This window comes from Nonomuraea sp. NPDC049141 (assembly GCF_040648415.1).
GTDB lineage: Bacteria > Actinomycetota > Actinomycetes > Streptosporangiales > Streptosporangiaceae > Nonomuraea.
Genome location: NZ_JBEZDR010000020.1, coordinates 1 through 57,671, shown reverse-complemented (window position 1 = coordinate 57,671; position 57,671 = coordinate 1). Strand labels below are relative to the sequence as shown.

General features: G+C 69.7%; 44 protein-coding genes and 1 pseudogene (1 of these 45 running past the window's edge). 23 read left to right on the top strand and 22 right to left on the bottom strand.

What is annotated here, in order from left to right; all coding sequences use genetic code 11:
* Together AB0B91_RS45170 and AB0B91_RS45165 are read right to left on the bottom strand one after the other, a co-directional pair.
* Nucleotides 1-638, bottom strand: the 5' portion of a protein-coding gene (locus AB0B91_RS45170) for a response regulator transcription factor (protein WP_358334407.1). The gene continues 13 nt to the left of window position 1, outside the view; 638 of the gene's 651 nt are visible here — the first part of the coding sequence; it begins with the start codon at nucleotides 636-638; its stop codon lies off the left edge, out of view.
* A gap of 31 nt (nucleotides 639-669) precedes the next feature.
* Nucleotides 670-1,803: a sensor histidine kinase gene (locus AB0B91_RS45165; RefSeq protein WP_358334404.1), complete on the bottom strand. Its 1,134-nt coding sequence runs from the start codon at nucleotides 1,801-1,803 to the stop codon at nucleotides 670-672.
* A 119-nt stretch (nucleotides 1,804-1,922) separates the two neighbouring features.
* Between AB0B91_RS45165 and AB0B91_RS45160 the strand changes: the two genes are divergently transcribed.
* Genes AB0B91_RS45160 through AB0B91_RS45150 form a run of 3 tightly spaced genes read left to right on the top strand, consistent with a single transcriptional unit; the run spans nucleotide 1,923 to nucleotide 4,052 of the window.
* Nucleotides 1,923-2,987 carry a DUF418 domain-containing protein gene (locus tag AB0B91_RS45160; RefSeq protein ID WP_358334401.1) on the top strand — a complete coding sequence of 355 codons (1,065 nt, stop codon included), beginning with the start codon at nucleotides 1,923-1,925 and terminating at the stop codon, nucleotides 2,985-2,987.
* 28 nt (nucleotides 2,988-3,015) lie between these two features.
* Complete coding sequence (locus tag AB0B91_RS45155) at nucleotides 3,016-3,333, top strand: helix-turn-helix transcriptional regulator (RefSeq protein WP_358334398.1); 318 nt, start codon at nucleotides 3,016-3,018, stop codon at nucleotides 3,331-3,333.
* Nucleotides 3,330-4,052, top strand: coding sequence for an HD domain-containing protein (locus AB0B91_RS45150; RefSeq protein ID WP_358334395.1), 723 nt, complete (start codon nucleotides 3,330-3,332; stop codon nucleotides 4,050-4,052). Before AB0B91_RS45155 ends, AB0B91_RS45150 begins: the two co-directional genes overlap by 4 nt.
* 2 nt (nucleotides 4,053-4,054) lie before the next feature.
* Here the strand turns inward: AB0B91_RS45150 and AB0B91_RS45145 are convergent, their stop codons facing one another.
* The gene (locus tag AB0B91_RS45145; RefSeq protein WP_358334392.1) at nucleotides 4,055-4,891 is read right to left on the bottom strand and encodes an NAD(P)H-binding protein; all 837 of its coding nucleotides are present in this window, start codon (nucleotides 4,889-4,891) and stop codon (nucleotides 4,055-4,057) included.
* A 215-nt stretch (nucleotides 4,892-5,106) separates the two neighbouring features.
* Here AB0B91_RS45145 and AB0B91_RS45140 point away from each other — a divergent pair, with 215 nt between their 5' ends.
* Genes AB0B91_RS45140 through gntD form a run of 3 tightly spaced genes read left to right on the top strand, consistent with a single transcriptional unit; the run spans nucleotide 5,107 to nucleotide 7,249 of the window.
* Entirely contained in the window at nucleotides 5,107-5,943 is an 837-nt protein-coding gene (locus AB0B91_RS45140) for a winged helix-turn-helix domain-containing protein (protein WP_358334389.1), read from the top strand.
* An 18-nt stretch (nucleotides 5,944-5,961) separates the two neighbouring features.
* Entirely contained in the window at nucleotides 5,962-6,177 is a 216-nt protein-coding gene (locus AB0B91_RS45135; RefSeq protein WP_358334989.1) for an MbtH family NRPS accessory protein, read from the top strand.
* A 34-nt stretch (nucleotides 6,178-6,211) separates the two neighbouring features.
* Nucleotides 6,212-7,249: a guanitoxin biosynthesis L-enduracididine beta-hydroxylase GntD gene (gene gntD / locus AB0B91_RS45130; RefSeq protein ID WP_358334387.1), complete on the top strand. Its 1,038-nt coding sequence runs from the start codon at nucleotides 6,212-6,214 to the stop codon at nucleotides 7,247-7,249.
* Nucleotides 7,250-7,441: 192 nt separating this feature from the next.
* Here gntD and AB0B91_RS45125 read toward each other — a convergent pair whose 3' ends face one another.
* Complete coding sequence (locus AB0B91_RS45125) at nucleotides 7,442-8,854, bottom strand: MFS transporter (protein WP_358334384.1); 1,413 nt, start codon at nucleotides 8,852-8,854, stop codon at nucleotides 7,442-7,444.
* 396 nt (nucleotides 8,855-9,250) lie between these two features.
* On the opposite strand from AB0B91_RS45125, the gene AB0B91_RS45120 reads away from it, so the two are divergent.
* Nucleotides 9,251-10,822 carry a glycosyltransferase family 39 protein gene (locus tag AB0B91_RS45120; RefSeq protein WP_358334381.1) on the top strand — a complete coding sequence of 524 codons (1,572 nt, stop codon included), beginning with the start codon at nucleotides 9,251-9,253 and terminating at the stop codon, nucleotides 10,820-10,822.
* 65 nt (nucleotides 10,823-10,887) lie between these two features.
* On the opposite strand, the gene AB0B91_RS45115 is transcribed toward AB0B91_RS45120, so the two are convergent.
* Complete coding sequence (locus AB0B91_RS45115) at nucleotides 10,888-12,048, bottom strand: tryptophan 2,3-dioxygenase family protein (RefSeq protein WP_358334378.1); 1,161 nt, start codon at nucleotides 12,046-12,048, stop codon at nucleotides 10,888-10,890.
* Nucleotides 12,049-12,076: 28 nt separating this feature from the next.
* Nucleotides 12,077-13,078, bottom strand: coding sequence for a methyltransferase (locus AB0B91_RS45110; RefSeq protein WP_358334375.1), 1,002 nt, complete (start codon nucleotides 13,076-13,078; stop codon nucleotides 12,077-12,079).
* A gap of 283 nt (nucleotides 13,079-13,361) precedes the next feature.
* On the opposite strand from AB0B91_RS45110, the gene AB0B91_RS45105 reads away from it, so the two are divergent.
* From AB0B91_RS45105 to AB0B91_RS45085, 5 genes are all read left to right on the top strand, one after another.
* Nucleotides 13,362-14,072 (top strand): ABC transporter ATP-binding protein, encoded by a 711-nt coding sequence (locus AB0B91_RS45105; protein ID WP_358334372.1) that lies wholly within the window; start codon nucleotides 13,362-13,364, stop codon nucleotides 14,070-14,072.
* A 1-nt stretch (nucleotide 14,073) separates the two neighbouring features.
* Nucleotides 14,074-16,635: an ABC transporter permease gene (locus tag AB0B91_RS45100; protein WP_358334369.1), complete on the top strand. Its 2,562-nt coding sequence runs from the start codon at nucleotides 14,074-14,076 to the stop codon at nucleotides 16,633-16,635.
* Nucleotides 16,636-16,801: 166 nt separating this feature from the next.
* Entirely contained in the window at nucleotides 16,802-22,396 is a 5,595-nt protein-coding gene (locus AB0B91_RS45095) for an amino acid adenylation domain-containing protein (protein ID WP_358334366.1), read from the top strand.
* 14 nt (nucleotides 22,397-22,410) lie between these two features.
* Nucleotides 22,411-31,587 carry an amino acid adenylation domain-containing protein gene (locus AB0B91_RS45090; RefSeq protein WP_358334363.1) on the top strand — a complete coding sequence of 3,059 codons (9,177 nt, stop codon included), beginning with the start codon at nucleotides 22,411-22,413 and terminating at the stop codon, nucleotides 31,585-31,587.
* Nucleotides 31,588-31,595: 8 nt separating this feature from the next.
* On the top strand, nucleotides 31,596-32,915 hold the full coding sequence (locus AB0B91_RS45085) for a serine hydrolase domain-containing protein (RefSeq protein ID WP_358334360.1): 1,320 nt from the start codon (nucleotides 31,596-31,598) through the stop codon (nucleotides 32,913-32,915).
* On the opposite strand, the gene AB0B91_RS45080 is transcribed toward AB0B91_RS45085, so the two are convergent.
* The gene (locus tag AB0B91_RS45080; protein ID WP_358334358.1) at nucleotides 32,884-33,684 is read right to left on the bottom strand and encodes an alpha/beta fold hydrolase; all 801 of its coding nucleotides are present in this window, start codon (nucleotides 33,682-33,684) and stop codon (nucleotides 32,884-32,886) included. The two genes, AB0B91_RS45085 and AB0B91_RS45080, sit on opposite strands and share 32 nt — an antisense overlap.
* Nucleotides 33,685-33,853: 169 nt before the next feature.
* On the opposite strand from AB0B91_RS45080, the gene mppP reads away from it, so the two are divergent.
* Genes mppP through mppR form a run of 3 tightly spaced genes read left to right on the top strand, consistent with a single transcriptional unit; the run spans nucleotide 33,854 to nucleotide 36,995 of the window.
* Entirely contained in the window at nucleotides 33,854-34,996 is a 1,143-nt protein-coding gene (gene mppP / locus AB0B91_RS45075; protein WP_358334355.1) for an enduracididine biosynthesis enzyme MppP, read from the top strand.
* Nucleotides 34,996-36,192 carry an aminotransferase class I/II-fold pyridoxal phosphate-dependent enzyme gene (locus AB0B91_RS45070; protein WP_358334352.1) on the top strand — a complete coding sequence of 399 codons (1,197 nt, stop codon included), beginning with the start codon at nucleotides 34,996-34,998 and terminating at the stop codon, nucleotides 36,190-36,192. The genes mppP and AB0B91_RS45070 overlap by 1 nt, the downstream gene beginning before the upstream one ends.
* Complete coding sequence (gene mppR / locus AB0B91_RS45065) at nucleotides 36,183-36,995, top strand: enduracididine biosynthesis enzyme MppR (protein ID WP_358334348.1); 813 nt, start codon at nucleotides 36,183-36,185, stop codon at nucleotides 36,993-36,995. The genes AB0B91_RS45070 and mppR overlap by 10 nt, the downstream gene beginning before the upstream one ends.
* 165 nt (nucleotides 36,996-37,160) lie before the next feature.
* Here the strand turns inward: mppR and AB0B91_RS45060 are convergent, their stop codons facing one another.
* From AB0B91_RS45060 to AB0B91_RS45045, 4 genes are all read right to left on the bottom strand, one after another.
* Nucleotides 37,161-40,022, bottom strand: a complete 2,862-nt coding sequence (locus AB0B91_RS45060; protein ID WP_358334345.1) for a BTAD domain-containing putative transcriptional regulator — start codon at nucleotides 40,020-40,022, stop codon at nucleotides 37,161-37,163.
* Between the two features lie 362 nt (nucleotides 40,023-40,384).
* Entirely contained in the window at nucleotides 40,385-41,623 is a 1,239-nt protein-coding gene (locus AB0B91_RS45055; RefSeq protein WP_358334343.1) for a hypothetical protein, read from the bottom strand.
* 50 nt (nucleotides 41,624-41,673) lie between these two features.
* A complete protein-coding gene (locus AB0B91_RS45050) occupies nucleotides 41,674-43,080 on the bottom strand; it encodes a HAMP domain-containing sensor histidine kinase (RefSeq protein ID WP_358334340.1) in 1,407 nt (468 codons plus the stop codon).
* The gene (locus AB0B91_RS45045) at nucleotides 43,077-43,760 is read right to left on the bottom strand and encodes a response regulator transcription factor (protein WP_358334337.1); all 684 of its coding nucleotides are present in this window, start codon (nucleotides 43,758-43,760) and stop codon (nucleotides 43,077-43,079) included. The genes AB0B91_RS45050 and AB0B91_RS45045 overlap by 4 nt, the downstream gene beginning before the upstream one ends.
* 64 nt (nucleotides 43,761-43,824) lie before the next feature.
* On the opposite strand from AB0B91_RS45045, the gene AB0B91_RS45040 reads away from it, so the two are divergent.
* Nucleotides 43,825-44,373 carry a GNAT family protein gene (locus AB0B91_RS45040; RefSeq protein ID WP_358334334.1) on the top strand — a complete coding sequence of 183 codons (549 nt, stop codon included), beginning with the start codon at nucleotides 43,825-43,827 and terminating at the stop codon, nucleotides 44,371-44,373.
* A gap of 16 nt (nucleotides 44,374-44,389) precedes the next feature.
* Here the strand turns inward: AB0B91_RS45040 and AB0B91_RS45035 are convergent, their stop codons facing one another.
* Complete coding sequence (locus AB0B91_RS45035) at nucleotides 44,390-45,001, bottom strand: GNAT family N-acetyltransferase (protein WP_358334331.1); 612 nt, start codon at nucleotides 44,999-45,001, stop codon at nucleotides 44,390-44,392.
* A gap of 221 nt (nucleotides 45,002-45,222) precedes the next feature.
* On the opposite strand from AB0B91_RS45035, the gene AB0B91_RS45030 reads away from it, so the two are divergent.
* On the top strand, nucleotides 45,223-45,459 hold the full coding sequence (locus tag AB0B91_RS45030) for a hypothetical protein (RefSeq protein ID WP_358334329.1): 237 nt from the start codon (nucleotides 45,223-45,225) through the stop codon (nucleotides 45,457-45,459).
* A 21-nt stretch (nucleotides 45,460-45,480) separates the two neighbouring features.
* Here the strand turns inward: AB0B91_RS45030 and AB0B91_RS45025 are convergent, their stop codons facing one another.
* Both AB0B91_RS45025 and AB0B91_RS45020 read right to left on the bottom strand, forming a co-directional pair.
* Nucleotides 45,481-48,606, bottom strand: coding sequence for a BTAD domain-containing putative transcriptional regulator (locus tag AB0B91_RS45025; RefSeq protein ID WP_358334326.1), 3,126 nt, complete (start codon nucleotides 48,604-48,606; stop codon nucleotides 45,481-45,483).
* A gap of 92 nt (nucleotides 48,607-48,698) precedes the next feature.
* Nucleotides 48,699-49,451: a class I SAM-dependent methyltransferase gene (locus tag AB0B91_RS45020; protein ID WP_358334323.1), complete on the bottom strand. Its 753-nt coding sequence runs from the start codon at nucleotides 49,449-49,451 to the stop codon at nucleotides 48,699-48,701.
* 182 nt (nucleotides 49,452-49,633) lie between these two features.
* Between AB0B91_RS45020 and AB0B91_RS45015 the strand changes: the two genes are divergently transcribed.
* On the top strand, nucleotides 49,634-50,371 hold the full coding sequence (locus AB0B91_RS45015; RefSeq protein ID WP_358334320.1) for an aminoglycoside phosphotransferase family protein: 738 nt from the start codon (nucleotides 49,634-49,636) through the stop codon (nucleotides 50,369-50,371).
* A gap of 25 nt (nucleotides 50,372-50,396) precedes the next feature.
* Here the strand turns inward: AB0B91_RS45015 and AB0B91_RS45010 are convergent, their stop codons facing one another.
* The 3 genes from AB0B91_RS45010 to AB0B91_RS45000 all read right to left on the bottom strand — a co-directional run bounded on the left by AB0B91_RS45010 (nucleotide 50,397) and on the right by AB0B91_RS45000 (nucleotide 51,864).
* Entirely contained in the window at nucleotides 50,397-51,173 is a 777-nt protein-coding gene (locus AB0B91_RS45010; protein ID WP_358334317.1) for a methyltransferase, read from the bottom strand.
* 12 nt (nucleotides 51,174-51,185) lie between these two features.
* Nucleotides 51,186-51,473 (bottom strand): YciI family protein, encoded by a 288-nt coding sequence (locus AB0B91_RS45005; protein ID WP_358334314.1) that lies wholly within the window; start codon nucleotides 51,471-51,473, stop codon nucleotides 51,186-51,188.
* A 67-nt stretch (nucleotides 51,474-51,540) separates the two neighbouring features.
* On the bottom strand, nucleotides 51,541-51,864 hold the full coding sequence (locus AB0B91_RS45000; RefSeq protein WP_358334311.1) for a hypothetical protein: 324 nt from the start codon (nucleotides 51,862-51,864) through the stop codon (nucleotides 51,541-51,543).
* Nucleotides 51,865-51,927: 63 nt separating this feature from the next.
* Here AB0B91_RS45000 and AB0B91_RS44995 point away from each other — a divergent pair.
* Nucleotides 51,928-52,099, top strand: a pseudogene (locus tag AB0B91_RS44995) (IS5/IS1182 family transposase); the annotation flags it as partial.
* A gap of 125 nt (nucleotides 52,100-52,224) precedes the next feature.
* Here the strand turns inward: AB0B91_RS44995 and AB0B91_RS44990 are convergent.
* The 3 genes from AB0B91_RS44990 to AB0B91_RS44980 form a co-directional block, all read right to left on the bottom strand.
* Nucleotides 52,225-52,611, bottom strand: coding sequence for a VOC family protein (locus AB0B91_RS44990; RefSeq protein WP_358334308.1), 387 nt, complete (start codon nucleotides 52,609-52,611; stop codon nucleotides 52,225-52,227).
* A 28-nt stretch (nucleotides 52,612-52,639) separates the two neighbouring features.
* Nucleotides 52,640-52,888 carry a hypothetical protein gene (locus AB0B91_RS44985; protein WP_358334305.1) on the bottom strand — a complete coding sequence of 83 codons (249 nt, stop codon included), beginning with the start codon at nucleotides 52,886-52,888 and terminating at the stop codon, nucleotides 52,640-52,642.
* Nucleotides 52,889-53,063: 175 nt separating this feature from the next.
* Nucleotides 53,064-54,041 carry a WYL domain-containing protein gene (locus AB0B91_RS44980; RefSeq protein ID WP_358334302.1) on the bottom strand — a complete coding sequence of 326 codons (978 nt, stop codon included), beginning with the start codon at nucleotides 54,039-54,041 and terminating at the stop codon, nucleotides 53,064-53,066.
* Nucleotides 54,042-54,155: 114 nt separating this feature from the next.
* Here AB0B91_RS44980 and AB0B91_RS44975 point away from each other — a divergent pair, with 114 nt between their 5' ends.
* The 3 genes from AB0B91_RS44975 to AB0B91_RS44965 all read left to right on the top strand — a co-directional run bounded on the left by AB0B91_RS44975 (nucleotide 54,156) and on the right by AB0B91_RS44965 (nucleotide 56,002).
* Nucleotides 54,156-54,551, top strand: coding sequence for a RidA family protein (locus AB0B91_RS44975; RefSeq protein WP_358334299.1), 396 nt, complete (start codon nucleotides 54,156-54,158; stop codon nucleotides 54,549-54,551).
* Between the two features lie 77 nt (nucleotides 54,552-54,628).
* Nucleotides 54,629-54,949 carry a DUF488 family protein gene (locus tag AB0B91_RS44970; RefSeq protein WP_358334296.1) on the top strand — a complete coding sequence of 107 codons (321 nt, stop codon included), beginning with the start codon at nucleotides 54,629-54,631 and terminating at the stop codon, nucleotides 54,947-54,949.
* A gap of 891 nt (nucleotides 54,950-55,840) precedes the next feature.
* Nucleotides 55,841-56,002 (top strand): pentapeptide repeat-containing protein, encoded by a 162-nt coding sequence (locus AB0B91_RS44965; protein WP_358334986.1) that lies wholly within the window; start codon nucleotides 55,841-55,843, stop codon nucleotides 56,000-56,002.
* A 15-nt stretch (nucleotides 56,003-56,017) separates the two neighbouring features.
* On the opposite strand, the gene AB0B91_RS44960 is transcribed toward AB0B91_RS44965, so the two are convergent.
* Nucleotides 56,018-56,530 (bottom strand): RNA polymerase sigma factor, encoded by a 513-nt coding sequence (locus tag AB0B91_RS44960; RefSeq protein WP_358334293.1) that lies wholly within the window; start codon nucleotides 56,528-56,530, stop codon nucleotides 56,018-56,020.
* 243 nt (nucleotides 56,531-56,773) lie between these two features.
* On the opposite strand from AB0B91_RS44960, the gene AB0B91_RS44955 reads away from it, so the two are divergent.
* Entirely contained in the window at nucleotides 56,774-57,247 is a 474-nt protein-coding gene (locus AB0B91_RS44955) for a carboxymuconolactone decarboxylase family protein (RefSeq protein ID WP_358334291.1), read from the top strand.
* A gap of 257 nt (nucleotides 57,248-57,504) precedes the next feature.
* Here AB0B91_RS44955 and AB0B91_RS44950 read toward each other — a convergent pair.
* The coding region (locus AB0B91_RS44950) for a zinc ribbon domain-containing protein (RefSeq protein WP_358334983.1) at nucleotides 57,505-57,671 on the bottom strand (167 nt) is incomplete at its 5' end.

Below are 57,671 nucleotides of genomic sequence, written 5' to 3'. Positions count from 1 at the left end.
CGGTTCTCCCAGGCCCAGGCGACGATCTCGACTCGGTTGCGCATGCCTAGCTTGGCCAGGATGCCGGATATGTGGCCCTTGACGGTGCTCACGGAGATGAACAGTTCGGCGGCGATCTCCTGGTTGGTGCGGCCCCGGGCGACGGCCCGGACGACCTCGGCCTCCCGTTCGGACAGCGGCTGGGCGGTTTTGCGGGCGGTCGGTGCGCCGGTGGCGGTGAGGTGGCGGAGGAGCCGCAGAGTGATCGACGGGGAGATCAAGGCGTCCCCGGCGTTCGCGGCGCGGACGGCCTCGACGAGCAGGGTGGGGCCGGCGTCTTTCAGCACGAAGCCGACCGCCCCGCCGCGCAGCGCGCCGTAGACGTACTCGTCGAGGTCGAAGGTGGTGACCACGATGACCCGCAGCGGGTCGGGGACGCCGGGGCCGGCCAGTGCGTGGGTGACCTCGATGCCGTTGAGGCGGGGCATCTGGATGTCCACCAGGCACACGTCCGGCCGCAGGCTGCGGGCCAGAGCGACCGCCTCGGCGCCGTCCGCGGCCTCGGCGACCACGGTGATGTCGGGCTGGTCCTCCAGGATGAGCCGCAGGCAGCCACGGATCATCGCCTGGTCGTCGGCCAGCAGGACCCTGATGGTCATGGACGTCTCCGCGCGGCGACCCGCAAGGTGGTCATCGGCGTTTCCGCGCGGGGACGGGCAGGGTGGCGAGTACGGACCACCCGGTCCCGGGGCGCGGGCCGGCGGACAGCAGGCCGCCGAGGGCCTCGACGCGTTCGCGCATCCCGACCAGGCCGTAGCCGCCGCGATGGGGGTAGCGGGCTGGGACCGGCGGGGCGTCGTCGGCGACCTCGACGGTGACCACGTCCCGCTCGCGGGCGACGCTGACCGTCACCGAGCGGGCGTGCGGTGCGTGGCGGGAGATGTTGGTCAGCGACTCCTGTACGACCCGGTAGACGGTGCTGGACACCTCGGGCGGCCACCCCGATTCGTCCTCGGGCAGGCTCAGGCTCACTTCGGGGCCGTGGCCGCCGAAGCGTTCGACCAGTTCGCTGAGTTGTTCGGGGCCGGGCGTGGCGGGGGCCGCGTCCTCGGCGTCGCGCAGCAGGCCGACAACGCGGCGGGTCGCGGCCAGCGCGTCGGAGCCGGCGGCCTCGATGCTCGCGAGGGAGTCTTCCGTCTTCTCCGGGTGCTTGCGGGTGACGAGCTGGGCGGCCTGGGCCTGGAGTACGACGGAGGTGATGTGGTGGGCGACGACGTCATGGAGTTCCCTGGCCAGCACCAGGCGCTCGTTGCGGCGTACCCGCTCGACGACGGTCCTCCGGCGGGCGGCGAGCAGTCGCGGGCCCAGCCCGAGCGCGACGGCGGCGAGCCATCCCGCGCCGTTCAGCACCACGACAGGCGAAACGCCGGCGGAAGGGGTGCGGGTGGCGAGCAGGCTGCCCGCGACCACCGCGAATCCACCGGCCGCGACCGCGCAGGCCGAGGGGGCCGGGAGCGCTCTGATCGCGGAGCCGACGAGCACGGACAGGGCCAGGGCCATGGCCAGGCCGGGCTCGCTGGGGAGATGGACGAAGCGGGTGATGAGCATGGCGGCCGCCGCGACGGCCAGGCCCGCCACGGCCGCCCATACCCGGTGGCGCCGGCGCACCAGAGCTGTCGCGCACACCACCGCTCCGGCGACGCAGTCGAACTGCCAGTAACCGTCGCCCCAACTGTCCGCGACCCGGTACGCCTGGAAGGCGAGCGCCGCCGCGAACACGGCGCCGAGCCCGGCGTCGGCCGCGATCCCGGCCCGCACATTCACATGGTTCAGGCTAGGAGATGTGCACCGCGCACCGAACCGGCCGAAAGTACCGTCGTGCATGGTGTAACCCTGCTTTCGCCCGATGCCCGGCATCGGGCCGGGCTCGCAGGATGAGCCTCATGCGACATCAAGATCCCTATTCGGTGCCGGAAGCCGCCCGCGTCACCTCCAGGCGACCGCGTATCGCCGCGCTCGACGTAATACGCGGGTTCGCGCTGTGCGGAATCCTGGTGGCCAACGTCCAGCCGATAGCCCACGTCGGCAGCGTCGCCGTGGAGCCGGCACCGATGCCTGGGGAGGAATGGATGGGGCTGCTCGTCGAGCAGCGCTTCTTCCCGATCTTCTCTCTGCTGTTCGGCGTCGGGTTCTCGCTGCTGCTGAACTCCGCCACCGACCGCGCCCCTCACCCGCGGCTGCTCCTGCTGCGCCGGCTCCTGGTGCTGCTCGCGATGGGCCTGGTGCACCACTTCCTGCTCTGGGAGGGTGACATCCTGGCCATCTACGCCGTCGTCGGCCTGGTGGTACTGCTGCCCTCGACCTGGCTGCCGCGGTGGGCCGTGGCCGGCCTCGCCGCCGCGCTCCTCGTGGCGCCGTTGATCGTCGGCAGCGGCTTTCTCGCACTGGTCCCCGGGCTGTTCCTGCTGGGCTCAGCGCTGACCCGGTACGGGGTGATCGCCCGGATCGAGCGGTCCACCCGCGGCCCTGCCGTGCTCGGCCTGGTCCTCGCGGTGGGGGCCGCGCCCGCCCTGTGGTGGCAGACCCACTCCACCGGCGGGTCGGGCTTCAGCGGCTCGCTCGCCTTGGCCGGGCTGCTGATCGCAGGGGTGTACGTGTGCGCCCTGCTGGTCCTGCTCAGGACACCGATCCGACCGGCGCTGCAGGCGGTCTTCGCACCGCTGGGGCAGATGGCACTCACCAACTACCTGACCGCCACGCTCTTCGTCCTGGCGATCAGCCGCGTCCTCGGCGGCCGGTCGGACGACTGGTCTCCGACAACGGTGGTGCTGATCGCCGGTGCCATCCTCGCCGTCCAATGGCTGTGGTCCACCCTCTGGCTGCGCAGGTACCAGCAGGGTCCCCTCGAATGGCTCTGGCGCTGGGCCACCTGGGCCCGCCGCCCACCTCTGCGCCGCGACATCGCTGTCACTTTCGAGAGACATGGCGGGCCATCTCTACCTAGCTAGATTAAGAGTCATGGCAGGCAGTCCACGAATGACGCCGCAGACCATCTCGGTCTTGCGGGAGCTGTTGAATGATCCCTTGGCCGAGCATTACGGACTGGGATTGTGTAAAGCCACCGGAATCGCCGGTGGCACTCTTTATCCCATTCTGGTCCGCCTCGAAGCGTACGGCTGGGTGGAGAGCCGCTGGGATGACCCGGCCGCCCACCAGGGTCGTCCACCGCGCCGGCACTACAGAATCACCGAAGACGGCCTCGAACGCGGCCGTGAGGCCATCGCTCGGACGGCCGGAAAGCGCAGGCGGGCCGCCGGAAGCAGGCGTCCCGGGATCGCCGGAGGCACGGCATGAGCATCCTGGAAGACGCCTTGCCCGATTACCTGACAGCGGATCAGGCGCGGATGGTCGAGCGTGCGTACACGGTGGCCGCCTATTGGCACCGCGACCAGACACGGAGGAGCGGGGAGCCGTACATCACCCATCCACTCGCGGTCGCCGCCATCCTGGCCGAGTACGGCGCTGACCACGAGTTACTCTGCGCGGCGCTCCTTCACGACGTCCTCGAAGACACCTCGTGTCCCGAGACGGAGCTGGCGGCGGAGTTCGGCGAGACGATCGTGCGTCTGGTGACGGACCTGCGGCCGCTCGATGACCCCGCGCTGCTGGCTGAAGGCTGGGCGGCCACCACCGACGAGCGGGTGCTGACCTTGAAATTGGCCGATCGCCTGCACAACCAGCGGACGATGCGATTCCTCCCGCCGGACAAGCAACTGCGGAAAGCGCGCGAGACCCTCGACGTCTTCGTGCCGATCGCCGGCCGGCTGGGCATGGACGAGATCGGCCGGGAACTCGAAGGTCTCGCGCGGGCGAGACTCGATGCCGGAACGCAGGCGTTTCTCCGGGTGATCACTGCGGGGGCGATCATCCTTCCGCATGGTGTCCGGGCTCGCTGGATCGCGGAGTGGCTCGGAGAGCTCCACGCGCTGCCCGATCGACGCGCCCGCCGGCGCTTCACCGCGGAGTTGCTCGTGGGCATGCCACGGTTGGCCGTAATGCTGCGCCGACCCTAGGGTCAGTGGAAGTCGGCAGCGTGCTCTCGTGCCCACTGCGAGAAGGGTACGGCGGGTCGTCCAAGGACCTGTTCTACCGTGCCTGTCGCCGGTGATCCTCCGTTCGCCGCCGCCTTGATGAACTCGAGGATCGCGTCGACGATGTACGGCTTCTCGAACTGCCCGAAACGGTCACGTGCCGCTGATTCCGACAACTCCTCGATCTGGAGGTCCTTGTCGATCGCCGCGCCGATCAACTCGACCTGACGCCGCTGGGACAGCAGCTCGGAACCCGTCAGCAAGGCGCCGGCTTCTTTGCCGGCCTCCCCCACAAGGGCCGCGACCGCGACCGCGGCGATGTCGCGTTCATGGATGGGGGCCATCACCGCTTCGGGATGGACCAGCCGGACGATGCCGTCGGTACGGATCGAGTGGGCCCAGTTCAGCGCGTTGTTCGCCAGAACCAGCGGGCGGATCGGCGTCCAGGGCAGACCCGAACCATCCAGTGCCCGCTCGACCGACCGATGCTCTTCGGCTATCGCGTTTCCCGCCGCGTACGGCAGCAAGACGCTTCCCGAGGACATCAGCACGATGCGTTCGAGATCAGCGTCCCGAGCGGCACCAACGAAAGCATCGGCGCCGCCGACGGGCGCGTACAGGAAGACCTTCCGCACCCCGTCCAACGCGGCCTTCAGCGTGTCGGGCCGGGTGAGGTCCGCGGCGACCACGGACACTTCTGCGGGCAGGTCCGCCGACGCGAGGTCGCGCACCGACGCGCGCACCGATTCTCCGGCGGCCAGCAGCTGATCGACGACATGACGCCCGACGCTTCCGCGGGCTCCGATCACCAAGGTGGACACAGCGCTCCTCTGCGTTAGCAGCGACTAGCTTGAGCGCGCCCTGGGAGCCACAGCCGTGACACACGAAGCGTTCCGACGCGGCACTTCGTGCGCCGCCACAGTAACATCGTCCGCTCGTTACCGCGCTGTTGCCGGGTAGGACCGCGGTAGTCCCGAGATAGCGGCTGTCCCTAATTTCGTGAAGTGTGCTGAGGATTCACTTCACGGTCCAGGATATGGGCCGCCTGCGCATGAGCGCGGGACTCGGGCTGGTGGCGGAAGGTGCTTTCGCCCTGGACCTGTTCCAGCGCAACGGCGCCGTCTTCGACGGCTGGCGCAAGCAGGTGCGCCGACGTCTCGGACCACGCGTCGGCGCCATGGAGCAGCTGCTCCGCGAGCGCCTTTCGCTGGCCGAGCTGCTGGAGCTCCTCGGTGATGCCCCCGCCGACGCCAAGACCCGCGCGCGGGTCACGGCGCTGGTCTTCGAGTTCTGCGGCGCGGCCGTGGTCCCTTACTGGGGCCGGGTTCAGAGCTCTCTGGAGGCCGAACGGGCCATCCGCGGCCGCATCGGCATCACTACGGGGGTCGAGGGTCTGCTCCGTACCTTGCACCCCAACATGGAATGGAATCCACCCGTCCTCGAGATCCGTGACGACGAAGAACGCGACGTCCATCTGCGCGGGCGCGGGCTGCTGCTCAGCCCGTCGCTGTTCCTGCGCAGTAGGTCCTGCGTAGTCGTGGGCGCCGGAAACGACAAACCGCCCGCACTGGCCTACTCCATGCGTTTCGACGTGGCCGACATCTTCGGCACCGAGCCCCCGCCTGAGCAGGCGCTCGGCGCTCTGGTCGGCCACACCCGGGCGGCGGCCCTACAGGCGCTCGCCGAAAGCTGTACCACCGGCGAACTGGCTCAGCGCCTCGGCATCTCGCTCGCCGGCGCGAGCAAACACGCGACCGTCCTGCGCAGGGCCGGTCTGGCCAACGCCTCCAGGAGCAGGAACACGGTGCTCCACACACTGACGCCGCTGGGCGTCGCTCTCCTGCGACGCCGCGAATCCGTACCGGCCCGCTAGCCATGGAAGGGATCGATGATGAGCACCAACCCGTTCGAGGACCCGGACGGCATCTACCACGTGCTGGTCAACGAGGAAGGGCAGCACTCGCTGTGGCCCTCGTTCGCCGAAGTGCCCGCCGGATGGACCGTGGCCCGGGCCGACACGAACCGCCAGTCGGCGCTCGACTACGTCACGGCGAACTGGACCGACATGCGGCCCGCCAGCCTCGTCAGGTCGATGGAGGGGTCGTGAGATTCGCCAGCGCCCATCAAGAAAGGACTCACCCGTGCTCACGATAAAACTGGACGCGGCCGAGACCAAGTTCGTCCACGAACTCGTCGACGAGCTGTCCGAACACCACCAGAGCGTGGAGTCGGCCGACTTCCAGCGAGAGGCCAAGACCTTCGCCCAGGAATTACCCCGGCGCCTGCGCGCGGCCCTGAACGGATTCGTCGCGGCGGAGCGCCACGGCGGTTGCGTGATCTCGGGGCTGCCCGTCGACGACCGCGTGATCGGGCCGACCCCGGCGCACTGGAAGGACAAGCCGGTGCCGTCGCCGTCGCTGCGGCAGGACATCGCCTTCTACCTGATGGCCTGCCTGCTCGGCGAGCCCATCGGCTGGGCCACCCAGCAAGACGGTTATCTCATGCACGACATCCTGCCCATCAAGGGGCATGAGCGTGAGCAGATCGGCTCGGGCTGCGAGGAGGTGCTCACCTGGCACACCGAGGACGCCTTCCACCCGCTGCGGACGGACTATCTCGGGCTGATCTGCCTGCGCAACCACGACGGGGTCGCGACCACCGTCGCGGACGTCGCCGACGTACGCCTGGACCAGGTCACCGGCGAGTTGCTGCGTCAGGAGCGCTTCCGCATCCTGCCCGACCACTCGCACCGGCCCGAGAGCGTGGGCGCCCCCGCCGGCGCGGACGGCCTGCGGCACAAGGCCGCCGAGCTGTTGCGCGGCAGCCGGAAGATCGTCGACCAGGAGCTGCGCTCGCCGACGGCGACCGCGGTGCTGTTCGGTGACCCGGACGATCCTTATATCCGTATCGACCCGCATTTCATGCGGCACGTCCAGGGGGTGGCCGAGCAGGAGGCGCTCGATGTGGTGACCCGCGCGCTCGACGCGGTCGTCACCGAGATCGTGCTCCGGCCCGGCGATATCTGCTTCATCGACAACTATCGGATGGTGCACGGGCGAAACGCGTTCTCCGCGCGGTTCGACGGAACCGACAGATGGCTGCGGCGGCTCAATATCGCCAGGGATCTCCGTAAGTCCCGGGCCCGCCGGCTGGGCGCGGAATCTCGGACGATCTACTGATCTCCTGATTTGGTGTGGTTTCTGGAGCGGGCCGGTCACGACCGCAGGCACTCGACGAGCGCCGCAGCGACCGGCCCGCTTCCGTGCGCCCGGCCCGCTTCCCTGCGGCACCCCTTTCCCGCGGCACCGGGATCGTAAGAGCCGCCCGGGTCGCCGAGGGGTCACGCGGGGGCGCGGTCGTAGACCGGGTGGCTACGTCTCCGGGGCGGCGGGTGCGGGGCGCAGGGTTGGGAAGTGGCGGAGGGTTGGGCTGAGGTTGGCGCCGAGTGCCACGATGCCCAGGGCCGCGGCGCAGATCAGGATGCTCATCGCCCCGTCGCCCGTGACGGCGATCAGCAGGCCGCCGACCATCGGACCCACCGTGCCGGCCAGGTCGGAGCAGAGGCCGACGACACCGCTCAGACGGCCGCGTATCTCGTCAGGGGCGATCGTGAGCTGGTAGGTCACGATGGTGGTGTTCGCGACGGGGAAGAACACCGCGGCCAGCCCGAGTAACACGCCGAGCAGGAGCCCTCGCGACACGAGCGCCATCAGCCCGGCCATCGCGGCGAAGACCCACGACGCGCCGATGATGATCACGGGTGCCGGCAGCGCGGCGTGCAGCCGGCCCGCCACCATGGCGCCGAGCAGCCCACCGACGCCGAAGCAGGCCATCATCAACCCGATCTCGCCGTAAGCCACCTCGGCCTCGCCCGACTGGACCAGGATGATGATGATCAGCGCGTGGAACGCGAGATTGACGAAAACGATCCACACGACGGTCGTCCTGATGACGGGCTGCCGCAACAGCCAGCGGAACCCGCTCAAGAGCCCGTCATCGCTCGGCCGGCCGGGCGAGACCTGACCGGGCGAGACCTGACCGGGCGAGACCTGACCGGCGGGGCGGCGGCGAGGGAGCCGGAGCACCGTCAGCGCGGCGAAGGAGACCGCCAGCATTCCGGCGTCGATCGAGAACGGCACCAGCTCGTGCAGCCCGAAGGTGAACCCGGCCGCCGCGGGGCCGAGCAGGAGCGCCCCGAACGGGCGCGCCGCGTTGCGCGCCAGCGCGTCGGGCAACTGGGCACCTGGTACGACCTGCGGAAGCGCCGCATGCTCCGCCGGCTGGAACACCGAGCTGAAAGCGCCCTCGATCACGGCGACGAGAACGACATGGGGGAAGGAGAATACCCCGAGCAGCAGCGCGATCACGATGCTGAACATCGCCGCCGAGCGCACCGCCTGAGACAGCAGCAGGACTCTCTTGCGGTCCCACCGGTCGGCGATCACACCTGCCGGGACGTTCACCGCCATCCGTGCCGCCGCCAGGATCGAGGTGATCAGCCCGATCTGCACCGCCGAGGCCGAGTGCGCCAGGAGCAGCAGCGGAAAGGCGACGAACACGATCTCGCCGGCCAGTTCCGACAGGAACATGCTGGTCCACAGGATGTTGTAGTCGCGGTTCCGAGACAACCGAACCGGCTCGTCCCCCGCCGACACCACGGTGCTTTCGTCCCGTCCGCCGCCACCCGGCGCCGACACCCCGGCGCTCTCGTCGCGTCGCGCCGTACGCCCGGTGCTCTCGTCGTGCCGCGCCATGCGCCCGCCGATCTGGTCGTGTCGCGCCATGCGCCCGCCGATCTGTTCTGGTGCCCGAATGCCGGGCCGATCCTCACGCGCAGGAATATGTCCCCGCGGAGGCGCCCAATGGCCGAACCGCGCTTACCTTCAGATCTTGCTGCTGAATTCGCCCGGCCGGCTATGTCTTTGACTCGACCGCGAAATCCGGAGGCCAGGGCCACGCCATGAAGGCCACCGGCCGCAAAAGAATGGCCTGCGAGTTTTCTGCACGCGTCAACTTCATTGCCGCACGGGACCGGTGTCCAACACCATGAGGCGGCCAGGTGCCTCCGCCGCCACTGCGGTCACAGAAAGAAATCGGGAGAGCAGCGACGGCCACGGTCGACTGATTCACGCCTCACGCGGCCTGGGTTTCGCCAGGCTGCGATGGAATGGAGGTATGTCGTGACGACCACGACAGCCAAACCCGACCTACCGACCTCGATCAAGGCCACATTACCCGCCGTGCGATGGTGGCCCCTGCTGAGCGTCGCCGGTGCGCTGACAGCCCTGCTCCTCGTACTGTCGGGGCGGCACGGCTACCACCTCGACGAGCTGTACACCAGAGCGGCCAGCCAGCATCTCGACTGGGGGCAGATCGACCAGCCGCCACTGGTCGCGCTGGTGGCCAGGCTGGAAATAATGGTGTTCGGCGACAGCCTGACGGCATTTCGCATAGTGCCCGCCCTGCTGATCGGGGTGGTGGTGATTCTCGCCGCATTCATCGCCCGCGAACTCGGGGCGAATCAGCGAGCCCAGCTCCTCGCCACGATCGCCGCGGCGGCGTCCGGTCTCGCGCTGCACACCGGACATATCCTGGGCACCAACAATTTCGACGTGCTCGTCTGGGTCGTCGTCTGCTGGCTGGCCATCAGGCTCGCCCGTACCCGCGATTACCGGCTGTGGCTGGTGATGGGCGCGGTGGTCGGATTCGGCTTGCACGCCAAATACCTCCTCGCTCTGCTCCTGCTCTCCCTCGCGGCGGGAATACTGCTCTGCGGGCCGCGGGAGGCGCTGCGTAGCTGGAAACTGGTCGCCGGCGTCGTCATCGCGGCGGTGATCGCGGCACCCGTCCTGGTGTGGCAGGTGATGCACGGCTGGCCGCAGGTCGAGATGTCCAAGGCGTTGTCGACTGCGCTCGACACCCTGTCCAGGATCTCCTTCATCCCGATGCAGATCCTCATGATCGGCTTGTTCCTGAGCCCAGTGTGGATCGCCGGCCTGGTCGGCCTGCTGCGCCGCCCGCAGTGGCGTCCGTACCGGTTCATCGGGGTGGCCTACCTCTTCATGGTCGTGCTGCTGCTCGTCATCGGCGGGCAGGCGGCGTACGCCTCGGCTCTGCAGTTCGTGCTGCTGGCCACCGGATGTGTCATGGTCGAGCAATGGGCACGGACCGTCACGCGTAAATACCTGTTCGGGGCGGCGGTGGGCCTCAATCTGGTGACGTCGGCGGTGTTGATGCTGCCGGTGTTCCCCATCCAGACGTATGCCGGTAATCCCGTGCTGCAGGAACTCGCCATCGTCCAGTTCGACCAGGCCGGGTGGCCGGAGCTGACCGCCCAGGCCGCCGCCATCTACCGAGGGCTGCCGGTGGCCGACCAGGCCCATGCCATCTTCTACGGCAACCACTACGGTCAGGCGGGCGCGCTGGACAAGTACGGCCCCCAGTACGGGCTGCCGCACGCCTACAGCGGCCACAACTCCTACGCCGACTTCGGACAGCCGACCGATGACAAGACCATCGTCATCACGATCGGCGTGGATCGTGCCCAGTTCTCGAAGCTGTTCGCCCGGTGCGAGCCGCACGGCAAGTTCGACATCGACCTGCCCGTGTCCGACCGGGGGCAGGAGTTCATGGTGTGCCGGCAGCCCCGTGAGTCGTGGTCGCTGCTGTGGCCCAAGCTTCGGTGGATCGGCTTCCAGTGCCCGTACACCGCCAAGGCCGTGACGGCGACGAGCACAGAGGGCTGCACCTGATCAGCCGTCGATGAAGAGGCCTCCGCTCTGGCGAACCAGAGCGGAGGCCTCTTTCGTACGGTCGATCAGCAGAAGGCGAACCGGGAGAGCAGGTCCTCGGGGTCGTCCAGCCTGGTGCCGGAGCAGAGGCCGCTCTTGTCGATGAACCGCTTGAGGTAGCCGGCTCCCTCGGTGCCGCCCGAACCCTTCATGTTCGGCAGGTAGGTGCGGCCGAATCCGTAGTGCCGGCCCCGCCACATCAGCAGGCACCGCTCCACCTCCGTGTACGCGCTGATCACTTCCGCGTCCGCGCCGGCGGCGACCACGTCCTTCAGGGAGCGGAATTCCCGCAGCCGAGGGTCGTTGATCAGGTCGAGGTGGGCGAAACCGGCGTACGTCTCCGCCTTGCGTTCGTCGTAGCCGTACACCACCAGCTCCATCAGGTGGTAGTTCAGCGACTGGACCGCGCTGGCGTCCCCGGTGGCGTCCCGGAAGCCGAGGAACAGCTCGGGCGACAGGGTCTTCAGCACGTGGAAGATCTCTTTGAGCAGTTCGGAGCAGGCGATCAGCTGGCCCATCCGGAACATGAACTCGGCGCGGTCGAGGCCGACCACCGCGATCGCCTGGCGGGCCAGCCCTCGGATCATGAAGAAGGTCAGCTCGCAGGCCTGCACGGAGCGGATGAAGATGTGCTCGTCGTGCTTGTCCGAGCGGCGGAATCCGCAGCACCGCCTGAGCAGCAGCAACTGCCGTTCGAGCCGTTCGTCCTCGTGCGCGGCACGCACCAGGTCCGCGCCGCGCAGCGCGCTGTAAGGCGCGACGGACATCGCACCGACCTGATCGATGACCCGATGCAGGCCGAGCAGGCGTTCGGCGAGGTGCTCGGGCACCACCGCGTACCGGCAGGCCTCCCGGCGTTCCAGATCGGCGAGTTCGGTCAGGGTCGCGTGCATCGCGAGCAGGCAACCGCCGAAGGCGTCGTCCTGGCCGGAGAGGAACTGGCCGAAGACGTGCAGCCCGGTGTAGCGGTAGTACTCGGGAATGGCGAGACGCCGGCTGAACGGACGCGTCAGCAGGCGGATGGTGTCGTTCTCTTCGGTGTCCGGACCGGCCAGCGCCTCGTCGTAGCGGCGGGACAGGTCGGCCAGTTCTTCCTGGCTCAGTTCGGCCAGTGCGGTCGTGGCCAGCCGGTCGGCGAGCGCCGTGCTGTGTTCAGGGAAGGTTAATCGAACGGCATCGGTGGTCATCTGTTCCCCACGGGGTTGCGAGCGGTGGTCAATCGCGCCGACCGACCAGGAGGTGCTTGTCGGCGGTGGAGCGGTGCACGGCGCAGCGGGTGAATCCGGCGCGTTCCAGCAAGCTCAGGTACTCCGCGGGGGTCCGGTGCCTGCCCTGGGTCTCGAAGTACATCGACAGGTTCATCACCGCGGTGGCCAGCGGGCCCTGCCGGTCCTCGTCGAAGAGGCGCTCCATGACGAGTACGCGGCCGCCCGGCCGGCAGGCGTCGTACGCCTTGCGCAGCAGTTGGGCGCAGGTCTCGTCGTCCCAGTCGGACAGGATGTAGCCGAACGCGACGCAGTCGCCTTCGGGCAGCGGATCCCGGAAGAAGTCGCCGCCGGTGAAGCCGAGCCGGTCGCCGAGCCGGTGCTCTCGCGCGGTCTCCGCGAGGTACGGCCCGACCTGCGGCAGGTCGAACACGGTCGAGCGGAGGCGCGGGTAGGCGAGCAGGGCCGCCACGGAGAACGGGCCGCTCGCGCCGCCGACGTCCACCAGTCGCCGGGCGTCGCCGAGGTCGGCGAGCGCGGCGAGTTCGTGGGAGACGTGGAAACTGAGCTGCCACATCGCGGTGAGAAACCGCCGGGTGGACTCCTCGTCGCGATACAGCGTGGCGAACGGCGCGGGCAGGTCGGCGTCGACCGCGTTCTTGCCGCGCTCCAGATAGGCGGCCAACTGGCCGAACCGTTCCGCCGTGCTGCCGAGCAGATGGTCGACGAATCCCAGCAGGTATCGCGGCTCCCGCCGGTCGAGGTAGGGCCGCACTCCGTCGGCGAGGGCGTACTGGCCGCCGGCCGTGCGATCGAGCACGTTCAGCGAGGCCAGGACGAGCAGCAGCCGTTCGAGGGTCTCCTCGTCGGTCTCCAGCGCGCCCGCGAGCTTCGCGGTGGTGGCGCCGGCGTTGTCCGCGAGGTAGGTGAACACCCCGGACTTGTCGGCGAGATGCAGGGAGTAGGTAGAATAAATTCCGAAGACGGCACGTTCGAGATGCGCTGGAATCATGGCAGACGGCCAATCCGGTCGATACTCATCAGGCATTCTTAAATGCCCTGGCCGGCGAAAATGCGCAGGCGAAACTCCGGCAGCCGCCGGCCGCGGAGGGTCACGCCGAGCTTTCCCCAGTATTCGCATCGGCCCGGCCGGCGACTACCTGTTTGACTCGTCAGAGAAAAACCCAGTTCACGGGCATGTTCAGCGAACGGCGAAAATGAACTAGTCTTAATGCAATACTCGGCGCGACATTCGATACTTGCGAGGGTGCGGGGTGGCGACGTACGCGGTCCGAATGGATTCGGTAGGCAAGGTGTACGGATCAGGACGCAATGCCGTACACGCGCTCAACGACGTGACGATGGCCTTGCCGAGAGGCACGTTCACCGCGGTCATGGGCCCGTCCGGCTCGGGCAAGAGCACGTTCCTGCACTGTGCGGCCGGCCTCGACCGGGCCACGTCGGGAAAGGTCTGGCTGGGTGACACGGAGTTATCCGGCTTGAAAGAGGACGCGCTCACCGAGCTCCGGCGCGAGCGCGTCGGGTTCGTCTTCCAGGCGTACAACCTGCTCGATTCGTTGACCGTCGAACAGAACATCACGCTGCCGTTCCGCCTGGCGGAGAAACCCATCCAGCACGATCGTCTGCGGACCGCGCTGGCGGCGGTCGGCCTCAGCGAGCAGCACGACCGCTATCCGAGCCAGCTCTCCGGCGGCCAGCGGCAGCGGGTCGCGATCGCCCGGGCGTTGATCAATCAGCCGGACGCGGTGTTCGCCGACGAGCCGACCGGGGCGCTCGACACCCGCACCGGCCGGCAGATCCTGGAGCTGCTGCGGCAGGTGGTCAAGGAGATGGGGCAGACGGTGCTGATGGTGACCCACGATCCGGTCGCCGCCTCCCACGCCGACTCGGTGGTGTTCCTGGCCGACGGCCGGTTGGCCGGTGAGCTGCGCGGGGCCTCGCCGGAGAAGGTCGCCGACCGGATGACTCGTTTGGGCGACTGGTGACATGGCGCCGCGCGTGATGTCGAAGCGGGCACTGTCCCTGGCCTGGAGCACGATCAAGGGGCGTAAGGGGGGTTTCGTCGCCGCGTTCCTGGCGGTGATGTTCGGGTCGGCGGTCATCACCGCCAGCGGGATCCTGCTGGAGACCGGCCTCAGCTCCGGCGTTCCGACCGAGCGGTACCGGGCGGCCGCGGTGGTCGTCGGCGCCTACCAGTCCCTGCCGATCGCCGATGACATCGACCCCCGGTTCAGCGAGCGGGTCCGATTGCCGGCCGCCCGCGTCGGTGAGGTCGCGCGAGTACGCGGCGTGCGCGCCGCGGTCGGTGACGTCAGCGTGCCGATGAGCGTGGTGACCCGGGACGGCCGGGTGCTCGACGGGCCGGACGGCTTTCCCCTGCTCGGACACGGCTGGCCGGCCGCCGTGCTCGGGCCGTTCACTCTGAGCGCCGGGCGGCAGCCCCAGGCGCCGGACGAGGTCGTGCTGGAATCGGGGCTGGCCGGGCGGGCAGGGGTCTCCGTCGGCGGCTCGGTGACGTTGACCGTCGGCTCGACCTCGTCGAGCTATCGGGTGAGCGGCCTGGTGACCCCGCCGGGCGGGCGGCTGATCCGGCAGTCCGCGCTGTTCCTCACCGACGAGCGGGCCCGGCAGCTGTCCGGGCGGCCGGATCAGGTGGACGCGATCGGCGTCCTGGCCGCCCCGCACGCCGAGCCCGCCGATCTCGCCACCGACGTCGAGAAGGCCGTCCCCAAGGTCGTGACCTACACCGGCGACGACCGCAGCGACGCCGAGATCCTGGACATCGGGGCGACGCGCTCGTTCGTGATCGAGCTGGCCCTGTCGTTCGGCGCCACCATGGTCATGGTGGTCGTGATCGTCGTGGCCAGTACGCTCGCGCTGTCCGTACAGCAGCGGAGAAGGGAACTGGCGCTGCTCCGGGCGATCGGCGCGACCCCGAAGCAGGTCCTCGGCATGATCGGGGCCGAGGCGACCCTGGTCAGCGTGGCCGGAGCGGTGCTCGGCGCGGTTCCGGGCATCGGCCTGGGCCTGGTGTTCCACGAGGTCTTCGCCGCGGTCGGCGTGTTACCCGAGGACTTCGAGCTGGTGATCGGCCCGGTCCCCGTGCTGGCCTCCATGGTGCTGTGCGTGATCGGCGCCCGGATGGGCGGCTGGATCGCCGCACGGCGCGCGGCCAAGGTCAGCCCGGTCGAGGCGCTCGGCGACGCGGCGGTGGATCCACGCAAGCTTGGCTGGATCCGCATGACGATCGGCGTGCTACTCATCCCGGCCGCCCTGGCGGCCGCGATCGTCCTGCCGATCGTGCTGCCCGGCGAGGCGGCCGTGGACGGCGCGAGCAGCTCCGCCCTGATGCTGGTCATCGCCGTCGCCCTGCTCGGCCCCCGCCTGCTCGGGGGCGCCGTCTCCGTGCTCGGGCCGCGGCTGAACCGGTCCGGGGAGGTCAGCGGCTTCCTGGCGATCGCGAACGCCCACGCCAGATCGCGGCGGCTCAGCTCGGCCACCACGCCGCTGATCATGGGCGTGACGATGGCCGCCGCGCAGATCTTCAGCGCCACCACCCTGGCGTCCGCCGCGCAGAGCCAGGCCGTCGAGGGCATCCGCGCCGATTACGTGGTGACCCCGAGGTCCGCGGGGCTGTCTCCGGAGCTCGCCGGCGTGCTCGGCAGGACGGCCGGTGTGGCGGCGGTGACGCCGGTGGTCCGGACCCAGACGATCGCCACCTACACCTCCGACGACAGTCAGCAGTACAAGATCTTCGCGACGCAGGGCGTCGACCCCGGCGGCCTCAAGGCGACCATGGATCTCGGCGTCCTCTCCGGCGACCTCGCCGGCCTGCGCGGCGAGACGGTGGCGCTGAGCCGGATCGCCGCGGGCACCATCGGCGCGGGCCTCGGCGACACCGTCACCCTGCGGCTCGGCGACGGCGCCGCCGTCCGGGCGCGGGTGGTGGCGCTCTATGAGAAGGGCTTCGGCTTCGCCGACGTCACTCTCCCCCACGACCTGGTCATCCGGCACACCACCGACCATCTCGACTCCTGGCTGCTGGTCAAGGCGGCGAAGGGCACCGACCTGCGCTCGGCCCTGGCGCGTTACCCGACGGCCGCGGTCGCCGACAGCGGGTCCTTCACGGCCGCGCAGAGCGGCGACGGGGCGGGCGACTCCGCGGTCAGCCTCCTCCTCAACGCGATCCTGCTCGGCTACATCGCCATCGCTGTGGTGAACACCCTGGTCATGGCCACCGTCGCGCGGGTACGCGAATTCGCCATGCTGCGGCTCATCGGCGCCAAGCGCGCCCAGGTCCTGTCGATGATGCGCCGCGAGACGCGGATCATCGTGGTCGCCGCCGTGCTCATCGGCACGCTGGCCGCGATCCCGGCGTTGGTCGGCGTCAGCGTGGCCGTGAGCCGCTGGCCGGTGCCGTCGATTCCGCCGCTCGCGTACGCGGGCATCGTGCTCGCCGCCGTGCTCGTCGCCTGGCCGGCGATCATGATTTCCGCGCGGGTCGCCATGCGGCAGAGGCCGGTGGAGGCCATCGGCGCCCGCGAGTGAGGCCCGACCACTCTGTTTAGCTGCCGAGTCAATGACGTGGATCTCCCGGCATATTCCGCGGGAAGCTGGCACCCCCAGGTGAAATAAATTCGGAATTCCGCGTGGGGTTGATATCCGTTCCAGCGGCGCGGAATTCTATCGGAGGTCGAACATGTCCGATGATAGGTTGACGTCCACACGGGAATCCGCGGAATTGCCGGCGACCCCGCTCCGGCTACCGGCCGATCGCCGCCGGTCCGGGGCGCGGAAATTCTCCCCCGCGTCCCATCCATTCGCGCTTTCCGCGGAACTCACCGAAGGACTGCTCAAACTCGGCGCCCGTCACGACGCCTCCCTATTCGTCATCCTGACCGCCGCCTGCCAGGTGCTCTTCGCCCGTTATTCCGGGCAGGAGGACATAGCGGTGGGCACCGAATATCCACCTCATACGCTCCTGCTGCGGTCACGGGTGGTGGGCACACAGCCGTTCGACGCCTTCCTGGCCACGGTCCGGGAAACGGTACGCACCGCGTTCGCCGAGCCCGACGTACGGCACCAGCCCCTGATACGCGCGATGGTGGTACAGGGCGGCCCACCGGCCAATCCCGTCGACATCGCGGTGACCTTCGCCGAACAGACCGGCCCCCTCGCGTTGTCGGTCGAATACAACGCCGAGCTGTTCCACCCGGAGACCATCGAGCGGCTGGCCGGCAATCTCGAGGTCCTGCTGGCGGGAGTGCTCGCCGACCCTGGCCGGCCGGTGTCCGAGCTGCCGCTGCTGACCGAGCCCGAGCGGCGGCGGCTGCTCGTGGAGTGGAACGACACCGCCTACGACTATCCGGCGGACCAGTGCGTACCCGAGCTGATCGCCGAGCAGGCCCGTGCGAACCCAGACGGACCGGCCGTGGTGGCGGGCAACGTGATCCTCACCTACGCCGAGCTGGACGGCCTGTCGAACCGGCTGGCGCACCGCCTCCTGGCCGAGGGCGTGACCACCGAGTCCCGGGTCGGCCTCCTGCTGGACCGTTCGCCCTGCGCGGTCGTGTCGATGCTCGCGGTGCTCAAGGCCGGCGCGGTCTACGTACCCCTGCACGACAGCTATCCGGCGGAACGGATCCGCTGGGTGCTCCGCGACACCGGCGCGGCGGTCCTGCTCACCGACCGGACCATGGGCGCGAAGGCGCGGGCGGCCGGCATCCCGGTGATCGTGGTGGACGAGCCGGACCTCGCCGAGCCGCGCGCGGACGCCCCCGCGGTGACCGTACGTCCGGAGCAGTTGGCGTACGTGATGTACACCTCGGGCTCCACCGGCACCCCGAAGGGTGTGGCGGTGACCCACCGGGACATCGTGAGCCTGGCCTGGGACCGTCACGCGCGCTCCGAGACGCACCGGCGATTCCTGTTCTTCTCCCCGCACGCCTTCGATGCCGCGACCTACGAGGTGTGGGTCCCGCTGCTGATGGGCGGCAGGGTGGTGGTCGCGCCGGCGGAGCTGACCCCACAGGTGCTGCGCGGGCTGGTCGCCGACCACGGCGTGACCGCCGTGATGCTCACCGCCGCCCTGTTCCGCCTCTTCGCCGAGGAGGCGCCGGACTGCTTCGCGGGCCTGCGGGAGGCGTGGACGGTGGGCGAGGCCCCATCGCTGGCCGCGGTGGAACGGGTCCTTCAGGCCTGTCCCGGCACGGTCGTCCTCAACGGGTACGGCCCTACAGAGACCACGACCTTCGCGACCACCCAGGTGCTGACGTTGGAGCAGGTACGGGCCGGTGTCGCGCCGATCGGCGGGCCCACGGACAACACGCGGACGTACGTGCTGGACGAGTGCCTGCGGCCCGTCCCCATCGGCGCCCCGGGTGAGCTGTATCTGGCCGGCGAGGGTCTGGCCAGGGGATACTTCGGCCGCCCCGAGCTCACGGCCGGGCGCTTCGTCGCGGACCCCTTCGGCGCGGGCAGCCGGATGTACCGGACCGGCGACCTGGTGCGGTGGAGCGCGGACGGGGACATCGAGTTCGTCGGCCGGGTCGACGACCAGGTGAAGATCCGCGGCTTCCGCATCGAGCTGGGCGAGGTCGAGACGGCGCTGCGCCGCTACCCCGGGGTCGCCGAAGCCGTGGTGACGGTCCACGACTCCCACGGGACGCGCAACCTGATCGCCTACGTGGTGGCCGGCGAGGCCGAGGAGATGGAGCTGCGGCGCTTCGCGGCCGAGCGGCTGCCGAGCTATATGGTCCCGTCCCGCTTCATCGTGCTGGACAGCCTGCCGATCTCCAGCAACGGGAAGATCGACAAGCGGGCGCTCCCCGCGCCCGACGCCGCGCCACGGCCCGCTGCCGAAGCCGTGCTTCCGCGTACGGACGTCGAGCGGATCCTCGCCGACGTCTGGTCCGAGGTGCTGGGGATCGAGCACGTCGGCGTGACCGACGACTTCTTCACCCTCGGCGGCGACTCCATCCTGAACATGAAGGTGGTGTCCAGAGCCCGTTCCCGCGGCGTACGCCTGACCGCCAAGGACGTCTTCGTCAAGCAGACCATCGCCGAGCTGGCGGCGGCCGCCGAGCCGCTGCCCGCTCCGGTGGACGAGCACCGCCGCGCCACCGACCGGCCGGCCGCCGAGCTGCCGCCGGCGACAGGCGGCGTCGACGTGGCCGATGTCTACCCGTTGACACCGATGCAGAGCGGCATGCTGTTCGACGCGCTGATGGTGCGCGACTCCGGCCTCCACCTCATCCAGTTCGAGGTGGTGCTGGACGGCGTGGACGACCCGGAGGCGCTGGGCCGGGCATGGCAGCATGCCGCGGATCTCCATCCGATCCTGCGCACCGCCGTGGTCTGGGAGGATGTCGACACCCCGCTCCAGGTCGTGTACGAGCGGGCCACGCTGCCCATCACCCACGCCGACTGGCGATCGTTGCCCGAGCACGACAGGCGACGCGAGCTGCGCCGGCTGATCGCCGCGGACCGGGCCGCCGGCGTCGAGTTCACCCAGGCTCCGCTCAGCAGGCTGTCCATCATCCGGCTGACCGACACCAGGGTCGAGGTCATCTGGTCGGTCCATCACATCCTGGTGGACGGGTGGAGCGCCGCCGAGCTGCTCGGGGAGGTCCTGTCCCACTACGGCGGCACCGCGGCGCCCGCCCCCCGGAGGGCGTTCCGCGATTACGTGGAATGGCTGGATCGGCACGACGAACCGGCCGCGGAGACGTACTGGCGGGACAAGCTCGCCGGTTTCGACACGCCCACGAAGCTCTCCTTCGACCGGCAGCCCGGGGAGGGCTACCGGCCCCGGGCGACGGAATCGGTCGAGGTGGAGGTGCCGGAGGCGCTGGCCTCGAAGATCGTCTCCTGCGCGCAGCGCACCAAGCTGACGATGAACACCCTGGTCCAGGGCGCCTGGGCGATCCTGCTGGCACGGCACTGCGGCGAGCGGGACGTATGCTTCGGCACCACGGTGTCCGTACGGCCCGCCGACCTGGACGGAGCGGACTCGATCCTCGGGATGCTCATCAACACGCTGCCCATCCGGATCGACGTCGACGACCGCCGGCAGCTGCTGCCCTGGCTGCGCGAAGCGCAGCGCGAACAGGCGAGTGCCAGGGAGTTCGGCTCGGTGTCGCTTCCCCGGGTGCAGTCGTGGAGCGACGTGCCGGCCGGGGTCAACCTGTTCGACAGCGTCCTGGTCTTCCAGAACTACCCGTTCGATCGCCGGACGACAGCGGACGGCCTCGAACTCGTCTCCTTCAACCCCGAATTCAGTACGAACTACCCCGTTGGTCTCAGCGTCTTCCCCGACGAGACGCTGTCTATGCGGCTGCTCTACGACCCGGAGCTCTTCGACGCCACCACCATCGACCGGATCTCCCAGCACCTCCTGGCCCTGCTCGCGTCCTTCGTGGCAGACACCGGCCAGGTGATCGGCGAGATCCCCATGCTCACCGGCGCGGAGTTCCGGATGATCGTGGACGAGTGGAGCGGCACGACGGCCGACTACTCGATCGAGCGCCGCGTCCACGAGGTGATCGCCGAAGGCGCGCGCCGATGGCCGGAGGCGATCGCGGTGGAGTGCGGTGAGCAGCGGCTGTCCTACGCGGAGCTGGAGACGCGGGCGAACCGGCTCGCCCAGTACCTGACCGGCCTGGGCGTCACCGGCAACGTGCTGGTCGGAGTGGCCGTCGAACGCAGCCTGGACCTCGTCGTCGCGATCCTCGGCGTGCTCAAGTCCGGCTGCGCCTACGTGCCGCTGGACCCGGACTATCCGGCGCAACGGCTGCGCGTGATGCTGGCCGAGTCCCAGCCGGCGGTGGTGCTGACCCATGAACGTCTCGTCGCCGACCTGTCCGCGGCCGGCGCCCGTACGGTGTGCCTGGACCGGGACTGGCCGGCCATCGCCCAGTGCCCGGACGCTCCGCCGCCGAACACCGGCGGGCCGCGCGACCTCGCCTACGTCGTGTACACCTCGGGCTCGACCGGGCAGCCCAAGGGGGTCATGGTCGAGCATCGCTCGCTGTACAACACGGTCGTGGCGGTGTGCGACCTGTGGCTGACCCGAGAGAGCAGGGTCTTCCAGCTCTGCCCGATGAGCTTCGACGCCGCTTCGCTGGATCTGTTCACCACGCTGGTGAGCGGGGCCACGCTGGTGGCTCCGGTGACGGCTCCGGGGTACGGCGGCGCGCAGCTGATCGAGCAGCTGCGTACGAAGATCGTGACGGCCGTGACCATGCCGCCCACCGTCCTGCCGGCCCTCGACGCCGAGGCACTGTCCGGTCTGGAGTTCATCCGGGTCGGTGGCGAGGTGCTCACCTCCGAGCTGGCCAGAATCTGGTCACGGGGCCGCAGGCTGGTCAACAACTACGGGCCGAGCGAGGGCAGCATCGCCGTCACCCTGTTCCCGGTGGAGCCGGGGACGGAGTACGGCAACGTACCGATCGGGCTGCCCATCCCGAACGACCGCGTCTACGTGCTGGACGCGCGGCTCTCCCCCGTTCCGGTCGGCGTCACCGGAGAGCTGTACATCGGCGGCGACGGCGTGGCCCGCGGCTACGTCGGCCGCCCCGGACTGACCGCCGAGCGCTTCGTCGCCGACCCGTTCGGTCCGCCGGGCGCCCGGCTGTACCGCTCCGGGGACCTCGTCCGCTGGAACCCGGACGGCACGCTGGAGTTCGCCGGCCGGGCCGACGACCAGGCGAAGATCCGCGGTTTCCGGGTGGAGCCGAGAGAGGTGGAGAACGTCCTGTCCCGGCACAAGGGCGTGGCCGAGACGGCCGTGACCATCCACGAGGACGAGGCCGGGAACAAACGCCTGATCGCCTACGTGGTGTCGCCGCCCGGCGCCCCCACGCCTTCCGGCGGCGAGCTCGGCGGGCATCTCGCGGAGTTCCTGCCGGACTACATGATCCCGTCCGCCTTCGTACCGCTGGCGAAGCTGCCGCTCAACCGCAACGGGAAGCTCGACCGCGAGGCGCTGCCCGCGCCGGGCTACCAGGACGACGCCGAGAAGGAGTATCTGCCTCCGCGCAACCCGACGGAAGAGGCGCTGTGCCGGATCTGGTCGGAGGTGCTGGCGATCGACCACATCGGGATCGAGGACAACTTCTTCGACCTGGGCGGCGACTCCATCAGCAGCGTTCGGCTGGTGTCGAGGATCCGCGGCGCCTTCGACGTCGACGTCTCACCGCATGACCTCTTCGATCGACCGCGGATCGCGGCGCTGGCCGAGCGGATCCAGAGCAAGATCCTGGAGAGCCTGCCGACAGCATCCGGACTCGACGCCTCAGGCAGGATCTGAAGGGACCACGATCTATGTCCACGTCCTTCGAAGACAAGCTGGCCGCCGTTCCCGCCCATCTCAGAGAGCTCGTCCGGCGCCGGCTCGCCGGCGAGCAGCCGCACCCCGAAGACCGGGAGATCGCCCAGGTGCCGCGAGACGGCGTCCTGCCCATGTCGTTCGCCCAGCAACGCCTGTGGTTCCATGCCGAGCTGGAGCCGGGCAGCGCCGAATACAACGCGCTGCGGGCGCTGCGGCTCCGCGGTGACCTGGACATCCGGGCGCTGACCGCCGCCCTGAACCACGTGGTGCGGCGGCACGAGTCGCTGCGCTCCACGTTCGACGCGGTGGACGGCCGTGGTTTTCAGGTGGTGCACGACCACGTCGACCTGCCCCTCCCGCTGGTCGACCTGTCCGGGCGGGCGTCCGACGGCGCGGTGGAGCAGTGCCTGCTCGACGAGATGAACACGCCGTACGACCTGCGGCGCGGCCCGTTGTTCCGGCCGTCCCTGCTGCGGATGGGCGCGCGGGACCACGTCCTGGTGCTGAGCATGCACCACATCGTCAGCGACGGCTGGTCGATGGGCCGGCTGGCCGGCGAGCTGTCCACGGCGTACACGGCCGAGCTGAGCGGGACCGAGGCCGTACTGCCCCCGCTGCCCGTCCAGTACGCCGACTATGCGGCATGGCAGCGGAACCGGGCGGCCGGCCCCGCGCTCGATGACCAGCTCGCCTACTGGCGGGGGCGGCTGGACCGGATGACCGCCCTCGAACTGCCCACGGACCGGCCACGGCCTCCGGTACGTACCTCGGCCGGCGCGGTGCACGTGTTCGAGGTGCCGGAGCCGCTGGTGTCGCGCCTGCGGGGGCTGAGCCGCGACAACGGCGCGACGCTGTTCATGCCGCTGGCGGCGGCGACGAAGCTCCTGCTCAGCCGCTACTCGGGCGAGCAGGACATCGCTCTGGGCACCGTGACCTCCGGCCGCGGCCGGCCGGACCTGGAGAACCTGATCGGCTTCTTCATCAACACGGTGGTGCTGCGTTCCCAGGTGGACGGGTCGCTGCCGTTCACGGCCTTCCTGTCGCAGGTCCGCTCGACCTTGCTGGACGCGTTCGCCAACGAGGAGGTGCCCTTCCAGCGGCTGGTCGAGATCCTCCGGCCGGAGCGGGACCCGAGCCGCCCGCCGCTGGTCCAGGTCATGGTCAACCTGCAGAACACGGCGGACGGCGCGCCCGCCTTCCACGGGCTGGAGGTGTCGGAGATCCAGCCGCCGATGAACGTGGCCAAGCTGGATCTCACCTTCGACTTCTACGAGGACGCCCGGTCTCTGACCTGCTATCTCGAATACAGCACCGACCTGTACGACCGGGCCACGATCGAGCGCATGAGCCGGCATCTGCTCATGCTGCTGACCAGCATCACCGAGGCTCCCGACAGCCCTCTGCACGCGCTGGCCATGCTCACCGAAGCCGAGCTCCACGAGCTGACCACCGCCTGGCAGGGCCCCACGGTCCGACGCGGTCCGGCCCGCTGCGTGCACGAGCTGTTCGACGAGCAGGCCCGGCGCAGCCCGGACGCGATCGCGGTGAGCTGCGGCGACGAGCGGCTGACGTTCGCCGGCCTGGCCGCCCGCGCCGACCAGCTGGCCCAGCACCTGACCGGCCTGGGAGTGGGCCCCGGAGTGCTGGTGGGCGTCTGCCTCGAACGCGGTGTGGACGCGGTCGTCGCGTTGCTGGGCGTCCTGAAGGCCGGCGGCGCCTTCCTGCCGCTGGATCCGGACCACCCGGCCCAGCGGTTGACCACGATGCTGGACGACGGCGCCGCCTCCGTCGTGATCACCGAAGCCCGGCTGCGCGACCGCGTCGCCGCGCACCAGGCGACCATCGTGGACATGGACCGGGACCGGCCGGCGCTGGACCGGCTGCCGGCGGTGCCGCCCGCCACCACGGTGACCCCCGACGACCTGGCCTATGTCGTCTACACCTCGGGATCGACCGGAACGCCGAAGGGTGTGATGGTCAACCACCACAACGTGCGGCACATCATGCGCGCCTGGGACGCCCGCTACGGCCTGACCCGGCTGCGCGGGCGTTGCCTTTCGGTCTCCAGCCTCGGGGTCGACGTGTTCTTCGGCGACTTCCTGCTGTCCACGCTGTTCGGCGGCGAACTGGTGGTGTGCCCCGCGGACGTGGTGGCCGACCCGCCGGCACTGGCCGCGATGCTGGGACAGGAGGCCCCGGAGATCCTGGTCACCACGCCGTCGCTGGCGAAGGCGGTGTCGCAGGAGCTCACCTGGGTCGGCGGCAGCCTGGACTCGCTGCGGGTGCTCGCCGTGGGCTCCGAGCCGTGGCTGGCCGACGACTGCGCGAAGCTGCTGGAGCAGGTCGGCCCGGACACCGTCGTCACCAACGCCTACGGCGCGACGGAGACCACCGTGGACTCCACGGTGTTCGAGCTGCGCGCCGACCCGATCGGGCCGGCGGCGATGGTCCCCGTCGGCCGGCCGCTGATCAACACGCGGGTGTACGTACTGGACGCGCGCATGAGCCCGGTCCCGGTCGGCGTCTTCGGCGAGCTCTACATCGGCGGCGACGGCGTGGCACAGGGCTACTGGAACCGTCCCGACCTCACCGAGCGGCGATTCCTGCGCGACCCGTTCACCACCGATCCCGAAGCCAGGCTGTACCGGACGGGGGACCTCGGCCGCTGGCGCGCCGACGGCAACCTGGAGCTCGTCGGCCGGGCCGACGACCAGGTCAAGGTCCGCGGATTCCGGGTGGAGCTCGGCGAGGTGGAGACCGCGATCATGCGGCACACCGGGATCGCCGCCGCGGCGGCCGCCGTCCGGCGGGACGAGACGGGCCGCGACCGCCTGGTCGGCTATGTGGTCCCGGCCGGGGACCGGGCGCCGGATCTGGGTGAGCTGCGGGCCTTCCTGGCCGACATCGTGCCGGACCCGGCGGTGCCGTCCGCCCTGGTGATACTGGACGCGCTGCCGTTGACCTCCAGTGGAACGCTGGACCGGCGCGCCCTGCCCGCCCCGGACCGCGTGGAGCGGGCGGCGGATCGGTACGTGCCTCCCCGGACCCACGTCGAGACCGTGCTGACGGCCGTCTGGGCCGAGGTGCTCGGCGTCGATCAGGGCGGCGTCGGCATCGAGGACAACTTCTTCGGCCTCGGCGGGGACTCGATCCTCGGCCTGCAGGTGGTGTCCCGGGCGCGGCGGGCGGGCCTGCGACTGACCGCGAAACAGATCTTCCTCCACCAGACCGTCGCCGACCTGGCCACGGTGGTGACCGTCGAGGACGTACCGAGGGCGGCTGCGGGCCCGGCCGTCGGGGACGTGCGACTGACGCCGGTGCAGCACTGGTTCTTCGAGGAGTACCCGGACGGAGCCGAGCACTTCAACCAGTCGATGTTCCTGGAACTGTCCGACGACCCCGACGTCGCGGCGTTGCGCACGGCGTTCGCCGGCTCGCTCGCCCACCACGACGCGCTCCGGCTGCGGGCCGAGCGCACGGCGGACGGATGGCGGCAGCACTACGCGAGCATCGAGAACGGCGAGGTCTTCCGGACGGCCGACCTGTCGGAACTCGACGAGCCCGGCCAGGACCGCGCGATGCGCGACGCCGTCATGGAGGCGCAGCGCGGGTTGCGGCTGGACACCGGGCCGCTGGTCAGAGCCGTGTTCTTCACCCTCGGCCGGGGCCGGAGTCCCCGGCTGTTCGTCACCGCGCATCACCTCGTGGTCGACGGCGTGTCCTGGCGGGTGCTGCTGTCCGATCTGGACACCGTCTACCAGCAGGCCGCCCGTGGCGAGGACGTGCGGCTGGAGCCGAAGACGAGCTCGTACCGGGACTGGTCCGGCCGCCTGGGCGAGGCGGTGGCCGCAGGCAGGTTCGAGCGGGAGCTCGCGTACTGGTCGGAGGTCGAGCGGGCGGTCGAGAACGCGGCGGTCCTGCCGGTGGACGGCTCCGGGGAGAACACCGTCGGCTCCGCGCGCACCGTATCGGTGCGGCTGAGCGCCGAAACGACCCGGGCCCTGCTGCGGGACGTGCCCGGCGTCTACCGGACCCAGGTCAACGACGTGCTGCTCGGCGCGCTCGCCACGGTGCTGTCCGCGTGGACCGGTGGCGACACGATTCCGGTGGAGATGGAGGGTCACGGCCGGGAGGACCTGTTCGACGACGTCGACCTCTCGCGCACGGTCGGCTGGTTCACCACCCTGTTCCCGGTCGCGCTGACCGTACCGTCGGCGCCGGACTGGGGAGCGGTCATCAAAGCGGTGAAGGAGCAGTTACGCGAGATACCGACGGCCGGGCTCGGCTACGGCGCGCTGCGCTACCTGGGCAATGGCGGCGCGCTCGGGCGGGGCCGCCCCTGCCAGGTCGGGTTCAACTACCACGGCCGCTTCGACGTGGACACCGACGACGGCGGCCTGGTCCGCGGCTGGCTGCCCAGCCCGGTCGCGGACCGGAGCCCGGACCTGGCCCGGCAGAACCTCATCGAGGTCACCGGCATGGTGCGGCAGGGCGAGCTCGAGTTCGGCTGGGAGTACGCGGTCGGCATCCACCACGAGGCGACCATCGCCCGGCTGGCCGCGGAGTTCGTGGCCGCTCTGGAGCAGATCGTCGAGCACTGCGCGCGGCCGGGCGCGGGGGGCTGCACGCCGTCGGACTTCCCGCTGGCGGGGCTGGACCAGGACGGTGTGGACCGGATCGCCGGTGACGGGCGGTCGGTGGAGGACGTCTACCCGTTGACGCCGATGCAGAGCGGGCTGCTGTTCCACTCGCTCGGCGCGCACGACACCGACATCTATTTCACGCACTTCGGTCTGGTGCTGGACGGGGTCACCGATCCGGAGATCCTCGCCGAAGCCTTCCAGCGGGTGGTCGACCGGACGCCGATCCTGCGTACCGCCGTGGCCGGGGAGGAGGCCGGCGAGCCGTTGCAGGTGGTCTACCGCGATGTCCGGTTGCCGGTGACCCAGCACGACTGGCGCGGACTGTCCGCAGCCGCGCAGGAAGAGCGGAAGAAGCGGCTGTGGGAGGAGGCCACGCGACAGGAGCTCGACCTGACCAGGCCGCCGCTGATGCGACTGCACATGGCCCGGCTGTCGGAGACCGGCGTCCAGATCCTCTGGTCGTCGCACCACATCCTGCTGGACGGCTGGAGCTTCGCCGACGTGCTGTCGGAGGTGTTCGAAGAGCACGCCGCGCTCACCGGCGAACAGGTGAGCGCGCCGAAGGTCCGCCGCCCCTATCGGGAGTACGTGCGGTGGCTGGCCGACCAGGACAAGACCGCCGCGGCCGACCACTGGCGGCGGACGATGGCCGGCTTCACCGCGCCCACCCCGCTCCCGTTCGACCGTGCTCCGGTGCGGGCCCACCAGTCCCGCGACTCGGCCTGGCTGGATCTGGCACTGTCGCAGGAGCACACCCGGCGGCTGGAGCGGTTCGCCAGGAACGCCCGTCTGACGGTGAACACCGTGATCCAGGGGGCCTGGGCGATGTCGCTGTCCCGCTACAGCGGCGAGCGGGACGTGTCCTTCGGGACCACCGTGTCCGGCCGGCCGGCGGAGCTCCCCGGCGCGGACGAGATGATCGGCTTGTTCATCAACACGCTGCCGGCCCGGGTACGTGTGGACCGCGATCTCGACACGCTGTCGTGGCTGCGGCGGATCCAGGAACAGCAGGTGGACGCCCGGCAGTACGAGTACGTCTCGCTGGCCCAGGTACGCCAGTGGAGCGAGATACCGCACGGCAGCAACCTGTTCGACAGCGTCGTCGTGTTCGAGAACTTCCCCTACGACGACGAGGCGGCGGCCAGGAACGGCCTCCAGGTCCGCGAGATGACCAGCGTGGAGACCTCGAACTACCCCCTCACCTGTGTCGCCTTCATCACCGACACGCTGCGCATGCGCCTCGGCTACGACCCCCGGCTGTTCGACGAGGACACGGCCCGGCGGTTCTCGGATCACCTGCTCGGGCTGCTGGACGCCATGGTCACCGCGCCGGACCGTCCCCTGCGGGCGCTGCCGGTCGCCGGCGACGCGGAGCTGCGCGGACTCGTCGTGGAGCGCAACGACACCGCCACCGGCTATCCCGCCCGCTGCCTGCCCGAGATCTTCGCCGAACAGGCCCGGCGGGTACCGGACGCGCCGGCCGTCGTGTGCGGGGAGGCCCGGCTGACCTACGCGGAGCTGGACGCCCGCGCCAACCAGCTCGCCCGCGAACTGGCCGAGTGCGGGGTCGGGCCGGAGGTCCCGGTCGGGATCTGCCTCGAAGGCGGCCTGGACATGGTGACGGCGGTGCTGGGCGTGTTGAAGGCGGGCGGCGCCTACGTGCCGCTCGACCCGGGCTACCCGCCGGAGCGGCTGGCGTACATGCTCGACGACACGGCGGTCCCGGTCCTGCTCACCGCGACCCGGCTGGCCGACCGGCTGCCGGCCACCCGGGCGAACGTGATCTACCTGGACGAACGGCTGGCCGCCATCGCCCGGCATCCCCGTACGGCACCGGCGGTCCGCCTGGAGCCGGACAACCTCGCGGTGCTCGTCTACACCTCCGGCTCCACCGGCGTGCCCAAGGGCGCCATGCTCACCCACCGGGGCCTGGTACGGCTGGTGCTCGCCGCCGGCCCGCACACCTTCGGCGGCGCCGAGATCATCGCCCAGCACCATTCGATCTCCTTCGACGCCTCGCAGAACGAGCTCTGGAACGCGCTGCTCACCGGAGCCTGCCTGGCGGTGCGGCCCGGCGGCTTCCACGCCGTCGACGAGCTGGACGAGTTCCTGAAGGCCAACCAGGTCGCCGCGATGTCGTTCTCGGCCGGGTTCTTCCATGCCATCGCGGACACCGATCCCGGGATCCTGTCCGGGCTGCGGAAGGTCGTCATCGGCGGGGAGGCGCTCTCGCCGGCGCACTGCGCGCGGGTGCTGGACCGGCTGCCCGACCTGGAGATCGTCAACGCGTACGGTCCCACCGAGTGCTCGGTGACCGCCGGCTGCTTCCCGGTCCGTTCGATCGGGCCGGGGGACACCGTGGTGCCCATCGGCAGGCCGGTCGCCCACGCCACGATCTACCTGCTGGACGACGACCTGAACGTGGTGCCGACGGGAGTGGCGGGCGAGGCGTACATCGGCGGTGACGGCGTCACCCGCGGGTTCTGGGCCCGGCCGGCAATGACCGTGGAGCGGTTCGTGGCCGATCCGTTCGGGCCGCCGGGCTCCCGGATGTACCGCACCGGCGACCTGATGCGGTGGCGGGCGGACGGGAATCTCGAGTTCGTCGGCCGGACCGACGACCAGGTGAAGGTCCGGGGCTTCCGGATCGAGCTCGGCGAGATCGAGAAGGTCATCGCCCGGCACGCCGGGGTCGCCCAGATCGCCGTCATCGTGCGGGAGGACCAGCCGGGGCACAGACGCCTGGTCGCCTACGTCGTGGCGAAGGCGGGCGCCACCGTCGAGCCGAAGGAGCTCGGCAGGTTCGTGGCGGGCAAGATCCCGGAGTACATGGTGCCGGCCGCGTTCGTCGTGCTGGAGCAGCTCCCGCTGACCCCGCACGGCAAGGTCGACCGCCGGGCGCTGCCCGCCCCCGAGCAGGGACTGGCCGACCGCCCGTACGTCGCCCCGCGCACGCCGGTCGAGGAGGCCATGGCCGGTATCTGGTCCGAGATACTCGGTGTCCCGCGGGTCGGCGTGGAGGATAACTTCTTCGAGCTGGGCGGGGACTCGATCCTGAGCATCCAGGTGGTCTTCAGGAGCAGGCGAGCGGGTCTGCCCGTCTCCTCCAGCGACCTGTTCCGGCACCAGACCATCGCGGAGCTCGCCACGGTGGCCGGTCAGGCGGAGCAGATCGCGGCGACGCAGACGGCGGTGGTGGGCGCGGTCCCGCTGACACCGATCCAGCGGGAGTTCTTCGACACGCACACGGTGGCCCCGCACCACCTCACCCAGTCCATGCTCGTCGAGCTGGCCGCGGACGTCGACGAGGACGCGCTGCGCACCGCCTTGTCGGCCGTGCTGGCGCACCACGACGCGCTGCGGCTGCGCTACGTACGCGATGGGGACCGGTGGTCGCAGTACAACGCCCCGGCGGAACAGGCCGAGCTGCTGCACCGGCATGACCTGTCGGCCGTGGCCGAGTCGAGGCGCGCGCGGGCCATGGACGAGCTGGCGGTCGAAGCCGACTCGACGCTCGATCTGGCCGAGGGTCCGCTGCTGCGCGCGCTGCTGTTCGACCTCGGCGCGGGCCGACGGGCGTGGATGTACCTCACCGTGCATCATCTGGTGATCGACGCGGTGTCCTGGCGGATACTCAACGACGACCTGGACACCGCCTACCGGCAGGCGGCGAGCGGCGAACCGGTGGACCTGGGGCCCAAGACGTCCTCGTTCCAGCAGTGGGCCGACCGGCTCGCCGGGCACGTCAAGGACGGCGGCTTCGACGAGCAGCTCGGCTACTGGGCCGCGCTGCCGGAGAGCACCCCGCTGCCCGCGGACGGACCCGGCCCGAACACCGTGTCCTCCAGGAGGATCCTGCCGATCACCTTGACCGAGCGGGAGAGCGAGGCGTTGCTGCACGTGGCTCCCGGGGTGTTCCGCGCCCGGGTCAACGACGTGCTGCTCAGCGCCCTGGCCTGGACGCTGTGCCGGTGGTCGGGCGAGAGGCGGCTGGTGATCGAGCTGGAGGGCCACGGGCGGGAGGAGATCTTCGACGACATCGACCTGTCCCGCACGGTCGGCTGGTTCACCAGCTCCTACCCCGTCGTGCTCGACGTGCCGAGCCTGACGGACCAGGACTGGCCGGCGGTGGTCAGGTCCGTCCGCCGGTGCCTGCGTTCCGTTCCCGGCAACGGCCTGGGGTACGGCGCGCTGCGCCACCTCGGCCCGGCCGACTCCGCGCTGGCCGGCCGGGGCTCGCCCCAGGCGCTGTTCAACTACCACAGCCAGATCGACGAGATCACCAGAACGGACGGCCGGTCCCTGTACCACGCCTTCCACGACACCATCGGGCAGGAACAGCACCCCGACGAACAGGTGGTCCACCCGCTGGAGATCGTCGGCGCGGCGGAGGAGGGCCGGCTCATGTTCAACTGGCACTACTCGACCGGCCTGCATGACCGGGCCACCGTCGAACGGGTGGCCGAGGACTTCCGGACGGCTCTGCGGTCACTCGCTCGGTTCAGCGACCCGGGCATCGAACGGTGAGGCCACAGGTGGATTCCGAGACCTTGTCCGTCCTGCTGGCGCGACTGGTGCGGCGGCATCGCATTCCGGGGGCGCAGCTGGCCGTACGGTGGCGGGGCCAGACGATCACCGCCGAAGCGGGCGAGGAGTCCGTCGGCACGGGCCGTCCCGTCACCAGCCGGTCCGCGTTCCCGATGGGATCTCTTACCAAGCCGTTCACGGCCACCCTGGCGATGATGCTGGTCGCCGACGGCGACGTCGAGCTCGACGTGCCGCTCGCCACATACCTGCCCGAGCTCGGCTTCGGGCCCGGGCAGGTGACCCTGCGGCAGTTGCTCAGCCACACCGGCGGGCTGGTGGCCACCGTCGACGAGACGGCCTCGGGCATGACCCGGCGTCGGTGGGTGGACTCCCGCGCCGCGATGGCGCACCCGCCGGGCTTCGCGTTCTCGTACTCCAACGCGGGCTATCTCCTGGCGGCGCACCTCGTCGAGGTGATCACCGGGATGAGCTGGCGGCAGGCCGTGGAGTCGTTCCTGCTGCGCCCGCTGGGCATCGCGCCGCTGTTCGTCGTGGACCCTCCGCCGCGCTCAGGGACGCCGCCCGTCGCCGACGGGCACGCGGTCCGGCCGCATGCCCCGGCGCTGCCGATCAGGGAGCAGTCCGTGTCCCCGCTGGAGGAACCGGTCGCCGGGCTGGCCGCCAGTGCGGCGGATCTGGTCGCCTTCGCCGGGCTGCACCTGCCCGCGTGCCCCGAGCCGGCGCTGCTGGACGACGCGACCACCGAGGAGATGCGGCGCGACCGGCTCGACGACGTGGCCGTCGGCTCGTTCGGACTGGCGGACGGCTGGGGTCCCGGCTGGTCGCTGTACCGCCGTGCCGGGCGGGAGTGGTTCGGGCACGACGGGACCGGCGACGGAGCGTGGTGCCACCTGCGTGCCGAGCCGGTCAGCGGGACCGTGGTCGCGCTGATGACCAACGGGAGTACCGGCGTCAGTCTGTGGGAGGCGCTGGTCGGGGAGCTCCGGTCGATGGGGCTGGACGTGGGCGACTACCGCCTGTCGGCACTGCTCGACCCCGGGCCGCCGGCGCCCGGCCCCGCCGAGTGCGCCGGTCACTACGCCAACGGTTCCTGGACGTGCGTCGTGGAGGCGTCCGGCGGGGAGCTGTACCTCTCCGTCGGGTCGGAACCAGGGTGGAAGCTGAGCTGCTTCCAGGACCTGCGCTTCACCACCGCCGGAGCGGACCGGGGCGCGATGCCTTATATCGGCAGATTCCTTCGCGACCCGGCGACCGGGCGGGTCGATCTGCTGCAGATCACCGGGAGGCTGGTCCGGCGCCGGGAATAGCGCGACAGGGCAGCAGGTCCGCGCTTATCACCGGGAGGATCTGTTCCTGCGAATCGTGGATGAAGAAATGTCCGCCGCGGTAAATCCGTACCCGGCATTCGGCGGTGGTGTGCCGGCCCCACCGCCGGAGTTCGTCCTCGTCGGCATAGTGGTCGTCGCTGCCGCCGAAGACCGAGAGCGGGCAGGAGAGCGGCGGCTCGGGACGGTAGCGGTAGGTCTCGGCGACGGCCAGGTCGGCGCGCAACATGGGCAGCAGGGCCGCGAACAGGTCCGGATCGTCCAGCAGTTCCTGCGGCGTGCCGCCGGTCTCGCGCAGCCATTTCGCCAGCTCGGGAGTGGGCACGCCGTGCACCGGACGCTCCCGCATGGGGAGGTCGGGCGCCGATCGGCCGGACACCACGAGCCCGCTGGGCTCGCTGAGCCCCAGGTGCCGGATCCACCGGCAGGCCTCGAACGCGATGAGCGCCCCCATGCTGTGGCCGAACCAGGCGTACGGCCGGTCCAGCAGCGGCGCGATGCCCCGGACGAGCTCGGGCACCAGCTGGTCCACGCGGGTGTACGGGGTCTCCTGGAAGCGGATCTCCCGGCCCGGCAGCCGGATGGCGACCACCTCGATCTCCGGGGCGAGCAGCCGGGCCCACGTCCTGTAGACGGCGGCTCCGCCGCCCGCGTGCGGGGCGCAGAACAGGCGCAGGCGCGGCTCGTCCACGGGCGCCCACCGCACGTCCCAGCCGCTGATCGACACGATGTTGATTGCCCGGTTTCTCACGGCGCCATCCCTAATAGTAGCCACCATGGGCGCATCATCCCGCCGGCCCGCACCGGTGTCGACATTTTTGAATTATATGTTAAGTACGCAGGTCGGCTATTTTTTAGCCCTTGCTGCTTTTGGTGGATTTATTATGATCGCTTAAGTCCCCCGGCTGAGCGAGGTGCTTGTGAACGCAATACGGAATCCACTCGCCATCGAGCTAGGAAATCTCACCCAATTTGAATACCTGGCGCTGAACAGTCCACTCAACCTTTCTGACGGCCATGCCCGGCAGGAACTCACCCCCAACCAGGCCAGAATCATCGAAGAACTGCCGAGCCTCTGGACCGACGCCGTCAAGCGGCCGGTGAGCGAGGTCGAGGCGGACACGCAGAGCGCCTTCTTCGGGCTGCTCGGTCAGCACCACTACCCGATCGCCGAAGGCCGCGTACTGAGCTGCTACTCCTCGTCGGTGGCCATGGAGATCTTCGCCAGGTCGCTCGCCGGAGTGAGCGGCTCGATCGGGCTCGTCCACCCCACCTTCGACAACATCCCCGACATCCTGCGCGGGGTGGGGCTCAAGCTCGTACCCATCGAGGAGGACGCCCTGCACGGCGGCGACCTCGACCCGGAGCTGCTGCGCGGCGTCGGGGCCATCTTCATCACGACCCCCAACAACCCGACCGGCCGGGTGGTCTCCCGGGAGCGGCTGCGCCGCCTGGCCGACGAGTGCGCGGAGCACGACGTGGTGCTGGCCCTGGACACGTGCTTCCGCGGGTTCGACACCGACGCCCACTACGACCACTACGCCGTGCTCGAAGCCAGCGGATGCCGGTGGGTGGTCATCGAGGACACCGGCAAGCTGTGGCCCACGCTGGAGCTCAAGATCGGCTGGCTGGTGTCGGCGGCCCATGTCGGGCTGCCGCTGGCCAAGGTGTACTCGGACATCCTGCTCGGCGTCTCCCCGCTGATCATGTCCATGGTGCGGCGATTCTGCGAGGACGCCGCCGAGGGCGGGCTGGCCGAGCTGCACGAGTTCATCGCCGGCAACCGGGCGATGCTGCGTACCACGCTGGCGAACGTGCCCGGCGTCGAGTTCCTCGACCCGTTCTCGCGCACCAGCGTGGAGCGGATCGGCATCGGGTCGCGGTCCAACCTGGCCGTGTGGTCGGCGTTGCGTGAGCACAACGTGTTCGCGCTGCCGTGCCAGAAGTTCTACTGGAACAATCCCGACGAGGGCGAGGGCATCCTGCGCATCGCGCTGGCCAGGCCGCCGTCCTCGCTCGCGGCGGGAGCGGCGGCGCTACGGGCCGTGCTCTCGGAAGCCTGATGGCCGAGCCCGAGGAGCTCGCCGGTCCGCTGTCGCACCGGAGGCGGTGGTATCCGGACGTCGTGCAGGACGTGGCCCCGCCGCGGACGTTCGACCTCGGGCCCGGTTATCTGGATCCCGCCCTGCTACCGGTCGATCTCCTTCGCGCGGCCTACGCGGACGCGCTGGCCGAATTCGGGTCGGCCGCGCTCAGCTACGGCCACAACGCCGGGGCGCTCCCGCTGCGTACGATCCTCGCCGAGCGGGCCGACCACCTCTGCACCCCCGACCACATCGTGGTGACGGCCGGCACGTCGCACGCGCTCTACCTGATCGCCACCATCCTGGGCGGGCCGGGCGACGTCGCGCTCGTCGAGGAGGTCGGGTACGACCTCGGCCGCGCCATCCTGGCCGACTGCGGTCTGCGCCTGCGCGCCGTCGAGATGGACGCCTCGGGCATGGTCCCGGAGGCGCTGGACCGCGCGCTGGCCGACCGTGACGCGCGTCCCGCGTTCGTCTACCTCAGTCCCACCTTCCACAATCCCACCGGACTGCTGGTGCCGGGAGAGCGGCGGCGCGAGCTCATCAGGGTCGCCGCCGAGCACGGGGTGCCGCTCGTCGAGGACGACGCGTACGCCGAGCTGGCCCTGGACCGCGCCGCGACGCGCGACTCACTGGGCGCGCTGTCCGGGTATCGCGGAGTGATCCGGCTCTGCTCCTTCTCCAAGTCGGTGGCTCCCGGCCTGCGCCTCGGCTGGCTGGCCACCGACCCCGAGACGGCCGCCAGGATCCAGGGGCACGCCGTGTTCGACAGCGGTGGCTCGCCGAACCACCTGGCCTCGCTCGCGGTGACCCACCTGCTGTCGAGCGGCGCCTACGACCGGCAGCTGAGCTGGCTCAGGGCCCGCCTGCGGGCCCGTCGCGACGCCCTCGCCGACACGCTCCGCGCCCACCTGCCCGAGGAGATCAGGTTCGACCGCCCGGCGGGCGGCTTCTTCCTCTGGCTCCGCTCGTACGGTCAGCAGGACGAACCGGCGCTGCTGGCCGCGGCGCAGGAAGCGGGGGTCAGAGTCCTGGCCGGCTCCCGGTTCGGCCGATCGGCGCAGCCGAGCATCCGGCTCGCCTACAGCTTCAACTCACCGGCCAGGCTGGCCGCCGCCGCGCTCAGGCTGGCCGCGGCCTGGAACCCGACGGATCGGACCCGCTCATGCACGTAGCCACTGGACCCCATGGGTACAGCCTCCCCTTGTCCCCCTCCGGACTCTCGGCCATGGTCACCCCGCCCCCGTGGCACTTCTCCGGTGACGTGATCATGGTCGAGTACCGGGTCGACCCCGCTGTCGCCGCCGCCTTCCTCCCGCCGGGGGTGGACCCCGGCGCCGATCCCGGTGCGGCCGCCGCCGTCTTCGCGCACTGGCACTGGTGTTCGGAGCCGGACCGGGAGTCGGCCGACCCCGCGCGCAACCAGTTCAACGAGTTCCTGATCCTGCTCGGCTGCACCGCGGAGGGGCGGCCGATGGCACGCTGCCCGTACGCCTGGGTGGACGGCGCCGTCCCGATGGCCCGCGGCTGGATCCAGGGCATGCCGAAGCAGTTCGGCACCGTCCACCAGACCCATCCCAAGGCCGTGGGCCACGCCGGTCCGCGGCTGGCCGGGGGCGGGCGCTTCCACGGCATCGCCTCCCAGTACGGCCGCCGCATCGCCGAGGCGAGCGTCACCCTGGACGGGCCGGTCGGCGACCCGCCCGAGTTGCACACCGTTCCGCTCGTGCACACCCGGCATTTCCCCGCCTGGGTCCCCCCGGAGCAACCGCTCTCGCAACTGGTGGTCTCCGTGGTCGCCGGCGTCGAGTTCGGCGAGATCTGGGCGGGCGCGGCGAGCCTGCGCTTCGCCGACGACCTGGAGGACGACCTGGCCGCCCTCGCGCCGGCCGAGGTCGGCCGCGGCTTCGTCTTCTCCTACGCGGAGACGCTATGCCATGGCCGGGAACTCGGGTCAGCGGACGTAGGGCAGGGATAGAGCGCAGGTAGTGGGGTGCTGAATGATTCGGTTCATGAGATGGAAACAGGCAATCGCCGGAACATTCATTGCTCTGCTCGCCTTCGCGATCGCCGGGCCGGTCGCGGCCGACACGGCTTTTTCCCCGACGGCGGTCCAGTGTGACCCGCCGTGGGGTTTCTTCTGCTAAGGCACCGCCCGTGCAATGTCCGCAAGTCCCTCCTGAGCGCGAGCGGCGCCCTCTTCGTCGCTGAGCGCGAGAAAGAGCGCCCGGGCCGCCGTATAGTCGGCGACCGCCAGCGCCAGCTCTCCGAATTTCACGTACTCCGAGGCCAAGGCGCATCTCGCCTTGGCCTCAATGCGTCGCTCCCCGGCGATCTGGGCCAGCTCACAGGCTTCGAGCAGGCTGAGGAACCCGGCGTCCCGCTTGCCCTGGCCGACCTGCAATACGCCCAGATCCACCAGGACGAACGCGGTCCCGACGTGGTGAACGACGGAGCGGATGATCCGCAACGCGTTCTCGAACCCGATCTCGGCCGCGTCGAGATTGCCCACGTGCGCGTCGAGGACGGCCAGACTGTGCAGGATCTGCGCCTCCAGGCCGCGGTTGCCCGCCGTATGGGCGAGCAGCCTGGCCTTCTCCAGGTAGACGCGGGCCGTCCAGTCGGCGTGCCGGTCCAGGAAGATCTTGGCCATCCCGTGTACGGCCCCCGCCTCGCTCGCCCGGTCACCCACCGCGGCCAGCAGCGCGGCGGCCTTCGCGTACGTCTCCTCCGCCCCGGCCAGATCACCCGCGCTCCTGCGGATGGCGGCGACGTCGCTCAACGCCAGTCCCTCGCCCCCGGCGTCCCCGAGGAGCCGGAACAGGGCCGCCGCTCGGTCGAGGAGCTTTCTCGCCTCGCCCCGATCGTGATGGATGACGGCCCGGTGGCCCTGGGAGTAGAGCATGGCGGCCCCACCGCGCAGGTCTCCTGCCTGCCGGACGACCTCCAAGGCGCGATCGGTGAGCGTACGCCACAACTCGAAGTGGCCACCCGCCTCCAGCAGGGGGAACAGGGCCAGCGCGAGCTCCCAGCAGTACTCCGCCCGGCCGAGCTCGGCGGCCTGGTGCACCGCGGCCGCGATCCGCGCGGCCTGGGATTCCAGCCAGGCGGGTGCCCAGTCGGGTGGCAGCGTGTGGAGCGCGGCCCCGCGCGGCTCCCAGCGGCGGGCGCCACCCCGCACGATGCCCCAGTGCCCGCCGCGGATGGCGACGTAGGCGCCGTCGCTCAGGCTGAGCAGCGCGCCGAAGGACCGGTCGAGCGCCGCGATCCGCTCCGCGGGTGAGTCCTCCTTGAGCGCCCGCGCGTGGCCGAGCGCCAGGACGAGGTCATGACAGGTGTAGAGGGCGCCCTCGTGCGACCGTTCGCCGGTCGGGGACAGGAAGCCCGCCTCGCCGAGCTGGTCGAGGCGCTCCTCGGCGGCCAGGAGCGAGACGCCGGCCAGGGCGGCGGCCATCCAGGCGGACACCTCGCGCTGGCCCGACAGGCCGATACGTCTCAGCAGCGAGCGCGTCTCGCTGTCCAGCGTGCCGTAGGCCCACTCGAGCACCGGCTCGACCTCGCTCAGCTCGGTGAGTATCCGTTCCCGGTCGGCGAGCCGGGCGGCCACCTTGCTGATCTGCCACATGGGCCTGGCCGCCAGCCGGGAGCCGACGATGGCCAGGGCGAGCGGCAGCCCGAAGCAGAGTTCGATGACGCGATTGACCGCCTCCGGCTCGGCGGACATCCGCTCGGTTCCGGCGCACTGGGTCAGCAGCGCCCTGGCGTCGTCCAGTTCGAAGGGCAGGAGCGGGATCAGGGTGACGCCGTGGAACTGGGCGGCGCTGGCCCGGCTGGTCACGATCACCGCGCAGCCGGAACTCCCGGGCAGGAGCGAGGCGATCTGCTGGGCGTCCACCGCGTCGTCCAGGACGATCAGCAGGCTCTTGTCGGCGACCACGGACCGGAACATCTCGGACCGCTCCTCCATGTCCGCGGGAACGGCCGCGCCGCCCGTCCCCAGGGCGCGCAGGAACCTGGCCAGGACCTCGTGCGGCCTGGCCGGCCGCGGCCCCGTACCGCCGAGGTTGGCGAACAGCTGGCCGTCGGGATAGTCCCCTTTGAGGGCGTGCGCGACCTCCAGCGCCACGGTCGTCTTGCCGATCCCGCCATGCCCGACGACGACCACCACGGGCAGGTGCCTGCGCCGCTGCGGGGTCAGCGCGAGCATCGCCTGCTTCACCTCGGCGCCCCGGCCGATCATCGACGGCAGGCCCGGGGGCAGTTGCTGGGGGGCGAGCACGACCTCATGCCAGTGGTGCAGGGCGGAGTCCTGCTGAAGGATCTGCGCGTACAGCCGCTGCAGCTCCGGCGCCGGATCCACGCCCAGCTCGTCGATCAGCCGGTTGCGCAGCTCGACGTAGGTGCGCAACGCCTCAGGTCCGCGCTGTGAGTGGTAGAGGGCGAGCATGAGCTGGGCGGCGAAGCGTTCGCGCATCGGGTGGACCGCTGTCAGCAGGTGCAGCTCAGGGATGAGCTCCGCGTAGCGGCCCAGGGCCAGCTCGGCCTCGATGCGCTCTTCCAGCGCGGCCAGGCGCAACTCTTCCCATCTGCGGGCCACCGTCTGGAAGACCTCGCCCTCGAACCCGGCCAGCGCGGGGCCGCGCCACAGCTCCAGCGCCCGGCACAGCTCGGCGGCGGCCTCACCGGTCCGGCCGGCGCGCGCCGCCGCACGCCCCCGGCCGACCAGCCCGTCGAAGACGTGCGCGTCGACGGCCTCGGGCTCGGCGAACAGCGCGTAACCGTCGACGCTCCGCTGGATCGACCCGGCACCGAGCAGACCGCGCAGCCGCTTGACGGCGCCGTGGATCTGGGTGGACGCTGTCTTGCGCGGCGAGTCGCCGTAGAGGGCGTCAATGAGCTGGTCTTTGGAGACCGCCTCGCCGGGGGCAAGAAGGAGGCGGGCGAGCACGGTGCGGTCCCGCATCCCGGCGACGGGGACCTCGGTGTCATCACGTCGGACAATCAATGGGCCCAGGATTCCGTATGTCAAGACTGGAACCATCAGCCGCTCCATCTCGTCATGAGGGCCACTGTAAACGTTATCTAACTTTCTGAGAACGTTTACCGTGATTCCCGTACATAACAATTGGCTGGGAGATTTGGGCGGCCGATTCAGGCTCCTGATATCGGTAGGTGGATTTGCCAGGTGGAATTCAACGGCACTGCGTCGCCTGCCCGTGACCGGCTGTTCATTGATTTCGGGTTGACCGCTTGAAGATTTGACTGGTTGACCTTTTGACGGGACAACTGGTTGTAGCGAATGGTAACTCTGGGCGGCAATTCTCCCGTCCTTATCAATGGACGCATACTCCCGCCGCCGGCCGTGACTCAGCAGTCCGCGGGACCCTCCGAGGTGAGCGCGGCCAGCGAGCAGACCTTCGTGACGGGGTAGTACTCACCCATGACGGCCGCGGCGGAGGCGGGATCGCCGTCCTCCGGCACGTTCTGCACGGCCTCGGCGAAGCCGGCGTCCACGACCATGTTGCGGAGGATGATCCGATGCGTCGCCGCGGGCCGGGCGGCCGAGAACGGCAGGAACGTCACCCCGGGCACCTGCTCGATCGCCTCCCGCTGCGACTCCCCGCCGACCACGTAGCTGTAGCGGCCGTCGGAGTCGAGCCCGGTGTGGTCGTCGGCGCGGCATCCGTAGTCGGACGTGCCGTCGGGCAGCGGGTTCACCACGACCTGGTACGGGGGCAGGGTCAGGTTCGTGCACATGGACCAGTAGCGCACGTCCTTGCCCAGGGCCGGCCAGGGGGCCGGGTGCGAGCCCTGGGCGTTGTGCGGGGCCTTGCCGCGGATGACGACGACCCGGCCGCCGACGGGTGGGGTGACGTCGGCGTAGAGATAGGCGGAGTCCCCGTTCGGGAAGCCGCCGGTCGGACGGTCGGCGGGGTCCGCGCGGGCGAACGCGGCCGCGGCTCGCGTGGCCACGGCCGTGCCTTTCGCTGGTGGGGTGGCGACGCTGGTCGTGGGCTGCGGATCGTCGCAGGCGGGTACGGGCTGCGAGACGCCGTCGCGCTCGAAGGTGACGGCGGGGAGTCGCACCTGGCTGAAGTCCCCGTCGGCGGGGAGGTAGACGCGGTAGACGATGTTCCCCGTGGCCCCTACTGAGGTGCCGGGCGGGGCCAGCGGCAGCGTGTTGACCTGCCCCGGAGCCGCATCGGCGGCCACCGTGAGCGTGTAGTGGCCGCCGGGGGTCGCCTGCTGCTGCCAGGGGTTGACGCTGCCCGCGTCCGGCTGGATGCGGTGGTCGGTGAGCGACGATGGGACGCCGTTCGACTCGAACAGGCCGCCGCCCTCCTTGTACACCTGGACAGAGGCGTACCGGCTGTCGGGGTACTCGCCGGACAGCGTGATCCGTAACCCCTCCTGCACGGTGAACGGCAGCACCCAGTACGTGGCGGCGGAGTCGGGGTAGAAGACGTTGCGCGTGTCGGCGGAGACCTTGACCTCCCATGCGCAGTCGGGCGTCACCGGCGGAGTGGCCGCGGCGGCGTGCTGCGGAAACGTGACGAGGAGGGTGGCGGTGGCCATGAGGGCGGCACCCAGTCTTGGTGTGATCATGCGAGGCATGGTGACGATGCTTCTTGGCAGATCTCTGGCAGGCGGGCGGTCTATTCCAGCCAGGACCGCGCGGATGCCGGCGCTTGCCGGCCGGTCAAGGGGAGACGTACTTCGGCGCGCGTTCCCGGACCGTCGAGGGAAGCGCTCAGCGTGGCGGTGCCGCCGTGGAGCGTCGCCTGCTGCCGCACCAGCGTGAGGCCGAGCCCGGAGCCCGGGCTGCCGGAGCGGCGGCGGAAGCGGGCGAACATCGCATCGCGGTCCTGCGGCACCACCCCCGAGCCCGCGTCCTGAACGGCGAGGATGACCTCCTCCCCCACGTCCAGGCTCACGCTGATCGCCGCCCGGCCGGACCCGTCGGCGCCGTGGACGGCGGCGTTGTCGAGCAGGTTGTCGGCGACCATGCGCAGCCCCTCCGCCCAGCCGCGTACGCGCACTTTGTCCGCCAGACGGGCCGTGATCGTGGCGTGCGGGTGACGGTGCCGCGCGTCCTCGACCGCGTCGTTGACGATCTCGGTCAGATCGGTGTCCGCGAAGGCGCCGGGGTCGAGCAGCTCACCGCGCGCGAGCCGGCGCAGCATCGTGATGAGCCGCTGGATGCGGCCTTGTTCGGCGGCGAGGTCGGCGATGATCTCGGCGCGGTCCGCGGGGTCCAGTTCGGGGTGGTCCAGGAGGGTGAGGTTGGTGCCCATGCTGGTGAGCGGGGTGCGGAGCTCGTGCGCGGCGGTGGCCGCGAAGGCGCGGGCGGTCTCCAGGGCCTCGCCGGTACGGGTCACGGCCGCGTCGCGCCGGTCCAGGAGATCGTTCAGGAGGCGGGCCAGCTCGTCGATCTCGGCGACACCTGCCGTGGTCGCCAGGCGCGTCTGCCGGTCCGGCGGCCGTTGCCGCCTGTCGATCGTCCGTGCCTGGCTGCCAAGCCTCGACAGCGGACGTACCGCGAACCTGCCCAGCAGCAACCCGGCCACCGCGCCCACTCCGGCCGCGACGAGCGTGACGGATATCAGCCGGTTGCGGAGCACCGCGATCTGGTCGCCGAGGCGTTCCTCCGGATCGAAGAGGATCAGCCGCGCGGTCCCCCGCCGCACGTCGGCGGCCACGAACCGCCAGCGCCGCTCCCCCTCGACATGATCGGCAGGCCCGGCGCCGGCCGGCAGCGTACCCGGAACATCCCCGATGACCAGCAGTTTCTTCTCCTGCTCCGCGACGCAGACCCCGCCCGTGCTGGCGGCCGCGGTCAGCCGCTGCTGAAGCAGGTCGGGCGGGATGGCGGGCAGTATGCGGGTCCGCACCGTGAACGTCGCCGCCAGCGGGGTCAGCGCCCGCAGCCGCGCCGTGAGCTGGTCGTCTCGCTCAGCGCGCAGATCCTGCGAGACCAGCCCCAGCAAGACCAGCCCCGCCAGCGCGACCAGCAGCGGAACCGCGACAGCGAGGCAGAGCGCGAACCGGGTGGACAGCTTCACTGCTGTACTTCCCGCAGTACGAACCCCACCCCGCGCACCGTGTGCAGCATGCGCGGCTCGCCATCCGCTTCCAGCTTGCGCCGCAGGTATCCGACGAACGTGTCCACCGCGTTGCCGGTCACCTCGAAGTCATAGCCCCAGACACGCTCCAGCAGCACCGACCGGGACAACACGATGCCCGCGTTACGCGCCAGCACCTCCAGCAGGTCGAACTCACGCCGCGTCACCTCGACCTCACGACCGCGTAAGGTGACCCGGCGCGCGTCAGGCTCGACGACCAGCGCTCCGACGCGCACCACCGCCCCCGGAGCACATCCGGCACGGCGTAACAGAGCGCGCAGGCGGAGCACCAGCTCACCCAGATCGAACGGCTTGACGACGTAGTCGTCGGCGCCCACCGCCAGCCCGGCCTTCCGGTCGGCCACCTCATCCATGGCCGACAGCATCAACACCGGCACCTGCGACCCAGCCCCACGCAACCGGCTGCACACCTCGATGCCCGACATTTCCGGCATGGACACGTCGAGGATGATCGCATCGGGCCGGCCCTCCACCCGCTCCAGCGCCTGCCGCCCCGACTCGGCGGTGTCCACGGCGAACCCCTCCAGTCGCAGGCCGCGCCGGAGCGAGCGCAGGATGGCCTGATCGTCGTCCACCGCCAGGATCCGGTACGCGGTCATCGCCGCAGTCTATTCGGCACCCGCCATTCCGCCCCGAAATCACCTCCGGTGGCATGATGCGAGAATGGCCAACCCGCTCGTCGTTCCCGAACTCCGCGCCGGCGAGAAATTCTTCCTTCGCCCATGGCGGCTGGATGATGTCGCGGTGGTGCGCGAGGCTTCCGAAGACGCGTACATCCCGCTGATCACCGGCGTGCCGCCGAATTATTCGGACGCGGAGGGCGCCGCCTTCATCGGGCGCCAGTGGAGCAAGGCCGCCGACGGAGTCGGGTACTCCTTCGCGATCGCGAACGCCACCGACGACCGAGCCGTGGGCCAGATCGGGTTGTGGCCCGGCCCTCATGGCCGGGCGTCGGTGGGTTACTGGGTCGCGAAGTCGGCCCGGGGTCAGGGGGTCGCGTGTACGGCCTTGCGGGCGATCTCGTCCTGGGGCCTGGAAGGGCTGAGGATTCCCCGGCTGCAGTTACACGTGGAGCCGTGGAATGCACCGTCGTGGAAGGCCGCCGAGCGGGCGGGGTTCGTTCGCGAGGGCCTCTTGCGTAGCTGGCAGGAGGTGGGGGGCGAGCGTCGGGACATGTATCTGTATTCGAAGCTCATCAGCGATGGGGCATGAGCTGATCGCCACTCATTCAACGAACGGGCTGGCTTGGATGTGGAGCGCTCGGAACAATGCCGGCCATGCTGTTGGTGATGGCCCACCGTTCGTGATCCCGCCAGGCGCCATCGATGAACAGCAAGTCGGGCGAGTAACCCTCGGAGCGGAACCCGTGGCGTTGAACCAGCTTCAGAGAAGCGTGGTTGCCGGGCTGGATCTGGGCTTCCAGCCGGTGAAGGCGCAAGTGCTCGAACGCGTACCGCAGCACCAGGCCGACTCCTTCGGACATGTACCCTCGGCCGGCGGAGGGAGCGAAGGCCGCATAGCCCAGTGAGCCGGACTGGAACCGCCCCCGGATGATGCTGTTGATGTTGATGTTGCCCGCTGCGGCTCCGGTGTCACGCACACAGACCAGCAGGGCTTCAGCGGACTGAGGGTCGTCGAACTTCCCGAGGAAGTTGCGGAAGTCCTGCGGTGTGCTGGGCAAGGACATCCACGGTTGGTGCAGGTCGGCACTGGCACGCACCAACTCGATGAACTCGTCTTGATCGTCGATGGTGAGGCGGCGCAAGGTCACGCGGGAGGAATCTCCCCCAAGGCCGGTCAGAGCCTGCTCGGCCGCTTCGACACTACCGTTCTGATTCACGGCCCAAAGGGTAGCTGAACAGAGACCGACCCCTCTTCCTCTCCCTGCCCCCGACGGAAAGACACGATCAGAGAGAGAAAGAGGGACTGCGAACACCACCGTGGCGTTCCGAAATGCTACGAGACCGCTCTTCCGTTCTTCTTCCGTTCCGGTTCCGGCTCCGTACTGATGGGCGAGCGAAGGAGAAGATTTACGGAAGCCCTGACTGCGACACTTTTCGCATGAGGAACAAGATCATGAGTGCGGTGGTCGCAGCGGCCGCCCTGACGATGACCGCGACGCTCGGCACCGCGGCCTCCGCGAGCGCGGACGTGGCGACGACCAAGGCCGGCCACATCAAGAGCGTTCACAAGACCTACGCGCAGTGCCAGAAAGCGGGCTTCAAGTATTCCGGGGACCAGGAATACTGGGAATGCGAATGGGACAGCCCGTTCTGGGCGCTCTGGGTCCTGAAGTGACCCGCGGTCACCTGTAGGTGCTTACATCGCGTCCACCAGCAGCGGCGCGAGCTTCTCCGTACATGATGCGTGTCCGATCTGCCGGCACAGTCGCAAGGCCTGGTCGGCCTTGCGCGCCGCCGCCTCGCGGTTGCCGCGCCGCTGTTCCAGCCCGGCCAGCTCCGTCAGGGCGGCCAGCTCCGGCAGCCGGTACGCGTTCTCGGACGCGATGGCATGCCCCCGCAGCGCGTGGCGGAGGGCACCCTCGTGGTCGCCTTGGGCGTCGTGCAGCCGGGCACGGGCGAGCAGCCCGTACGCCCGATGCCAGGGCAGGCCGCCTGTGCTGATGAGTTCTTCGGCCAGGTCGAGACTGTCGGAGGCCTCTGTCGTCAGACCGAGGCGGATTCCGGCATCGGCCAGGGCGACCAGCGCCGCCGCCTCCACCAGCCGGTCACCCTGGCTGTGGCACACGTCGAGCGCTCGCAGCGCCTCGTCCCGCGACTGCGCCCACCGGCCGTTCTCCCAGTGCAGCCGGCTGATCCAGATCTGCGACGTGGCCGCGCCGTGGCCGCCTATCGAGACGATCAGGGCGACCGACTGCCGAAGGCAGGTCTCCGCTTCGCCGTACCGGCCCTGGTCGAGGAGTACGGCACCCAACTCCCGCAGGCCGGCTCCCTCGGCGTGGGACAGACTGTGGCGCCGGCTCAACGTGACCGCCTGCCTGCAGTATTCCTCGGCCAGAACGAGCCGGCCCAACTGGTGGTACTGGTTGCCGAGCGCGTTGAGGGCCAGGATGTGCCCGGGCACCGAGCCGAGCTCGCCGAAGAGCTGCGTGGCCCGGACGTTGTCGGCCATCGCTTCGGCGAGGTGGCCGGTCCACGCGTGCGCGAAGCTCAGCCCCATCCGGGCCGCCGCCTCGCCCTTCAGCTCGCCGCTGTCGCGGGCGATGCGGACGGCCTGTTCCAGGTGCCCGACGGCCTCCTCACGGCGGCCGATCCGGAACAGGCCCTCGCCCATGCCGGTGTGCAGCATGGCGGTCACGCCCGGCACATCGTGGGCGGAGGCGGCCGCCAGCAGGGTCGGCGCGATCTCCATCCACTCACCGATACGCCCGGTGCGGGCGCAGATGGCGCGAACCATGTCGGCCAGGCGCCAGACCCCCGGGCCGGGCTCACGCTCGACCGCGTGCGTCAGCGCGGCCATCAGATTGATGACGTCGGCCGCCTCGGGGAGCGACTGCTCCCGGGCGTCCGTATGCGGCTGGGGACCGGGGAGCAGGAACTCGCCGGGCGCGCACTGGGCGGCGACGGTGGCGCCCAGTTCCAGGTAGTGGTCGAACAGGCGATGCCATGCCGACGCACATTCGGGGTCACGCCCGGCTTCCGCCACGGCGTAGAGCCGGACGAGGTCATGGAAGCGGTACCGGTCGGTGAGGTGATGTTCGAGCAGGTGGGCCGCGGCCAAGGACTTGAGCGAGGCACGCGCCGTGTCCGGAGACAGGCCGGTGGCCGCCGTCGCGGCCGCCACGGTGACATCGGGGCCGGGCACGAGCCCGAGCAGACGGAAGACCCGCTGCTCGACGGGGGCGAGCACGCGATAGGAGGCGGAGAAGGCGAGGGTGATGGCGTTGTGCTCGGTGCCGTCCACGGTGAGTCCCGTCAGCAGGTTGCCGGCGGCCAGCTCCGCCGCGACCGCCGTGGTGCCGCCGTCGGGCCGGGTGGCGGCGTTCGCGGCGGCGATGCGCAGCGCGAGCGGTAACCCGCCGCACGCACGGACCAGCTCTCCCCGCGCGTCCGACTCGGCCGGGTCGGCCGCCGGCCCGAGTACGCCGTCCAGCAGCGCCCGGCCGTCCTCGTCGAAGAGCGGGCCGAGCGAGTGCTGCCTGACACCCGCGTACGCCACCAGCTCGCCGAGCCGGTGCCTGCTGGTCACCAGCGCCACGCCGGTCGGGGGCAGGAGCTGCTCGATCTGGGCCGCTGAGCGGGCGTTGTCCAGGACCAGCAGGAACGAGTGCCCCGCCAGCAGCGAACGGTAGACACCGAGCTGGGTCTCGAACCCGCCCGGCACCCGTTCGGGATCGACGCCGAGCGAGACCAGTAGCCGGGTCAGCGCGGCGGTCGTGGTCAGCGGCTCGTGGTCCGGATCATAACCACGAAGGTCGATGTAGAGCTGGCCGTCGGGGAAGCGCTCCTTGACCCGGTGGGCCCAGTGCAACGCGAGGGCCGTCTTGCCCATGCCCGCGGTGCCGCTCAGCACGCACACGCCGTCGCCGCCGCCCAGGCACTCGTCCAGCCACGCCAGCTCCGCCTCGCGGGCGGCGAACCCGGGCACGTCCCTGGGTAATTCGGCCGGCCGCGCGACAAGGGGTGCCACCGGTCCGCGTTGCGGCGTCGGCTGCGCGGCCCTCTGTGTGTCTGGCCCCGGGACGTCCGGTTCGTCCTCCAAGAGCCGCTGGTGCAACTCGCGTAGAGGCCGGCCGGGCTCGATGCCCAGTTCGTCGACCAGCCGCTGTCTCGCGTCCCGGTACACGGCCAGCGCCTCGGCGCGACGTTCGCACCGGTGCAGTGCCAGCATGAGCTGTCCCAGTAGCTGCTCGCGCAGCGAGTGCTCGACCACCGCGGCGTGAAGTTCGCCGAGAATTTCGGCGTGCCGCCCGGACGCCAGCTCCGCGTCGTACAACTCCTCCAGGGCGCAGATCCGCCTGTCCTCGAGGCCCGGGCGTTCCTGGTCGATGAGCGTGGCGCTGGTCCCCGCCAGCGCGGGCCCGCACCACAGTCCCGCACCGGCACGCAGCCGCGCCACGGCGTCGGCGTGCCGCCCCTCCTCGGCGTCGGCGCGCGCGGCTGTTCTGTACCGCTCGAACAACTGCAGGTCGACCTCGTCCGCGCCGGCCTGGATGCGGTAGCCGGCGCCGACGCGGCTGATGCGCTCCTTGCCGACCAGCGCCCGCAGCTCGTGTACGTACACCTGCAAGCGCGCGACCGCCGTGCGCGGCGCCCACTCGCCCCAGACCAGAGCGACGAGCCGGTCGTCCGACACCGTGTGGTTCGCATGGAGCAGGAGCGCGGCCAGCACGGTCCGCTGCTTCGGCGAGCCCAGCGCGATCGGCCCGTCAGGCCCATGGACCGACACCGGCCCGAGAAGCGTGAACCGTGCTTCCGACTCCATGTGTCCCCTTCGCGTCCCTCGGTTACCCCGACCGATGCTAGCGAGCGAAGATCGCGCTGATGAGCGGCTTGGGAATACGGAAGGAATCGCCCTTAGCGACTAGGCAGTTCGGCTTCGATGAGGAAGCGATGATCGCGAGTAGCGAAAGCACCCTCGGAACAGATGCGCTCATGAAGAGCACGTAACGGCCGGTCGTAGCGATTGCGATCGAAGTCGCGAACCTGCCAAGGAACGGCACGTAACTGGAAGACGACTGCGCCGATGTCGTGAAAGACGTACTCGACCATCTCCTCACGCGCGTCCAGCACGCGCAGCCCGCAGTGGCGGAGGCGGTCGACTGCGACGGCCAATGTCCAGCTCTCTGGATCGATTGGGGGCGGCGCACCCAGGGCGACGTTCAGGTCCAACCCGTTACGGCTGCCGACCTGCTGCGTGAGCAGTCGGCCATGAGGAACGAGAACTCGGGCGACTTCGGCCGCGTTCAGCGCACCGTGCCTGTTGAGCACCAGGTCGAAGGTGGTGTCGCGGATGGGGATGTGCTCGGCGGTCCCACCCAAGACCGGCACCCTCAACGGCCTCAGCCGCTCGCCGGCGATGGGGATGTTGGGTTGCCATCTCTCCATGGCGACCGTGGAAGGCGGAAGTGGGGATAGGGAAGCCAGGACCTCACCACCGCCGGTATCCATGTCGAGCACCCGCCGCGCCGTTGGAAGCAGCGACAGGGCTCGCTCGGTGTACACCCACGACGGATTTCCACCGTTCACTCGGCCGCGCAGCCAGTTGAAGTCCCATCCGCGGACGGATGCCTGGACGGCTTGCTCGACGAGCACGTCATAGCTCAGCACCTGGTCACGGTAATGAGGATCGGGAGCATGAGCCACTCGATTATGGAACGCCTTTCATCCTGAGTAGCGGCCTGTCTCGATGGCGTGATGGCCCGCACGATCGGGGTGTTGCGGTGCGGGACGCGGCCGCACGCGATAAACCCGGTGACGTCGACGATCATCCCCGGGGATACTGGTCGCCCATGGATGAGGTCAAAGTGGTCGTCGCTCATTCCGAGCGCGCGACCCTGCGCGTCGGCGACGTGTTCCTGAAGGTGGACGCCGATCAGGCGCGCATTGACGTCGAGGTCGAGGCGATGGCCCTGGCGCCGGTCCCGACCCCGAAGGTCCTGTGGCACAAGCCGCCGGTGCTCGCGATCGCCGCAGTCCCGGGGACAGCGCTCGGCCGCCTCGGCGAGCCGTCGACCGCGTCCCCGGCGGCGTGGGCCGCGGCGGGCGCCGCCATCCGGAGGTTGCACAACGCGCCGCTGCCGCCATGGCCCGGCCGGAGCCTCGACGACATCGCGGCGGACCTCGACGTCCAATGCGAGTGGCTCATCACCAACGGCGTCCTTCCTGCCGAGCTGGTCACGCGCAACCGCCAGGTCGCCGAGGCCGCGCTCCGGCCGTGGGCTCCGGTATTCACGCACGGCGACCTGCAGCTCGATCACGTGTTCGTCGACGGCGACGGGATCACGGGCATCATCGACTGGTCCGAGGCGAGCCAAGGTGATGCCCTGTTCGACCTCGCCATCTTGACACTCGGACACGAGGAGCACCTCGGCGACGTCGTCGCCGGCTATGGCACCGACGTCGACCTCGACGTGATCCGCGCGTGGTGGTCGCTGCGAAGCCTGCTGGTGGTTCGCTGGCTGGTCGAGCACGGCTTCGACCCGTTCGCGCCGGGCTGTGAGATCGACGTGCTGAGATCCCGGATGTGAGGCACGACCACGAGTGCCGTGGAAGTCAAGCCTTGGCTCGGCTGCGACCCACCAGGTGGAAGACCCGGCTGAGCCGGCGATAAGGGTCCCGGCGGCTGGCTCGCAGTTCGACGGCCGCCACGGCCGAGACCTCCTCGGTCACCGCGAGGTCCATCCAGTCGGCGAAGAGCCATACGCCGTACCAGGCCACCGGTTCTACGTCGTTAACTCGGAACAGCTCGGACAGTTCCTCGACGGTGTCCGCCCGGGTCTCGACACCAAGGACCCCTTGTTCACCCTTGGATTCGAAGGCCGCCAGCGCGTCAGCCCATCGGCGCTCCAGTGCGGGGCGGATCGCCAGGGTCTTGGCGTTCAGCGCCATCACCGACACGATTCCACCAGGGGCCGCGCAGCTGGACAGCGAGGTGATGAGCGGGCCGGGGTCGTCGACGTACATGAGAACGCCGTGGCAGAGCACAGCCTCGAAGCGCCGGCCACCGGTCGCCTCGGCGGCGTCCTCACCACGGGCTTGCACCAACCGAACGCGGTCGCGCACCTCCGGGGCTTCGGATGCCAGCCTCTGCTCAGCTTTGGCCAGCATCGTCGGGGAGGAGTCGAGGAGGGTCACCTCATAGCCGGCCCGGGCCAATGGGAACGACTGATGGCCCGCCCCTCCCCCCACATCCAAGACAGCTCCTGGCGGCTCAATGAGGTGCTCCATCAACTGCTGATGGAGAACGTAGGTACGGACCTGCCCCTTCACTGACGCGTATGCCCCGTCCACGAACTGGTCGGCAAGGGAAGCCCAGACGTCATCGCTCACAAGGCATCTCCTCTAACCCTTGAGGCTCTCCAGACCGGTTGCGACCAGCAACGGCGTGAACTCCACGACACTGTGCGCGGCGACGCCGTTGAGGACATACGGATCGGTGGCGAGAATCGAGTCAAGCTCTTCGGCGGGCATCTCCGAGGCGAGATAGACGCCGCCGGTCAGGGGAACCCGGCGCCCGGCGACGAGAAACAGCCGTCGTGAAATGAGATCGTTCAGCCAGTCGCCGTGGGCCGGCCGCCACTGATCCACTTCATCCAGCGCTGCTGTGTAGGTCACTGTGACAACGAACATGCCTGAATTGTGACAGCTGAGGAACGAGAGAGATCAACCGTCTCTGGCGGTCGTGTCTGGAACCGGATCAGAAGCCGGTGGTGATGGAGTAAAACCACCAGTAGGCGAGTAGCGCCATCAAGAGCAGAGTGGCGGCAAAGATCCCCAACATGATTCCGAGGAATCTGCCACCTGGACCCCGAAACCTCAAGAAGGCTCCACCGAGCGCTCCGAGCACGGGTAGTCCGACCAGGATGAGCACCGGAACAAAAAGCTCCCGCAGGCCGAACTCGCTGACCTCGATCACGACGCGGCGAACCGGCATGATCATAAAGACCACGCTCAGCAAAGCGAGAACGTAGGCGAGGGGCTTATAGGTCTGCCCGTTGGCAAGTAAGGGATCGGCGGTCATAGCAACTGGATGCTGGCACCGCTGTGGTGGAGCGTCAAGATCAGTGAACCCTTTTCCGGCTCCACCCCGTACAAAGGCAAGAACAAACCCGAGTCCCTCAGGCGGGCCAACCGCGCCCACGCCAAACTCCGCGGCCCCGGCGAACGCGCAACTGAAGAGCTGGAAGATCCTCCGCAACCTGCAGCTCTCCAGGGCCGGCCACCAGTGCAAAGCCATCGCCGTCCTTCAAAACCACCGCGGGACCGGCACTGCGCGGGTTGGGCCAGGGGCTGCTGGTGGTGTGCGGCAGCGCGTACGAGTTCGCGAACGCCCTGACCCGCGAGGTCCTCTACGCCCCACCCTGGTCTACCAGCGGGAGGCTCAGGGCCAGGTCTTGGCCTCGGACTCGAACACCGCGCGGTCGCTCTCCACGGGCAGCACGCACATGAGATGACCGCCGGGGGCGCGCAGGGTGCGGCACTCCTGCCACCGCGTCACCTCACTCGCGCCCAGGGCGAGCAGGCGCCGGGTCTCTGCCTCGACGTCGTCGGTCTCGATGTCCACGTGGAAGCGGGGCGCGTCGTCGACCGACTGCACGGCCACGAGCGGACCGGGCTCGGGCAAGGCGCCGTGCAGGGAGATGAACTGCTCTTCGGAGGGCAGCGGGCGAGCCGTGGCCCCCAGCGCCGCGGCCCAGAAGGCGGCCGCAGCCTCGGCCTCCGCCGTGGGGGTGTCGATCAGGAGGGCGTAGACACGACTGCGATGCATGGTGATCATGCTAAGCGAGAAGACGGCGTCACCAGGGATCGCGACGACGTTGTTCCCTCCGCACATCGTGAGCCGATCGCGGCGGCAGGTCGGGGGGCTCCGGATCGGAGAAGACCAAGCGGTCGAAGAGAATGGAGCCCACCACGAGGATGGCCACCACGGCGAAAAGCACATACGGCAGTGACTCCGGCACGGAGATCACCACCGTCAGAGCAACCAGCCCAAGGACCAGAACCGCCACGAAGGCAAGGCCGAGCTTCCGCAGTCTTTCCTTCACGCAACCCCCCGGTAAGAGTGAACGCTCGGCGGAGCGCTTCCTAGAAGTATTCGTCGGGAACCGCCACGGCGGATGAGGTCGCAGGCCCGGTGGCGCCGTGAGATCCCGCGCACCGAGCACCACTTCCCTCGAAGGATCTGTGAGTCTGGTGGTGGCCCGCAGAAGGCGACAACTCTCAGGATGGCACTCCGTAGCGGGTGGCGATCGCGGCGGCGCGGTTGCGCAGCGAGTCGCGCAACCACTGCGGGGACAGGGCTTCCGCGTTCGTGGTGAGCTGCCACAGCGCCCATACGGCGTGTCTCGCATCTTGGAAGGTCACCTCCAGCCGCAGCCAGCCGTCTGGGTCGGCTTCTTCGGCGAGGACGGCCAGCGCGGTGCCCACCAGGTCCTCCCGCCGCGCCGGGTTCACTCGTACCAGCACGGTGACTTGGTCGTCGCCGCCGCTCCGAAACTGCGTGCTGCGTTCCTGCCAGGCCCGGTCCAGATCGACCCGGTCTGGTCGCTGTGCGGGTTCGGCGAGTTCCTTGGCGGCCAAGACCCGGGACAGCCGGTAGGTGCGGTCCTCGCCAGACCTCATGGCCAGCAAGTAGCCCCGGTCTCGTATGGTGACCAGGCCGATCGGGTCCACCGTGCGCCACTTCGGGGTCTGGTCCACAGCCGCGTAGTGGATCTGCAGCTTGTGTCCGGCGAACACCGCGCGCAGGACCTCGGCCGCTATGGCGTCGGGCACCTCCTCATCGACCAGCCGACGCGAGAGGAGATCGGTCTCCGGGTCGATGAGCAATCGCTCGGCCGCGCCGGCCGCGGTGTCCCGATAGCTCTCGGGTAGCGCGTCAACCACCTTGAGCATCGCCGAAGCGAGCGCCGAGCCGAGGCCGAATGCCTGGGCGCCGCGCCGCGATCCGGCGACCAGCAGGGCAAGGGCCTCGTCGGGGTTCAGTCCGGTGAGCTCGGTCCGGAAACCAGGCAACAACGCGAAACCGCCGTGCCGGCCGCGTTCGGCGTAGACCGGGACGCCGGCTGCCGACAGCGCCTCGATGTCGCGCAGCACGGTGCGGGTGGATACCTCCAGCTCGCGGGCCAGCGCGGTCGCGGACAGCCGACCGTGCTGTCGCAGCAGCAGCACCAGCGAGACCAACCGGTCGGCGCGCATACGAAAACCCTATCGAAATACACGACACAGGATGTCGTGATTTGTTGGGAGGCTCAGCAGCGCGCCCAGATGGACGTACGCAATGTCGACGAATCGAATGGAGCTGATGTGGCAATGGAGCGAACTGCGGTCAACCCGTGGGCGTGGTCGGTGAACCTCGGGTACAACCAGGGTGAGATCGTCTCTGGGCACACCCGGACCCTGTACTGCTCGGGGCAGACCGCGATGAGCGGCGACGGCAAGCCCCAGCATGCCGATGACCTGGCGGCGCAGTTGGCGCTGAGCCTCGACAACCTGGAGGCCGTGCTCGGCGAGGCCGGCATGTCCCTCGCGAACCTCGTCCGGCTCAACGTCTACACCACCGACGTCGATCGGCTCTTCGAGCACTACGGCGTGCTGGCGTCGCGGTTGGGCGCCGCTGGGGTGGCACCGTCCACCACGATGCTCGGAGTGACACGGCTGGCGATCCCCGACCTGATGGTCGAGCTTGAGGGAACCGCCGTCGCGTGATGTGACCACGCCGCCTCCGGCAGGGCTGCCGGAGGCGGCACGAGTAGTAGGCAGGTGGGTGATTTCCGGTGCTCAGGGTGGTGACAATCGGCGTCTATGGCGGGGTCGGCAAGCGCTCGCGCCGCGAACTCGCTGCCGAGTACACCCGCCGCTACACCACCGAGATCCTCGACCGCGCCGACCTCACGCCGATCGTGTCGGCGCTGCCGAGCAGTGGGACCGCAGCGCTGCTCTGTGTCGAGCGCGACCCCGAGGCCTGCCACCGATCGTTGATCGCCCAGCGACTGACCGAGCGGCACCACGTCACCATCGAGCACTGTTTCAGTACGTGCCCTCGCATCCAGAGCGGCAGCCGGGCGGCACCACAGGGCGAGTATCGGTCCAGCTCGCCATTTTGATGATCCTTACATGAAACGCTGTGCCCTCGGGCAGGCCAGGCATGGGACCCACTCCCTGGACGGCCAGCGGCTCTCCGTTCTCCCTGTCGATGACGAGCTGGGTCCAGACAACACCTTGCGGGGTGGGAAACTGCAGGACCACCCCTCGACGGTCGATCACGTCAGGTACGCGATCCGTCACACTCACGCCTGGCAGCGCGGCCAGCATCCGGTAACCCGCCGCACGCGTCCCAGGAGTGGCCGGGGTCTCGGTGACAAGCCTGATGCCCACTTCCATCAGCCACTGCTCCCGGCTCAGATCGGAGTTAGGCGGGTAGTCCTCCAGCAGCCGAGTCCGCAACGCGGTGGCCTCCTTCGGCAGGTCAAGGAGATCCTTAAGCGTCAGGTCGGGGCCGTTCGCGAGCTTCAGCGCTTCATCGAGCGACCGGCTCGCGTAGAAGCGCTTCTTGGAGTCGCAACCGCGCCCTGGGCATAGCTTGTGCGATCCAGCCTTTTTCCACGCCTGCTCCGCTGCCGAGCCGTATGGTCTGGTCGACACGGCTTCGTACCAGGTGTACCGGTGCCCGTCACGTCCGATGACCAGCACGTCGTCACCGCGTAGCTCGACCATGTCGACTTCAGCGTCTTTGGTCCGCACGAGTTCCTGGGTTTTCAACCACCAGTAGCGGCCCGTGGCCGGTTGCTGGGCGGCGAGTCTGTCGGCTGCCGCGTTGAGCTCCTGTCTGGGGGAGGTCACGGCCGCCTTCTCGCTCGGCCTGGGTATCGCGACCATCACGATCGTGATCACGAGGACGACGGCCACCGCGGCCAGCACCGTCCCGATCAGCCCGTGGGTGGTTCGCCGGGCGCCGGGCGGTCGGCGAACGAGTCCCGCCTTTCTCGAAGGCAAGGCTGCTCTCGAACGCAAGGCTTTCGAACGCAAGGCTTTCGAACGCAAGGCTTTCGAACGCGAGGCGCCACCGGAGTTCGACGCCGCGTTCAAGACGCGGGCTCGTACAGCGGCGATCTGCTCAGGGGAGGCAGGCGGGACAGCCGGCATCACCTCTTCGATGAACTGGAACTCCCTCCTCACACCTCCACCCCCAGCGTGTTGCGCAATTTCGTCCTGGCCCTGCTCAGCCGTGATGCCACGGTCCCCTCAGCGATTCCCAGCGCGGCCGCCACCTCGGGATAGCTCAGCGCTCCGTAAGCCACGAGCAGGACCGCGTCACGTTCGCCAGGCGAGAGGTCCGCCAGCGCCTGGGCGAGCCGGTCCACCGCCACCCCCGCTGCGAGCCGATCCACCACGCGCTCGTCGTGCCCCACGTCGTCAGGCGGAGGCCCAGACCTGGCCAGCGCGCGGTAACGGCGCAACTCCGCGCGCCGGTACCGGCTGATGAGATTCGTCGCGATGCCGTACAACCACGGCCGCATACCACCCAGCGAGGCATCGAACAGCTCGCGCTGCTGGAACGCGATAAGGAAGGTCTCGGCCGCGAGGTCCTCCGCCATATCCAGGCCGATCCGGCTGGCGATATAGCGGCGGATCTCCTCGTAATGGGCATCGAACACCGCTTCAAACGTGTCAGGGGCAAGGATCACTCAACGGCTCCCGGATCAGGCCAACATCTCTTCTTGCCCGATGCCGCCCCATCCTTCCCAACAATCTCGTGAACGATGTTCGCCTACGCGGCGCCGCTGCTGGTCGGCTCGCCCCTGCCCGCCTACGCCAACCCGCCGGAGTGGCGGTGCGAGGGAGACGCACATCACATTCGTTCGTGTCACATCTCCCCACGCGATTCCGTCGGACATGTGTAACCACCGGCAACGGCAGAGGAATCAACCATGGATGCACGTCTGAACGTCTTCGGCAACCCGATCGCAGGCAAGGTCCTGAAGCACATCGTCTCGGCGGACAAGGTCCTCTCGGACTCGACGCTGCCCGCCGCGACGCAGGAACTGGTGAAGATCCGCGCCAGTCAGATCAACGGCTGCGGCTTCTGCACCGACATGCACACCAAGGACGCCGCCCACGCCGGGGAGACCTCGGTACGCCTCAACCTGGTCGCGGCCTGGCGGGAGGCCACGGTGTTCACCGAGGCCGAGCGCGCCGCCCTGGAGCTGACGGAGCAGGGCACCCGTATCGCCGACGCGGCCGGTGGCGTCACGGACGAGGCCTGGGCGAACGCCGCAAAGCACTACGACGAGGACCAGCTCGCCGCCCTGGTGGGCCTCATCGCGCTCATCAACGCCTTCAACCGGCTGAACGTCATCATCCAGCAGCCCGCCGGCGACTACCAGCCCGGCCAGTTCGGATAACGAGCGGTATCTGGCCGGTGGAAGTGGGGCCGCCTGACGCAGCACCACACACGCCCCAGGCACCGCTCACCGGCGCCTGGGGCGTTGTTCTGGTACGCCAGGGTCCGATTGATCTCCGGGACAGTCAGCCGCACAGCTGACCAGTACGGCCATGACCAGGCACGAGGTGGTGCAGGACGGCGGTTGTCAGCTTCTCGGCCGTAAACGACCGAGCTTGCAGTTCCTCGCCGTCGATGGCTTCGACGGTCCGGTCCGCGTCAGGCAGCGTGACTCACTGCCCAGCCCGTCTCACCGCGTGCGGCGATGTTGCGGGCTGCGTTGACGTCTGCGTGCTCAGCGAAGCCGCACGACGTACACGAGAAAGAGGCTTGATCGAGCCGGTTCTTGCGGTCCACATGCCCACACGACGAGCACTGCTGGGAGG

Bases quoted from the DNA above. Each gene is read 5' to 3' on its own strand.
- AB0B91_RS44990 (WP_358334308.1), bottom strand. From the start codon at position 52,611: ATGCATCGCAGTCGTGTCTACGCCCTCCTGATCGACACCCCCACGGCG.
- AB0B91_RS45160 (WP_358334401.1), top strand. From the start codon at position 1,923: ATGCGACATCAAGATCCCTATTCGGTGCCGGAAGCCGCCCGCGTCACC.
- AB0B91_RS45000 (WP_358334311.1), bottom strand. From the start codon at position 51,864: ATGACCGCCGATCCCTTACTTGCCAACGGGCAGACCTATAAGCCCCTC.
- AB0B91_RS45135 (WP_358334989.1), top strand. From the start codon at position 5,962: ATGAGCACCAACCCGTTCGAGGACCCGGACGGCATCTACCACGTGCTG.
- AB0B91_RS44955 (WP_358334291.1), top strand. From the start codon at position 56,774: ATGGATGCACGTCTGAACGTCTTCGGCAACCCGATCGCAGGCAAGGTC.
- AB0B91_RS45100 (WP_358334369.1), top strand. From the start codon at position 14,074: ATGGCGCCGCGCGTGATGTCGAAGCGGGCACTGTCCCTGGCCTGGAGC.
- AB0B91_RS45125 (WP_358334384.1), bottom strand. From the start codon at position 8,854: ATGGCGCGACACGACCAGATCGGCGGGCGCATGGCGCGGCACGACGAG.
- AB0B91_RS45070 (WP_358334352.1), top strand. From the start codon at position 34,996: ATGGCCGAGCCCGAGGAGCTCGCCGGTCCGCTGTCGCACCGGAGGCGG.
- mppR (WP_358334348.1), top strand. From the start codon at position 36,183: ATGCACGTAGCCACTGGACCCCATGGGTACAGCCTCCCCTTGTCCCCC.
- AB0B91_RS45030 (WP_358334329.1), top strand. From the start codon at position 45,223: ATGAGGAACAAGATCATGAGTGCGGTGGTCGCAGCGGCCGCCCTGACG.
- AB0B91_RS45140 (WP_358334389.1), top strand. From the start codon at position 5,107: ATGGGCCGCCTGCGCATGAGCGCGGGACTCGGGCTGGTGGCGGAAGGT.
- AB0B91_RS45055 (WP_358334343.1), bottom strand. From the start codon at position 41,623: ATGATCACACCAAGACTGGGTGCCGCCCTCATGGCCACCGCCACCCTC.
- AB0B91_RS45015 (WP_358334320.1), top strand. From the start codon at position 49,634: ATGGATGAGGTCAAAGTGGTCGTCGCTCATTCCGAGCGCGCGACCCTG.
- AB0B91_RS45025 (WP_358334326.1), bottom strand. From the start codon at position 48,606: ATGGAGTCGGAAGCACGGTTCACGCTTCTCGGGCCGGTGTCGGTCCAT.
- AB0B91_RS44980 (WP_358334302.1), bottom strand. From the start codon at position 54,041: ATGCGCGCCGACCGGTTGGTCTCGCTGGTGCTGCTGCTGCGACAGCAC.
- AB0B91_RS45005 (WP_358334314.1), bottom strand. From the start codon at position 51,473: ATGTTCGTTGTCACAGTGACCTACACAGCAGCGCTGGATGAAGTGGAT.
- AB0B91_RS45155 (WP_358334398.1), top strand. From the start codon at position 3,016: ATGACGCCGCAGACCATCTCGGTCTTGCGGGAGCTGTTGAATGATCCC.
- AB0B91_RS45115 (WP_358334378.1), bottom strand. From the start codon at position 12,048: ATGACCACCGATGCCGTTCGATTAACCTTCCCTGAACACAGCACGGCG.
- AB0B91_RS45150 (WP_358334395.1), top strand. From the start codon at position 3,330: ATGAGCATCCTGGAAGACGCCTTGCCCGATTACCTGACAGCGGATCAG.
- AB0B91_RS45110 (WP_358334375.1), bottom strand. From the start codon at position 13,078: ATGATTCCAGCGCATCTCGAACGTGCCGTCTTCGGAATTTATTCTACC.
- AB0B91_RS45040 (WP_358334334.1), top strand. From the start codon at position 43,825: ATGGCCAACCCGCTCGTCGTTCCCGAACTCCGCGCCGGCGAGAAATTC.
- AB0B91_RS44975 (WP_358334299.1), top strand. From the start codon at position 54,156: ATGGAGCGAACTGCGGTCAACCCGTGGGCGTGGTCGGTGAACCTCGGG.
- AB0B91_RS45045 (WP_358334337.1), bottom strand. From the start codon at position 43,760: ATGACCGCGTACCGGATCCTGGCGGTGGACGACGATCAGGCCATCCTG.
- AB0B91_RS45105 (WP_358334372.1), top strand. From the start codon at position 13,362: ATGGATTCGGTAGGCAAGGTGTACGGATCAGGACGCAATGCCGTACAC.
- AB0B91_RS45090 (WP_358334363.1), top strand. From the start codon at position 22,411: ATGTCCACGTCCTTCGAAGACAAGCTGGCCGCCGTTCCCGCCCATCTC.